We start from the raw sequence: 55,942 nt of genomic DNA, 5'->3' as shown, positions 1-55,942 counted from the left end.
GTGGCAAAGAGCAAGACAAAACAACGCGCGCCCGGCAAAAAGGGCAAAACAGGCAAGGCCAAGGAAACGCCCGGCTTTCACCCGATCCGCTTTGCGCGTCGGTGGGGGCGGCGTGTGGCCCTGGGTGTCCTTGCGGTGATTGCGCTGGCTGTGGGCAGTTACGCCATTCTGAACCCACCCACGACCCCCTACATGATTTCGGAAAAGATGCGGCTGGGATGGCTGGACCAGCAATGGGTGTCGATGGACGAGATTGCCCCGGTCATGGCGCGCTCGGTCGTGGCAGCGGAAGATGCGAATTATTGCGCCCATTGGGGGTTTGACATGCGCGCCATCCGGGCGGCGATTGGCGACGGCGGCAACCGCGGGGCCTCGACAATCTCGCAACAGGTGGTGAAAAATACCTATCTGTGGCAGGGGCGATCATGGCCACGCAAGGTGCTGGAGGCGGTGCTGACACCTTTGGTAGAGCTGGTCTGGACCAAACGGCGCATTCTTGAGGTCTATCTGAACGTGGTCGAATTCGATGAAGGTGTTTTTGGCGTGGAGGCCGCAAGCCGCCACTATTTTGGTGTCGGTCCCGATCAGTTGACGGCCACGCAAGCAGCCCGTCTGGCGGCAGTCCTGCCCAATCCAAAGAAACGTTCCGCCGCAAGACCCTCAACCGCGCTTCGCAAACGAGCAGCCCGTATCGTGGATGGGGCTGCCACGATCCGCCGGGATGGGCGGGCGGAATGTTTCGAGGATTGATCCCCCGCGCCAAAGCGGGCAGAACGGGGAAAACCCCCTTGCCACTGGAACACGACCCAACATGATCCGACTTTTCCACGTCCCCCTGTCCCCGTTTTGCCGCAAAGTGCGCCTGTCGCTGGCGGAAAAGAAACTTGAGGTCGAACTGGTAGAAGAGAAGTATTGGGAGAAGTCCACCGACTTCCTGCGCCGCAACCCCGCAGGCAAGGTGCCGGTTTTGAAAATCGACGGCAAGATCCTGACCGAAAGTGCCGCGATCTGCGAATATCTTGAAGAGCTGCATCCGACACCTCCCCTGATGCCATCTGATGTGGATGGCCGTTACGAGGTGCGCCGCCTGGTCAGCTGGTTTGACGACAAGTTCCACAACGAGGTGACGTCGAACCTGCTTTACGAACGGGTGAACAAGAAGGTGACGGGATCGGGTTATCCGGAAAGTGCGCGGGTGAAAGCGGGCGCAAAGGCGATCAAATACCATCTGGATTATCTGGGCTGGCTGCTGGATCAGCGCCGCTGGTTGGCAGGCAACAGCATGACGCTGGCGGATTTTGCCGCGGCGGCGCATCTGTCGGCGCTGGACTACATCTCGGATGTGGATTGGAACCGGAATGACAATGTGCGCGAATGGTATGCCAAGATCAAATCGCGCCCTGCCTTCCGGTCGATCCTCGCCGATCAGGTGCCCGGCTTTCCGCCCCCGGCCCATTATGCGGACCTGGATTTTTGACGGCTTCCCCCGACGATCCGGCCAACTTGAAGGCGCGCATTGAGGCAAAGGCCCGCGATGAGGGCTTTGCCGCCTTTGGGGTCTGCCGCCCTGATGCCACACCGGACACCGCGGCGCGTCTGGCCCAATATGTGGCCAAGGGGCGGCATGGTGATATGGGGTGGATGGAAGAGCGGATGCACTGGCGCGGATCTGCCGCTGCACTGTGGCCCGAGGCGCGTTCGGTCATCATGCTGGCCGAACCTTACACACCGGAACATGATCCACGTGACGTGCTGAACATGCCCGACAAGGGCGCCATTTCCGTCTATGCGCAAAACCGCGACTATCATGACATCGTGAAGAAACGACTGAAACGGGTCGGGCGCTGGATGGTGGAGCAGTTCGGCTGTGAAATCAAAGTATTCGTCGACACGGCCCCGGTGATGGAAAAACCCCTGGCCGCTGCGGCGGGCTTAGGGTGGCAGGGAAAACATTCAAACCTTTTGTCCCGCGAGCTGGGCAATTGGTTCTTTCTGGGGGCTATTTTCACCACGCTGGAACTGCCGCCCGATCCGCCGGGCACAGAGAATTGCGGGTCCTGCCGGGCCTGTCTGGATGCCTGCCCGACCGATGCGTTTCCCGCCCCGTTTCAGGTCGATGCACGGCGCTGCATCTCGTATCTGACCATCGAGCATAAAGGCCCGGTGGCGGAAGAGCTGCGCGGCAAGCTGGGCAATCATATCTATGGGTGCGACGATTGTCTGGCCGCCTGCCCGTGGAACAAGTTTGCGGTGGAGGCGCAGGAACTGCGCTATGCGGCGCGGGCGGACTTGCTGGCCCCGGACCTTGCAGAACTGGCACTGCTGGATGATGCGGCGTTTCGCACCAAGTTTTCCGGCAGCCCGATCAAACGGGTGGGCTGGGGGCGTTTCATGCGCAACGTGCTGTATGCCATTGGCAATTCCGGACGCGCTGATCTTCAATCCTCAGCAAAACGACATATTGGCTCTGAGGATCCCTGCATACGGGATGCGGCGCAGTGGGCCCTGAATATGTTAACAAAAACAAGCCACTAAGGGGGAATTTCCCTATTTAGAATTGATCTAAATCAAAGCGGATTTAGAATTGTTATTAGAACTATTCCAATTATAGGAGGTTCCCATGACACGTTTCTCAATCCCGTTTTTCCTGACAACCGCGCTGACCCTGCCTGTTCTGGCCCTGCCCGCAATGGCACAGACAGACCTGCGCGCGACCGCTCTGGACACGTTCAAACCACTGCCCTCAACCGTTCCGGCCGTTGCAGACAACCCCAGCACCGAAGAAAAAGTCGAGCTGGGCAAAATGCTCTATTTCGACCCGCGCCTCTCAGCATCGGGCGTGTTCAGCTGTTATTCCTGCCACAATCTTGCAACCGGAGGGGATGACAATCTTGAAACCTCGATCGGCCATGGCTGGCAAAAAGGCCCGCGCAATGCGCCCACCGTTCTGAACTCGGTTCTGAATGCAGCCCAGTTCTGGGATGGCCGCGCAGAAGATCTTGCCGCACAGGCCAAAGGCCCGATTCAGGCCGGTGTTGAGATGGCCAATACGCCGGACAATGTGGTGGCCACACTGAACTCGATGCCCGACTACGTAAATCGCTTCAATGCCAGCTTTGAGGATGGGGTGAGCTTTGACAATATGGCCAAGGCGATAGAGGTCTATGAGGCCACTTTGCTGACCCCGGCCCCGTTTGACGCCTGGCTGAACGGAGATGACGCCGCCCTGAACAGCGACCAGCTTGCCGGGTTGGAACTGTTCATGGATAAGGGCTGCTCCTCCTGCCATTCCGGCGTGAATGTGGGGGGCCATGGCTACTACCCGTTCGGCCTGATCGAAAAACCGGGCTCCGAAGTGCTGCCAGAAGGGGATAAGGGGCGCTTTGCGGTGACCGAAACAGCCGATGACGAATATGTCTTCCGCGCGTCCCCCTTGCGCAACATTGCGCTGACGGCCCCTTATTTCCATTCCGGCAAGGTCTGGGATCTGGAGGTGGCCGTGCAGATCATGGCGGAAAGCCAGCTGGGCGAAGAGTTGTCAGATACGGAAGTGGATCAGATCGTGGCCTTCCTCGACAGCCTGACCGGCGCTTTGCCACCACAGGTCGCCCCGGTCCTGCCGGCTGAAACCAAGGCCACGCCACGCCCAACAGCCGAGATCCTGCCCGGGGCAAACTGAGCCCCGGCGACCTTGTGTCCCGGACGGGCCGGCCCCCTAAGGCCGGCCCTTTCTCAGGAGTTTTTTCCCATCCGGTAGGCGGCGGTCACGCTGCGCACTGCGTGGGGGGTCTCTGACAGGCGCATCGGCCCGAACTCGGACGCCCCCACACGATAGGTGACGCGGATATGCTCCGAGCGAGGCCGCTTGCGAATAACGACATGGGCATCAATTCCCTTGGACAGAAACGCGGAGCGCAGCATGGATTTCACCTGATCCTGCGACAGACCCGAACGGGCAAACTCCCCCCACGACACCTCAACCACAATGTCCCCCGAACGCACAAAGTAGGAGCGCATCCTGTCAAAGGACGCCGCCAGCGGGCGCAGAGAGGGATCCCCGGTTGCCGCGTAATAGGTCAACATCGACACTGTGGGCGTCACCACGACGGCAATCACGGCGAAGAGATACTGGAGTTTGGTATACATTCTAAATCCGACCCAATTATTTTTTGACAGGGACATTCATACGGTAGGCCGCAACCGCAGCATTGATGCCTTTGACCGCCTGAGCGGCAGGCAGGGGGCCAATGGTGGAGGGCCCGATCCGATAGGTGATTACGCTGCCATTCTCCGATACGCCGGGGCGGATCGTGACCTGCAACCCCTTGGCCCAGAACCCGTCTTTCACGGCTTTCCGGAACGCGGCGGGATTGGGAATGCTCGGATCATCAGGATCAAGTTGCAGATCCGCATAGATGATCAATCCCTCTCCCTCCTCATCCTGCACCGCCTCTTTCGTGATGCCGAGCGGCCGCATCATCGGATCCCCGGACAGACGGTGCCAGAGCAGGGATAGAAAGGTTGGCAATGCAAGGGCGAGTATCAAAACCGCCAGCACCCTGATCTTTGCCATATTGGTCATCGCCATCACATGTCGCCCTTATCCCGGCAAACCGAAGCCGATCAGCAGGATAGCCCTATCCTGTTCAAAATTGGTTAAGGGCCCAGAAGGCATGAAAAAACCCGACGCAATCTGCGCCGGGTTCCTTGCATTCACCTATAAGCTTGCGATCAGCTGCGCACGAGCTTTTCGTAATCTTCTGCGATCTCACGGGTCAGTGCGCCCACCTCAAACGTATACTCCCCGATCTGACCAACGGGGGTCACTTCGGCGGCAGACCCGGTCAGCCAGCATTGTTCAAACTCAGCCAGCTCTTCGGGCATGATGTGGCGTTCATGCACGGTGATGCCTTTTTCCTTCAGCATGCCGATCACGGTCTGGCGGGTCAGGCCGTTCAGGATGGCATCCGGGATCGGCGTGTGCACTTCGCCGTCTTTCACAAAGAACACGTTCGCGCCGGTCGCTTCGGCCACGTAACCGCGATAATCCATGAAAAGCGCGTCCGAGCAGCCTTTGGCTTCGGCTGCATGTTTTGACATGGTGCAGATCATGTAAAGGCCCGCGGCCTTGGCTGCGGTCGGGATGGTTTCCGGGCTCGGGCGTTTCCACTTGGCGATATCAAGCTTGGCGCCCTTCATCTTGGCGTCCCCGTAATAGTCCCCCCAGGCCCAGGCGGCGACCGCCATGCGCACCGGATTGCGGGCAGAGCTGACACCCATATCCTCGCCAGCGCCACGCCAGGCCACCACGCGGATATAGGCATTGGTGAGGTTGTTGGCCTCAACCACCGCCTGTTTGGCGGCCTCGATCTCATCAACAGTGTAGGGGATGGGCATGTCCATCATCTCACCGGACTTCAACAGCCGTTCGGAATGTTTGCGCGACAGGAAGATCTTGCCGTCATAAAGGCGCTCGCCCTCAAACACCGAGCTTGCATAGTGAAGTGCATGGGTCAGGATGTGGACATTTGCGTCGCGCCAGTCGATCAGCTGGCCATCCATCCAGATTTTGCCGTCGCGGTCGTCATATCCGCTCATGTTCCGTTCCTTTGTCTTATGGGGCTGGCAAACAGGCCACCCCCTGTCAGTTTTTCGATTATTGCGCAGGTTAAGTCCGCTTCGGACATAATATTGCGCAAAAACTGGACATCGCTAACAATTGATTCTTGGAAAGTCAACAACACTGACATAAAATCCAAAACTGTAACAAATTTCGTGAACCCCAACCCGCAACAGGCGGAGAAAGGGATCTTGCCATGAGAGAAAGTCGACCGGCCCCCGCGCCCGGCGGGCAATCCCTGCTGTTTCTCACCGATGAACAGCTGCGCAAAGGGATCGAGGCGATGTTCTTTGCCTATCGTGGGTTTACGGCAGATCCTGATCGTATCCTCGAGGAAAAGACCTATGGGCGCGCGCATCACCGGGCGATCCATTTCATTTCCCGCAGCCCCGGCACCACGGTAAACAACCTTCTTTCGATCCTTGGCGTGACCAAACAATCGCTCAATCGCGTGCTGAGAACCCTGATCGAAGATGGGTTGGTGGAAAGCCGGGTGGGCACACGGGACAAGCGCGAACGCCACCTGTTTCTGACCCAAGCCGGGGAGGAGCTGGAGCGGGAATTGTCTGATGCCCAGCGCGACCGGATGCGGGCGGCCTATCGCGAAGCCGGCCCCGAGGCCGTGCAGGGATTTCGGACTGTTCTGGAGGCCATGATGGATCCCGAATTGCGCCGCCACTTTAATCGGTTGAAGGAGGTTCAGAATGGCTGATCTGGCGGATGCCCACCTGCTGATCATCGACGACGATGAACGGATCCGCACTTTGTTGCGCAAATTCCTGGTTCGAAACGGGTTCTGGGTGTCCGCCGCGCGCGATGCACAGCACGCCCGCAAAATCCTGTCCGGGCTGGATTTCGACCTGATCGTCTGTGACGTGATGATGCCGGGAGAAGATGGGATTTCCCTGACCCGCAGTCTGCGCGCGGACATGACCACCCCGATCCTGTTGCTGACCGCCAAGGGCGAAACCGACGACCGGATCCGGGGGCTGGAGGCCGGGGCGGACGACTATCTGGCTAAGCCGTTTGAACCGAAAGAGCTTTTGCTGCGGATCAACGCGATCCTGCGCCGGATGCCCGCGGCAGAGGAGGTTGCACCGACTTCGCTTGGGCTGGGCGGGCTGCGGTATGACATCGAACGTGGCGAGCTGTGGGAAGGTGAAGAGCTGATCCGCCTGACGGCCACGGAAAACCAGTTGATGAAGATCTTTTCAGCCCAACCGGGAGAGCCGGTCTCGCGTGGGGATCTGGTGGTGAAACTGGGGCGGGATGAAGGGCAGGCACAGGAACGCGCGGTGGATGTGCAGATCACCCGCTTGCGCCGCAAGCTGGAAGCGGACCCGAAACAGCCACGCTACCTTCAGACCGTGCGCGGCGCGGGCTATATGCTGGCGCCAGACTGACCCGAGAGGCTGGGGGTTTTGCACCCCCAGACCCCCGCCCAGACCCCCGCAAGGTATTTAGAGCAAGAAAAAAGCGGGATCAGTTGTAACGCTCTGCACATTCGGTGGGCATCTCCGCGGGCCAGTCTGCAATCGGCACCGCTTTGGTTGTCACGCGAATGGCCGTGGGGTTTTCGTCCTGGCCAAGATGGATCATTCCCTTTCCGGTCAGCAGGTTCAGATCACAAAACCCGATATCGTCGAGGTTCAATGTGTCACGCCAGAAAAAGGAATAGCCAGCCACCCGCATCTGCCCATTTCGAAACGCAAGCGTCAATGTCTGTTCCCATCGATTGCGACCGATTGAACTGTTTTGGGAGATGACCTCCAGCGACCCCGCCGGGGTGATATCCAGCCATGGTTCCTGCCCGATCCCACCGATCCAGACCAGATTTGGCCGGACAACCGGTGGGCCATTGCTAAGGGTCAGGTGAAGTGTCCCTTCACCCATTTCAGGCTCGGTGATCTCGGCACTGTCAGCCACGCCATCTCCGGTGAAATCCCCCTTGATATGGAGCGGAAACGGATCTTCGGCAAAGGCGGGGGTGGCAACCAGAAGCAATGGGAAAAGAACACGCATGAAAATCTCCTTGAGAATGCGGGACGCTTTAAAAGCGTTTCGACGTCAACCTGAGGTGGGAAAGCGTCGAAAGAGATATCAATGTCATGGGCATTTCGAAACAAACATGTGTTTCCAGTTTAGCCCAAAACGCATTAGCGTCTTATTATGACAACAGTTTTCTACACCCACCCCCGATGCCATGATCATGTCACGCCCCCCGGCCATCCGGAGCAGGTGGCGCGACTTGCGGCAATTGAGAGCGCCCTGTCGGCCCCGCAATATGACATGCTTGACCGGCGCGACGCCCCGATGGCGACACCAGACATGGTCGAGCTGTGTCACCCGCGCGCGCATTATGAGCGGATCGCGGCGGCGGAACCGCAGGAGGGGTGGGCGCAGCTTGACGGCGATACCTTTCTGGCCCCCGGCTCGCTGGAGGCAGCAATGCGCGCGATTGGTGGCAATCTGGCGGCGGTTGATGCGGTGATCGGGGGAGAGGCTCAAAACGCCTTTGTTGCCTGCCGCCCGCCCGGCCACCACGCAGAAACCGAAACACCGATGGGGTTCTGCCTGTTCTCGACCATCGGCATCGCAGCGCGCTATGCGGCGGACACACACGGGCTTTCACGTATCGCCGTTCTGGATTTCGACGTGCATCACGGCAATGGCACACAGGATGTCCTGTGGAACGAAGACCGGGTGCTGTTCGTATCCAGCCACCAGATGCCGCTTTACCCCGGATCCGGGGGCCGCAACGAACAGGGGGCGCACGGCCAGATCCTGAACAAGCCACTTGAAAGCGGGTCCGGCGGCGTGAAAATGCGCGCCACATGGGACCGGGTGATCGACACCGCCCTTCGCCGTTATCAGCCCGAGCTGATCCTTGTCTCAGCGGGGTTTGACGCCCACCGGGCCGATCCGCTGGCCGGGCTGAACTGGTCCACTGATGACTTTGCCTGGCTTGCGCGCCGGATCTGCGATCTGGCGGATGAAACCTGCGCGGGCCGGGTGGTGTCTTCGCTGGAAGGGGGCTATGATCTCGACGCGCTGGGTGAAAGTGTCAGCGCCTATATTGACGTGATGATGGAGCGCGGCAGATGAGCGACACCTCGGGAATGAAACCTGTGGCAGAGATGAGTTTCGAAGAAGCGATGCGCGAGCTGGAAGGCGTGGTCAGCCAGCTTGAACGCGGGGATGTGGCGCTGGACGCCTCCATCGCGCTTTATGAACGCGGGGCTGAGCTGAAGGCGCGTTGCGAAACCAAGCTCAAGGAAGCCGAAGAAAAAGTGGCCGCGATCACGCTGGATGCCAATGGTGCCCCTGCCGGGCTGACCCCGGTTGAAGGGGCGTAAATGTTTCTCTTCCGTCTAGAGGCCACGTCGCGGGCCGCGCGGAGCTGTCTGCATGGCGAGATCAGCAACAAGGGCGCACTGGCCGAGCCGATGAAATACGCCACCGGTGGCGGCAAAGGGTTGCGCGGTTTTCTGGTGATGGAAAGCGCCCATCTGCATGGGGTGCCGGATGACCGTTCGGTCTGGGCGGCCGCCGCGATCGAGGCGGTGCATGCCTATTCTCTGGTCCATGATGACATGCCCTGCATGGATGATGATGATCTGCGCCGGGGCCTTCCCACAGTGCACAGGAAATGGGACGAAGCGACGGCGGTTCTGGTGGGCGACGCGCTTCAGACCCTCGCGTTTGAGCTTTTGACCCATGGGGCCGTCGCAGGCGACAATGGCGATGCGCGCATTCCGCTGATCCGCTCGCTCTCGGTTGCCGCCGGACAATTGGGGATGGTGCATGGTCAGGCGCTGGATATTGCGGCGGAAACCGCTCCGACGCCGCTCACGCTGGATGAAATCACCCATCTGCAGGCCGGAAAAACAGGGGCGCTTATTTGCTGGTCCGCCGAGGCAGGGGCCATTTTGGCAGGGGCCGACACCAAGCCAATGACCGACTACGCCACCGCCTTGGGTTTGGCCTTTCAGATATGGGACGATGTGCTGGATGTCGAAGGCTGCGCTAGCGCCGTCGGCAAGGCCGTGGGCAAGGACGCGGATGCGGGCAAGGCCACGTTTGTGTCCCTTCTCGGGCTTGAGGCGGCAAAGACCCGCGCAACCTCGCTTGTCAACGATGCCTGTGACGCGCTGTCACCCTATGGTGACAAGGCGGATACCTTGCGAGAAGCCGCCCGTTTCGTTATCCAACGCGACAGGTAGGCAACCCGCCGCTCGAATTTACACGCAAGGCCCAAGGCAGCACCATGACCCAGCGCCCGCAGACCCCGATCCTCGACCGCATCGCGCGGCCCGCCGACATGAAATCCCTGTCGGATCGCGAGCTGCGCCAACTGGCGGACGAGGTGCGGGCGGAAACCATTTCCGCGGTCTCGGAAACCGGGGGGCATCTGGGGGCCGGTCTGGGGGTGGTTGAACTCTCCGTAGCGCTGCATGCGGTCTTTGATACGCCCCGTGACCGGCTGATCTGGGATGTGGGGCATCAATGTTACCCGCACAAGATCCTGACCGGACGGCGCGACCGGATCCGCACCTTGCGCAGCGAAGGCGGTTTGTCTGGCTTTACCAAACGGTCGGAAAGCCCGTTTGACCCGTTTGGCGCCGGGCACAGCTCTACCTCGATCTCTGCCGCACTCGGTTTTGCGGTGGCCCGTGATCTGGGGGGAGCTCCTGAACACGGGATCGGTGACGCAATTGCGGTGATCGGTGACGGGTCGATGTCGGCCGGCATGGCGTTTGAGGCGATGAACAATGCGGGTCATCTGGACCGGCGCATGTTCGTGATTCTCAACGACAATGAAATGTCGATTGCCCCGCCGGTGGGCGCGCTGTCCTCCTACCTCTCACGCCTTTACGCCGGGGAGCCGTTCCAGGAGCTGCGCGCCGCCGCCAAAGGTGCCGTGAGCCTGCTGCCCGAACCCTTCCAGGAAGGGGCACGTCGCGCCAAGGAAATGGTCAAGACCATGACCGTGGGCGGCACCCTGTTTGAAGAGCTGGGCTTTTCCTATGTCGGTCCAATTGATGGCCATGACATGGACAGCCTGCTGTCGATCCTGCGCACCGTGCATGACCGCGCCACCGGGCCGATGCTGATCCATGTGATCACCAAGAAGGGCAAGGGCTATGGTCCCGCCGAAAACGCCCGCGACCGGGGACATGCCACCGCCAAGTTTGACGTGCCCACCGGCAAACAGCACAAGGCGCCTTCAAATGCGCCCAGCTACACTTCGGTTTTTGGCAAGGCGCTGGTGGATCTCGCAGGAGAGGACGACAAGGTCTGCGCCGTGACCGCCGCAATGCCGGATGGGACCGGGCTCAACCTGATGGCCGAGCGCTACCCCTCGCGCACATTTGACGTGGGCATTGCCGAACAGCATGGGGTCACCTTTGCAGCCGCGCTTGCGGCGGGCGGGTTGAAACCGTTCTGCGCAATGTATTCCACCTTCCTGCAACGCGGTTATGACCAGGTCGTGCATGATGTGGCGGTGCAACGCCTGCCTGTGCGCTTTGCCATCGACCGCGCCGGCCTGGTGGGCGCCGATGGGGCCACCCATGCCGGCAGCTTCGACATCGCCTTCATGGCCAACCTGCCCGACATGGTGGTGATGGCCGCCGCCGACGAGGCCGAGCTGATGCACATGGTCGCCACAGCCCATGCCATCAACGACCGCCCCTCCGCATTCCGCTATCCGCGGGGCGAAGGTGTGGGGGTGGAAATGCCCGAGAAAGGTGAGGTGCTGGAAATCGGGAAAGGCCGGTTGATCCAACAAGGCGCCCGCGTGGCGCTCCTGTCCTTTGGAACCCGGCTGGAAGAGGTGCGCAAAGCCGCCGAATCCCTGTCCGCCAAAGGCATCACCCCCACCATCGCGGATGCACGTTTTGCCAAACCGCTGGACCATGATCTGATCTTGCAACTGGCAACCGATCACGAGGCGCTGATCACCATCGAAGAAGGGGCCGTGGGCGGTTTTGGCAGCCATGTGGCCCAGCTTCTCGCCGAAGAAGGGGTCTTTGACACCGGCCTCAAATTCCGGTCCATGGTGCTGCCCGACACGTTCATCGACCACGCCTCCCCGGCCCGCATGTATGAAGAAGCAGGCCTGTCTGCGCAGAATATCGAAGCCAAAGTGCTTGACGTGCTGGGCATCGCGCGGATCGACGCAAAACGCGCGTAACTCCCCACAAAACTCCATTGGCACCCCCATTGGCCAGACAGCCCTGAATGGGATCATCAGGCCGGGGGGCAGCGCCACTGAAGCCGAAGCAGCGCCCCCGTCTAACCTCTGTCTAACCTCCGTCGAAACCCTGTCGCCCCCCTGACAAACCGGTGCCTTACAGCGCGCCCTCTGCCCCCTCCGCTTTCAAAAGCGCGGCCAGACCCGTCTGATAGTCCGGGTAAAGCAGCTCAACCCCAAGCTCCTCCTTGATGCGATCATTGCGCACCCGTTTTGATTCCGCATAAAAACTGCGCGCCATCGGGGTCATGTCAGCGGTTTCAAAATCCTCCGGCGCTGGCACGGGCAGGCCCAGCAACTCCGCCGCATAGGCCAGAACATCCTCAGGTGGGGCCGCGAGATCATCACAGACATTATAGATTGCCCCCGGATTGGGATGGGCTATGGACGCCGCCAGAACCTGCGCGATATCCTCAACATGGATGCGCGAAAACACCTGGTTTTTCTTGACGATCCGCCGGGCGGTGCCATTGCGCACCTTGGCAAACGGTCCGCGGCCGGGGCCATAGATCCCCGCCAGCCGGAAGATGTGCAGCGGCAGACCATGCTCCCGCGCCACCTCTTGCCAGGCGCTTTCCGCCTCAACCCGCATCTGGCCACGTCTGGTTGCAGGGGTCAGCGGCGTCGCCTCGTCCACCCATCCGCCCTGATGGTCGCCATATACCCCCGTGGTCGACAGGTAACCCACCCATTTCAGCCGTGACGCATTGGCAATAATCTCTGCCCCTGCGCCGCGCAGAGCCGGGTCACCCTCCGCATCCGGGCCTGCGGAAATCAACAAATGTGTCGCACTGGCAAGCGCATCCGAAATGTCTTCTCCGGGCCAGCGGATCGTTCCCCCCTGCCCGTCCCGCGACGTGCCCGTCACGCGCCATCCCTGCGGCTCCAGCACACGCGCCAAGGCCCGCGCCGAATAGCCATATCCGAAAATGAACAATGCGTTTTCCATGCCCCGTATCGAAAGCGTCTCCGGTTATTGTTGGATCACAGCAATAACTGGAAACGCCCACCCTCCCTACATATTGCGCGGCGTCACCACATCACGTTGCTTCAACGTAACATGGTTACGCTTTAACGAGGCGAGAGCGTAAGGGAAAGGGGGCACGCGCCAGATGCCATGACCTGACGCTTTACACCCGGCACTGCAAACAGGCCCAGAAAACGGGTATTTTAGTCTCTAATATGCGGGTTAGAGACTATTTTCCCTTCCAGACCGGATCCCGTTTTTCCGCAAAGGCCCGCGCGCCCTCCAGCTGATCCTCACTGCCGTAAAGCACATCCACCGTGCGAAGCTGGCGCTGAGTGATCCGGTTCATGGCATCCTGAAACTTGCTGTCCTCCGCATCCCGCACAACTTCCTTGATTGCGGCGTAGACCAGCGGTGGGCCAGAGGCGAGCAGCCGGGCCAGCTCCCAGGCGCGACCCAGCAATTGATCCGCTGGCAGAACTTCATTGATCAACCCCCAACGATGCCCTTCATCCGCATCAAACCATCGGCCGGTCAACAGAAGCTCCATCGCGATATGGTAAGGGATGCGTTTGGGAAGTTTCACTGACGCGGCATCCGCCACCGTGCCGGACCTGATTTCCGGCAGGGCAAAGGTCGCGCTCTCGGCAGCCAGGATCATATCACCCGATATGGCCAGTTCGAGCCCCCCCCCGCAACAGATCCCATTCACCGCGACGATCACCGGCTTGTTCATGTCGCGCAGCTCCTGCAACCCGCCAAAGCCACCAACGCCGTAATCGCCATCAACCGCATCACCTTCGGCGGCAGCCTTCAGATCCCAACCAGGGCAAAAGAACTTCTCTCCCTCCGCCCGCAAAATCGCCACCCGCAGATCCGGGTCATCGCGAAAACCTGCAAACACGTCCCCCATGATGCGCGAGGTCGCAAGGTCGATCGCATTGGCCTTGGGGCGATCCAATGTCACCTCAAGCACGGCCCCCTCTTGCCGCGTCCTAATCGGCCCTTCGGTTAAATCTTCAAACTGTGCCATCTACACGCACCTCCTTGATAAGCGCATCCGCCGCCACCGCCCTGTCAGGCGTACAGAGGAGCGGGTTGATTTCCACTTCTTCAATCCGGTCGGAATGTGCGACCACATACTCCTGAACCGCCATCACCGCATCAAGTATTGCGGTCAGGCTGGCACCGGGTTTGCCACGATATCCAGCAATCACTTTGGCTATTTTCAGCTGGTTTAGAGCCTGTTCTACACGCTCACGGGCCGCCGGGATCAATACGCTGCAACTGTCCTGCATCACCTCGGTCAGGACACCGCCAGCCGCAAGCGTCAGCACAAAACCATGCGCGGGATCTCGGGTCACACCAACCAGGATCTCCACAACCGTCCCTTCGATCATCTCTTCCGCGAGGAATGTATCACAAGGCATGTTTTTGGCTGCATTAGAGACTTCTTGTGCAGAATTCAGCCCCAGTGCCACCGCACCGGCTTCAGTTTTATGGGCGATGCCTTCCCCCTTGAGGACCAGTGGAAACCCAACCACCTCCGCAAGCGCGTCCGTGTCACGGCCACGTGCAGATTTGGGAACAGCCACACCATGGGCAGACAGGCGGGCCTTGGCTTCGGCCTCACTCACAACCTCCCCCGCCCGCTCCGCCCCCGGCAACAGCAAAGGGGCCGCGACCGAAGGCAGCGGTCGTGAAGCCGCCTCAACCGCAAACATCGCCTCTTCCAGGCCATGCATCGGAACCACCCCCTCTTTCAGCAACCGTTGCGAGGCCGCTTCAGGCAGCAATTCCGGCAGGGTCGCGACAACGGCCACCCTGCCACCAGTCCGCCTATGCGTCTCTATTGCAGCGTTCAGGGCGACATCCCAATCAGATGGATCACAACGATCTGCCCGTGGAATATCCAGTATCACCATTGTCAACGCGATCTGCGGATCCACCAGCGCCGACCAGGCCTGGATCATTTTTTCCAGATCCCGCCAGATGTAAGTGTGATAATCCAGCGGGTTGGCAAGAGCCACCATCGGCCCCAGCGCCTCGGCCAGGTCCTGACGCTGGCGGGGATTAAGCGGCGGGAAGACCACATCCCGTCCAAACGCCGCGTCTGCAGCCAGGCTCGCCTCCCCCCCGGAACAGCTGATCGACGCAATGGTATTATTCTCTAATCCACCGCAAACATGCAAAAGCTTCAGCGTCTCAAGAAACGCGGGCAGGCTGTTCAGCCGGGCGATTCCCAGCCGATCAAGCAAGGTCTGCGCGCCCACATCCCCGCCCGCAAGAGACGCGGTATGAGAGATGGTAGCCGCCTGCGCCTGATCAGAGCGCCCGACCTTCAGCGCAACAATTCGCACACCTCTGGCCCGCGCCTTGGTTGCCAGCTTTTCCCAATGGGTCAGATCCCCGAACCCCTCAACATGCACCCCGATGGCCGTGACACGCGGGTCGTCCAGCAGGGCGGCCGCTATCTGCGCCTGACTGGTCTGCGCCATGTTCCCGCACGTAACCATATAGGCAATCGGCAGGGCACGGGTTTGCATCGTCAGGTTGATCGAGATGTTTGAACTCTGGGTCAGGATCGCCACACCCCGCTCCACACGAGCCGCCCCATGCTGGTCTGGCCACAACAGCGCCCCATCCAACGCATTGATAAACCCATAGCAGTTGGGACCGAGAATCGGCATGTCACCTGCGGCACATAGCAGTTTTTTCTGAAGGCCTGCCCCCTCGGCATCCTCCGCCGAGGCTTCGGAAAACCCACTGGCGAAACATACCGCCCCACCGGCCTTCATAGCGGACAAGGCTGCGACAGCTTCAATCGTGGCGAAGCGATTGATGCCAATGAAAGCGGCATCAGGTGGATGGGGAAGGTCCTCGATCCGCGCATAGACCCCATCCCCGCCTTTGGGGTGAACCCGCCAGATTTCACCGGAAAATCCCATTTTGTGGCACTGGTCCAAAATGGCCGAACACCAGGCTCCACCGCCGATCACCGCAATGGATTTGGGTTGCAACAAACGAGAGAGGTTGCGTGTCATTGCACCCCTCCCCCTTCAGCCTTTTTGCCTTCGGCGAGGATATTTATCGGCAAGAGGAAAAGGGGGAACTTATCCAGAACCCCCTGTGAAGAGATCAATGTCTCTTCCCCTTGCACGGCCATCGGCGTCCCCGCCTGTGCCGCATCTTCAGAATGGCAGAGCATGGTTAACAATTCGTGTCTTCCTCTTGCTGAAAATATCCTCGCCGAAGGCAAGAAAATTCTGCGCCGCAGCTGCCACCGGAAGATGGTCACATGTCAGGCACCGTCACTGTTTCTGTCGATATGTCCAAGGTCACGCTCAGGAGCGACGTGGTCGCGCACCCGTTGCTTCAGCTCTTTCGCTTCGGGAAAGCCCCCATCACGTTTACGCTCCCAGATCACTGCGCCATCCACCGTCACTTCGAACACACCGCCCATCTCTCCGGGGATCAGCGTTACACCGCCCAAGTCGGTTGAGAAGGTCTGCAAAAGCTCCTGCCCCAGCCACCCGGCACGCAGCAGCCAGTTACAGCCGGTGCAATAGGTGATGGTCACGACGGGTTTTCTGGCGGGATTGGACATATCGGGTCTCCTTGTTTGGGGCGCCCGTCAAGCTCCGAGCGGGCGCAGCAGATCTCGGGAAATGATATGCCGCTGTATCTCACTTGTCCCGTCCCAGATGCGCTCAACCCGCGCATCGCGCCAGAACCGTTCGATCGGGAAGTCATCCATCAGGCCCATACCGCCAAAGATCTGCAGCGTGGTGTCGGTGACCCGCGCCAACATCTCGGACGCATACAGCTTGGCCGAGGCGATCTCGCGGTTCGACGGCAGGCCCTGATCGAGGCGCCAGGCCGCGGACAGGGTCAGCCAATCCGCAGCGTCGATTTCGGTGATCATGTCGGCGATCTGAAACCCCACGCCCTGAAACTTGCCAATCGGCTGGCCAAATTGCTTGCGCTCCGCCGAGTAGGCCAGCGCATGATCAAAGCAGCGCCGCGCACGCCCCACACAGAAGGCCGCAACCGTCAGGCGGGTGGCGTAGAGCCATTCGTTCATCACCGCGAAACCGCCATCCACCTCGCCCAGCACCTGCGCATCGGGAAGGCGGCAATCATCGAAGGTCAGGATGTAGTTTTTGTAGCCCTTGTGGCTGACCGAATTGTAACCATCACGCACCTCAAAACCCGGCGTGCCGCGGTCCACAAGGAAGGTGGTGATCCGCTTTTTCGGGCCTTTTGGTGTTTCATCCACGCCGGTTGCGATGAAGACAATGAAGAAATCGGCGTGTTCCGCCCCTGAGATGAAGTGTTTCGACCCGTTCACCACCCAGTCACCACCATCACGCACGGCCTGGCATTTCATGCCGCGCACATCCGACCCCGCATCCGGTTCGGTCATCGCCAGCGCATCCATGCGTTCGCCGCGCACAGCAGGAAGAAGATACCGTTCACGCTGCTCCTGGTTACACGCCATCAGAATGTTCTGCGGGCGGCCAAAGAAATGGGTCAGAGCCATGGAGCCCCGGCCCAATTCGCGTTCCACCAGGGTGAACTCAAGGTGGGATAGACCCGCCCCGCCAACCTCTTCCGGGAAATTGCAGGCGTAAAACCCCAGATCAATGCATTTCCGTTTGATCTCCTCGCCCAGCTCATGGGGCACCTGCCCGGTGCGCTCAACCTCCGCCTCATGCGGATAAATCTCGTTTTCCACAAAGCTGCGAACAGTGGAGACGATCATCTCCTGTTCTTCCGACAATCCGAAATGCATGGGTGTTCCTTTGTTGAGGGCGGCGCGAGGCCGCCGCTGATCCTGCGTCTTTTCGGATTGACGTTAGGAAGATTTCACCCGTTAATCATGCAGCACTGGATGGAAGTATGCCGAAATGGTAGAATTTGTGGACCTGCTCTTGTTTGACCGCTTTTCGGCACTTTGCCTTGCCAACACGGTTGAACCGCTGCGTGCGGCAAACACTCTTGCCGGAAAAAGGCTCTATTCCTGGCGATTTCTCTCCGTGGATGGGCAGGCGGTGCGCTCTTCCTCTGAGATGGAGGTCAGCGTGCAAGGGGCGCTGGCGGATATGCGCGGCACCCTGTTGGTGGCGCTGCCCTCTTACGATTTTCGCCATCATGCCACGCCTAAAGTCTCGCGGGCATTGGCCGCGGCGGCGCGGCGCTATCCGGTGATGGCGGGGTTCGACACCGGGGCGTGGTTGTTGGCACAGGCGGGCCTGCTGAACGGCTACCAGGCGACCATTCACTGGGAAGAACTGGCCGCGTTCGAGGAAAGCTTTCCCGACGTGGAGGCCATCCGCGCCCGTCATGTCAGCGACCGGGGGCGGTTGACCTGCACAGGCGCATTGGCCGCATTTGACCTCATGCTGGATCGCATCGGCGACAGCCACGGACCGGCCCTTCGCCTTGAGGTCGCGATGCTGTTCATGGCACCGGGGGCCGCGCCATCGGTCGCGCCCCCTCTTGCAAAATCACGTGTGGTTGGCCGGGCGCTGTCCGCCATGCGCGCGGCGATCGAAACACCTGTTTCGCTGCCGGTGATTGCCAGAACCGCCGGCTGCTCGTTACGGGAGTTGGAACAGAGGATGCGCATGGAGCTGGGGGAAAGCCCCTCATCCATTTATCGCAGGATCCGGCTGATTTCGGCTCGAAAGGCTGTGTTAGAGACGAATTTGCCAATTGCAGAAGTGGCCATTCGTGCCGGGTATGAGGATGCATCGGCAATGACACGCGCCTTCAAGGCGGAGTTCGGCACCACGCCACGTCAGATCAGATCCAATCGCTAAGGCCCGCCCGCCCCGTTTGTCACAAAAGCTTCACCAAATTTGGGGTTGCGCTAACATCGCTTTTGTCGACAATTGGTTCATGGAGAAAAGAACAACGAAAAATTCCAGCCATCCTGAATTGAAACCCTGGGCCGACTGCGCCCCCGACCTGATCGCGGTGGCCGCAGGCCGGGCGCCTGCAGATATGGTGATCACCGGTGGGCAGGTGGTGAATGTGCACACGCGCGAAGTGCTCAACTGGGACATTGCGATCAAGGCAGGGCGGTTTGCCTATGTTGGCCCCGATGCAGGACATTGTATTGGAGACAGCACCGAGGTGATCGAGGCCGATGGCCAATACCTGATACCGGGTCTGTGTGACGGGCATATGCATATCGAAAGCGGTATGCTGACCCCGGCTGAATTTGCCCGCGCTGTCATTCCCCACGGCACCACCACCATGTTTGTCGACCCGCATGAGATCGCCAATGTGCTGGGGCTGGAAGGTGTGCGTTTGATGCATGACGAGGCCCTGTTGCAGCCGGTCAATATCTACACGCAAATGCCCAGCTGTGCGCCCTCAGCCCCCGGGCTTGAGACCACCGGGTTTGAAATCACCCCCGAGGATGTGCGTGAGGCGATGAGCTGGCCCGGTATCATCGGGCTGGGGGAGATGATGAACTTTCCCGGCGTGATCAATAGCGACCCCAAGATGCTGGCGGAAATGACAGCGACACAGGCTGCGGGCAAAACCATTGGCGGCCATTACGCCAGCCCCGATCTGGGCCCCAATTTCCACGCCTATGCGGCGGGTGGTCCGGCGGATGATCACGAGGGCACGTGTGAGCTGGACGCCATTGCGCGGGCGCGTCAGGGGATGCGGGTGATGATGCGGCTGGGGTCCGCGTGGTTTGACGTGGAAAAACAGATTACCGCCGTGACCGAACAGGGGCTTGATCCACGCAATTTCATCCTCTGCACCGATGATTGCCATTCCGGCACATTGGTTGAGGAAGGCCATATGAACCGCGCGCTGCGCTATGCAATCAGCTATGGCTGTGATCCGCTTGTGGCGCTGCAGATGGCAACGATCAACACCGCGACGCATTTCGGGTTGGAGCGGGAATTAGGCTCTATTACACCCGGACGGCGCGCGGATGTGATATTTACCGATGACCTGACCCAGTTGCCGATCAACCGGGTGATCGCCCGCGGGCAGGTGGTGGCGGAGGCAGGAGAGATCAAGGTGGACTGTCCGCATCTCGACTGGCCGGATCATGCGAAAGCGACAATGCATCTGGGCCGCGACATCACCGAAGCGGATTTTGTGGTGGACGCCCCCGAGGGCAAGAACTCGGTCACCGCCAAGGTGATTGGGATTGTGGAAAACCAGGCGCCGACCAAGGCGCTGACCCGCGATCTTGCGGTGATCAACGGCCGTGTTGAACCGGACGAGGTGCAGGATGTGGCGCAGGTCGCGCTGGTGGAACGGCACAAGGGCACAGGGGTTGTGCAAAACGGGTTTGTGAACGGGTTCGGATACCGGGGACAGATGGCGATGGCCTCGACCGTGGCCCATGACAGCCACCACATGATTGTCGTCGGCACCTCGCGCCACGATATGGCGCTTGCGGCCAATCGGTTGGCCCAGGTGGGCGGCGGCATGTGCGTTTACAAGGACGGGCAGGAACTGGCGCTGGTCGAGCTTCCGGTGGCGGGACTGATGTCGGATGCCCCCGCGCCCGAGGTCGCGGTCAAGGCGCAGGGCATCGTGAAGGCGATGGAGGCGTGCGGCTGCACGCTCAATAACGCGTCAATCCAGCATTCCTTTCTGGCGCTGGTGGTGATCCCCGAGCTTCGGATATCCGACCTGGGGTTGGTGGATGTGAACCGGTTTGAACTGACCGGATTGTTTGAGGAATAAAAGATGCCGATGAGCGACCTGACCATCCCGGTCATCACCCCTGAAACAGGTGAGCACGAAGTCTTCACCGATGCCAGCAAGGCGGTGGAGCGGCTGACCGAGCTTTACGATGCCTCCTGTGCCTTTCTGTGTCAGGCGTTTGAGGACAACGCCACGGGGACCAAACCTGCCAGCCGGTTTCGCGCCTTCTATCCCGAGATCCGGCTGACCACGACCAGCCATGCCCAGCGCGACACACGGCTCAGTTTCGGCCATGTCTCAGCACCGGGGACCTATGCTTCCTCGATCACCCGGCCAGACCTGTTTGCCCATTATCTGGAGCAGCAGATCCGGCTGGTCATGACCAATCACGGCCAGCCCGTGGAAATCGGCTATTCCAACACCCCGATCCCGGTCCATTTCGCTGTGGCCCGCAACCCCGACATCTCGGTCCCGCAGGAAGGCGCGATGGAATACCCGCTGCGCGACGTGTTTGACGTGCCGGACCTGAACACCACCAATGATGACATCGTGAACGGGGTCGCAAATCGTGACGAGGGGCAACCCGGCCCGCTGGCCCCTTTCACCGCACAGCGGGTGGACTATTCCCTGGCCCGGCTCAGCCATTACACCGCCACGCTGCCGGAAGATTTCCAGAACCATGTGCTGTTCACAAACTACCAGTTCTACGTGGAAGAGTTCGAAGCCTATGCGCGCAAGATGCTGGCCGATCCTGACAGCGGCTATAGCGGGTTTGTCGGGCCGGGCTATCACCGGATCACCGGGCCAGAAGAGGACCTGCCGGTGCCGGCGAAACTGCCGCAGATGCCCAGCTATCACCTGACCCGGCCGGACGGATCCGGGATCACGCTGGTCAATATCGGCGTGGGCCCCTCCAATGCCAAAACCGCCACCGATCATATTGCGGTGCTGCGCCCCCATGCCTGGCTGATGGTGGGTCATTGCGCAGGGCTGCGCAACTCGCAGCGGTTGGGTGATTTCGTGCTGGCCCATGCCTATCTGCGCGAAGATAAGGTGCTGGATGCGGACCTGCCGATCTGGGTGCCGATCCCGCCGCTGGCGGAAATTCAGATCGCGCTGGAACAGGCGGTTGCGGGGATCACCGAGCTGGAAGGGTATGAGCTGAAACGCATCATGCGCACCGGCACCGTGGCCTCGCTGGACAATCGCAACTGGGAACTGCGCGACCAGACCGGACCGGTGCAACGCCTGAGCCAGTCGCGCGCCATCGCCCTTGATATGGAAAGCGCCACGATCGCCGCCAACGGGTTCCGGTTCCGGGTGCCCTACGGCACGCTTTTATGTGTGTCGGACAAACCGCTGCATGGTGAGTTGAAACTGCCCGGTATGGCCTCGGATTTCTACAAGGATCAGGTTGGGCGGCACCTTTTGATCGGCATCCGGGCGATGGAAATCCTGCGCGATATGCCGCTGGAACGGATCCACAGCCGGAAGTTGCGCAGTTTTGAGGAGACCGCCTTCCTGTAAACCCTCCGGCCCTCCGACCCGCCCTGACGCCGGAGCAGGTTTGGCAAATTGGCCCTCCCGCCCGCTCAGCTTCCCTTACGTAAGCTCGCAATGGTTGCACGGCAGGCTTATCCGACACCCGCAGGGCCAAACCCGACCCCAGACAAAAAACTTCAGCTTTGACCAGCTGGAAAAACCCAAAAAACCGCGAATTTCCCCTTTTTTTCCTGCAACAAATCGTTGTGTCGCCCTGTCACATACAGTTAAATGCGCCCAATGAAGCCCAAGTAATGGGCAATTGAGGAGTGTAAATACATGTCGAAACCGATGACCAAGACCCAACTGGTTGCAGCTCTCGCTGAAGAAATGGGCGCTGACAAGAAAACCGCAGGCGCCGCTCTGGACGCCATGGTGGGCATCATCACCAAAGAAGTGTCGGGCGGCGGCGCTGTGACCCTTCCGGGCGTTGGCAAAATCTATTGCCGCGAGCGTCCGGCCCGCACCGTGCGCAACCCTGCCACCGGTGAGCAGATCCAAAAAGAAGCCGACAAGGTGGTGAAAATGACCATCGCCAAGGCTCTGAAAGACAGCGTGAACGGCTAAGCCTTCACCGGTCTCATGGACCAGACATTTGGAAAGGGTCGCCATCTGGCGGCCCTTTCTTTTTGTCTCCGCTTCGAAAAGGGCAAGAAACGGATCGTATCCGCTCAGCAAAATTGCGAAGGTGGTGACCGTTGCAAAGGACCTGCCATGCCAAACCGTTTTGATCTGCCTGCCGCCGTGATGCTGGTGACCCTCGCTGCTGTCTGGGGCGGGTCGTTTTTCTTTGCCGAGATCGCACTGCGGGAGCTGCCCCCCCTGACAATCACCCTGCATCGGGTGGTCTGGGCGGTGCCAATCCTACTTGTGATCTTGCGCCTTCGCCACATTCCCCTGCCCCGTGCGCCGCGCATCTGGGGCGCCTATCTGGTCATGGGGGCCTTGAACAACGCCATTCCCTTTTCGCTGATTTTCTGGGGACAGCAACAGATTGACAGCGGGCTGGCTTCGATCCTCAACGGGACCACGGCGATGTTCGGCGCGGTGGTGGCCGGGATCTTGCTGAAGGATGAGCCGCTGACCCCCAATAAACTGATGGGCGCAGCACTTGGTCTTGCGGGGGTTGCGGTGATCATGGGGCCGGGGGTGTTGAGCGGGCTGGACCCCAGCAACCTTGCCCAGCTCGCCATTATCGCCGCGGCGCTCTCTTATGCGTTTGCCAGCGTCTGGGGCAAAACCACCCTTGCAGGCCAACCGCCCCTGATGAATGCCGCGGGCATGTTGATCGGGTCCGTTGTGCTGATGCTGCCTCTGGTGCTGATTGTGGATGGGATGCCAAACCTCTCTTTGCAACCCGCCACATGGGGCGCACTTATAGGGGTGGCCGCCCTGTCGACCGCTCTGGCCTATGTGCTCTACTTCGCCATTCTGGTGCGGGCGGGCGCCGCCAACCTGATGCTGGTCACGCTTCTGATCCCACCTTTTGCCATCGGGCTTGGCGCAGCATTTCTGGGCGAGCGTCTGCCCGGCTCTGCTTTTGCCGGGTTTGCGGTGATTGCCCTGGGTCTGGCGGTCACGGATGGGCGGCTCTTTCGCAGCCATTCAGTTAAGCGTAGCTGACCTGACAGGGTAGGGATTTCAACCTCACCCCGCATTGCCACCGCCCCCCGTCGGCGCCTAGTGTGTGCCATTACCTAACGTGGCGTTTCAGGAGCGGCAGATGGACATTCGCGCAATTCTCATGGGGCTGGGGTTTGCCCTCATGTGGTCGTCGGCCTTCACCTCTGCCCGGATCATCGTGGCGGACGCCCCCCCGCTCTATTCCCTTGCGCTCAGGTTCTTCATATCCGGCCTGATTGGCGTGGGGATTGCCAAGGCGCTGGGGCAGAACTGGCGCCTGTCCCGGTCGCAATGGAAAGCGGTGCTGGTGTTTGGGGTCTGCCAGAACGCGCTGTATCTGGGGCTGAACTTTGTGGCGATGCAATGGGTTGAGGCCTCTCTGGCCGCGATCATCGCCTCCACCATGCCGCTGATGGTGGCCTTTGCGGGCTGGACATTGCTTGGGGACCGGCTGCGGCCAATGGCGGCACTTGGTCTTTTGGCCGGTGTGGTTGGGGTGGCGCTGATCATGGGGGCACGCCTGTCGGGAGGGGTGGATCTGCTGGGTGTCGGGTTCTGTTTCATCGCGGCGGCCGGGCTGACCGTGGCAACGCTTTCGGTGCGTCAGGCCAGTGCGGGGGGCAATCTGATGATGATTGTCGGGCTGCAGATGTTTGTGGGGGCGGCTGTGCTCTTTGTCTTTGCGGCCTTCCTTGAAACCCCCAGTTTCACGCCCAGCCTGCGCCTGTTTGCGGCCTTCAGCTACACGGTGCTGGTGCCCGGTCTTCTCGCCACGTTGGTCTGGTTTGCCCTGGTGGCGCGGATTGGCGCGATCAAGGCCGCCACGTTCCACTTTCTCAACCCGTTCTTTGGCGTTGCTGTCGCGGCGGTCTTGTTGGGCGAGGCGCTGGGTTGGCTTGATATTCTTGGCGTGAGCATCATCACAATCGGCATCCTGATGGTGCAGGTGTCAAAGCAACACCCCCCGGCCCCCTCAGTTTCGCAACATTCTCCCACGCGGACGTGATTCAGCGCCGCCTCATCGTGACATCACCTGAACCGTCCCGCCACGTAAACTGGCGCCATGGAACTGGCAGCGGCCACAGCGTAAGGGGCGCTGCCCCTCGCACTGCGTGCTCACCCCGGAGTATTGTCGCCAAGAAGAAGGGGGGCCGTTACCAGGTCGGCGCGGGCTGTCCGAGTTCTTGAGCCAAATCCTGCAAGAAGCGCCGCAATAAATCTGCGCGTTGACGGGCAAGGATGCGCCCGGTTTCGGTTTGCATCTGATCAGGCAGTTTCAGAAGTTTCTGGGCGAAATGATCCAGGGCGAACGCGGTGTCGTTCAGCGTGCGATCTGTTGCGAACGGGTCGATCGGGTGAAACAGCGGGCGCCCCAGCGCGCCGGAAACGGCAAAACAGCGCGCCAGACCAATGGCGCCCAGGCTTTCTATTCGATCCGCATCCTGCACCACGCGGGCCAGAGCTGTTTCACAGGGGATCTCGGCGGAAAAGGAGTGCGCGGCAATGGCGTGACAGATCGCTGCCACCTCCTGTGGCGAGAAACCCAACCCCATGAGCAAGGGGGCGGCCGCTGCGGCAGACAAGGTCGAGGCGCGGTGGCGCTCCGGGTCATTTTTGGGAAGGGTCACTAGGTCATGCAGATAGCAGGCTGCCATCAGCTGGTCACGTTGCGCCAGTTGCTCCCCCGCTGCGATCTGTTGCGCATTGGCCCAGACCCGGTCCGCATGGGCCAGGTCATGCCCGCTATCGGTTGGGCCATTTGCCGTCAGGGTGTCGGACAGGATGCCGCGAAGGGCCTCGTGCAGGGTTTCAGCCGATCGGGCCACGCAGCCCCCCGGTCTGCGCGCGATCGAGAAGCAGGTGATCAAGCACCACGCAAGCGGCCATGGCTTCGCCAACCGGCACGGCACGGATGCCCACACAGGGGTCATGGCGGCCCTTGGTGATTACCTCGATCGGCTCCCCCGTCTTGGTGATCGACTTGCGCGGGGTGAGGATTGAACTGGTGGGTTTCACCGCAAAGCGCACAACAATGTCCTGCCCGGTAGAGATGCCGCCCAGGATGCCCCCCGCGTGGTTTGAGCTGTATTCAGGCCCATCCGGCCCCATGAAGATCTCGTCCGCATTGGTGGTGCCCCGCAGGGCGGCGGCGGCCATGCCTTCACCGATCTCAACACCTTTCACCGCATTGATCGACATCATCGCGGCGGCCAGGTCCGTGTCCAACTTGCCGTAAACCGGTGCGCCCAGCCCGGCAGGAGCGCCCCGCACGACCACTTCAACTGCGGCGCCAACGCTGTCATTGTCCTTGCGGATCTGCAGCAGATATTTCTCCCAATCCGCCACCGCGTCTGCATCGGGCAGCCAGAAAGGATTGCCGTCGATGGCATCCCAGTCGAACTTGTCGCGGTCCAGATGCAGCTCCCCCATCTGGGTCATGTATCCCTTGATCTCAATGCTTGGCACCAGCGCCTTCAGTGCCTCGCGCGCCACCCCGCCAGCCGCCACGCGCGCAGCGGTTTCGCGCGCCGAGGACCGCCCCCCGCCGCGCGGATCACGAATGCCGTATTTCTGATGATAGGTGATATCCGCATGGCCGGGGCGAAATGTCTTTTCAATCTCGCCATAATCCTTCGATCGCTGGTCGGTGTTTTCGATCATCAACTGGATCGGCGTGCCGGTGGTCTTACCGTCATAAACACCGGACAGAATGCGCACCTGGTCAGGTTCATTGCGCTGCGTCGTATGTTTGTTCTGTCCCGGACGACGTTTGTCCAGCCAGACCTGCAGCATCCCGGCCTCAAGCGGCACACCCGGCGGGCAGCCATCCACCGTGGCCCCAAGCGCAGGCCCATGGCTTTCACCCCAGGTGGTGACACGGAAAACATGACCAAAGCTGTTCATCGACATGGGCGCGCTCCTTTGCTTGCTCCCCTGATAGCGGGGCAGGGCGGGAAAGGAAAGATTGCTTGATCATCCGGGCACGATGCCTGTTGCAAAAAGCGGCGCCCTCTTCCTCTTGCAGCAAATATCCCGGGGTGAGCCGCCCAGCGGCGAGGGGCAGCGCCCCTATTCCCCCTCCACCTTTGGCCGACGGTGTTTGGGCTTCGGGCTGACCCCGGCATCATAGCGCATATTCGGATTGCGCAGGATCGGATTGCGGGCTGACACTTTTGGACGGCTTTCACGCCAGACAATGAACACCCCCGACCCGATCACGATACTTGCCCCGACCCCGACCCAGATATCCGGGAACTCGGCAAAAAAGACCGCGCCAAACACCGTCGCCCAGAGGATCTGGCTGTATTGCGTCGGCGCCACCACCGCGGCAGGGGCCGCACGATAGGCCGCAATCAGACAGAATTGCGCAACAACCGACATCAGCCCCACCGACGCCGACAGCCCGAGGTCGGACAGCCCCATCGGGACATAGACAAAGGGCAAGGCCGCCCCCATGAACAGGATTGAGGACAGCATCGGGTAAAGGATCATCACCGCCGTGCGCTCCTGCCCGCCGATCCGGCGCATGATGATCGACCCCAGCGCCGACATGCAGGCTGCGGTCAAAGCTGCAATGTGGCCGGTGGATATCTCGGTCACGCCGGGCCGGAGCACCACGATCACCCCCACAAGCCCCACCAGAACCGCCGCCCAGCGCTGCAGGCGCACCGGCTCTCCCAGCAGCAGGGCGGACAGGGCGGTGATCAACAGCGGCGTGGCAAACAGCAGCGCATAGACCTCAGCCAGGGGCAGGACGGTAAACGCATAAAACGCCGACGCCATGGCAATCACCGAAGACAGCGCCCGCAACAGGATCAGCCAGGGATGGTTGGGGCGAAAATTATCCACCTGCCGATCCGCCAGCATCACCATGGCCATCGGCACAAAGGCAAACAGCATGGCGAAAAAGATGATCTGGAACACGGAATAGCTCATCCCAAGCGCCTTGATCACCGCGTCATGGGTGGCAAAGACGGCAAAACCGGCAAAAGCGTATCCGAGCCCGCCAAGCGGGGAGCGTTGGGTGGCGGGCATGCCCCTCTCCATATTGCGTGATGTTATCGCTCACATCGCGCAATATGCGGGACAGGTCAAGAGGGGCACGGGGGGACAAGGGGGGTGACACGGCCGAAAGAGGAGCTCACTCCCCCGATCGCCCCGGAACAGCGATGCTGCCCGCCAGCATCCCCCCATCCAGATTGATTTCGCTCCCGGTCATGTAGGTCGCTTCATCTGACGCGAGCAGAACGCAGACCGCCGCCACCTCCTCCGGCATGCCGAACCGCCGCAACGGCGTGTCCGCGACAAAGGCGGCCATCCGGTCTTCCCGGTCTGCTCCATTGCCCAGCATCGGCTCCCACATCGGGGTCAGAACCGCCGCCGGGTGAACGGAATTGCAGCGAATGGCCAGCCCCTGTTCGGCACAGTATAGCGCCACGGTTTTGCTGTGATTGCGCACCGCCGCTTTGGAGGACGCATAGGCGGCGGCAGCCGGGATCCCAACCAGACCGGAGCGGGACGAGATATTGATGATCGCCCCGACCCCTTTCTTGCGCATGGCCGCAATGGCATAGCGGCAGCCCAGAAAGGTGCCGTCCAGATTGGTGCGATGCACTGCGTGCCAATCCGCAAGCGTGGCATGCTCGGGGTCATGGGCGCAGGGACCTTGCTCAAACCCGGTGATGCCCGCGTTGTTGACCAAGACGTCGATTGTAGGAAATTCCTCCGAAAAGCGGGTCCAGTCCTGCTCTTTTCGCACATCCAGTTGACGGGCAATGGTGCCGATCTGCGCGGCCACCTCCTGCGCAGCTTTCAGGTTTATATCGGTGACAATCACCCGCGCGCCTTCACGGGCAAAGGCGGTTGCAATGGCGGCCCCAATGCCGCGCCCTGCGCCGGTTACGACGCATGTCTTCTGGTTTAAACGTGTCATGAAATCCTCGGAGTGTTCAGTCAATCTGCAACAATCCCCCCGGTGCCCACCGGGTGGATTGGATGAAATTCCGGCTGTGCCGTGTCAGATGATCACTGGACCTACTCCTAGATTGAAACAGGACATACGAAATTTACCGAGATTTTTCAATGGGCCTGCCCCGGCTGCCTGGGGGTCCGGCCATGGCGGATGCACAGCCCCCTTGCCAACCCCCCCCATTTGCGGGCATTCAGGGGCCACCTCGGGGTGCGATGCGACCTGCATAGCTGAGATGCCAACCGGCAAACCCGTAGAACCTGAACCGGTTAAGACCGGCGGAGGGAAGGTCGGTCATCCATCCGAACCCACCCAGACCCGTCCGGCGCCATTGGAGGATGATATGAAAAGAACTTCCCTTGTCGCAGGTGCATTGCTGATTGCTGGCGCTGCACATGCTGAAACCCTCACCATCTATACCTATGACAGTTTCACATCCGACTGGGGCCCCGGCCCGGCGGTGGAAAAAGCGTTTGAGGCCGAGTGTGGCTGTGACCTGCAATTTGTCGCCGTGGGGGACGGGGCCGAACTCTTGTCGCGCCTCAAGCTCGAAGGCGCGCGCACCGAGGCCGACGTGGTGCTGGGGCTGGATACCAACCTGACCGCCGCCGCAAAAGCCACCGGGCTTTTCGCCGATCATGGCGTCACGGCGGACTGGTCCGTGCCGGTGGAATGGACCGACACCACCTTCATCCCCTATGACTGGGGTTACTTCGCCTTTGTCTATGACAAGGCCAAAGTGACAAACCCGCCGAAATCCTTTGACGAACTGGCCGCGTCCGAGCTGAAAATCGTCATTCAGGATCCGCGCAGCTCAACCCCCGGCCTGGGCCTTCTGATGTGGGTGAAAGACGTCTATGGCGACAAGGCCCCCGAGGCATGGGCCGGCCTGAACGACCAGATCGTGACTGTGACCAAAGGCTGGTCCGAAGCCTATGGCATGTTCCTGGAGGGGGAGGCCGACATGGTGCTGAGCTACACCACCTCCCCCGCCTATCACCTGATCGCGGAAGAAGACGACAGCAAAGCCGCCGCCGCTTTTGACGAAGGCAACTATCTGCAGGTCGAAGTGGCGGGCAAAATTGCCGGCACGGACCAGCCGGAACTGGCCGACAAATTCCTGGCCTTCGTGGCCTCGGATGCGTTCCAGTCGATCATCCCGACCACCAACTGGATGTATCCGGCTGTGACCCCGGCGGCAGGTCTGCCCGACGTGTTTGACACGCTCGCCAAACCGGCCAAATCGCTGCTGATCCCTGCGGACAAAGCTGAAATGGTGCGCGACGCCGCCCTTGAAGAATGGCTGGCGGTATCCGCGCAGTAAGCCACATAAATCGCACCACCACCCTCGGGCTGATTGCTCTGGGGGTGGTGGTTTGCCTGACGCTTGGCACGCTGGGCGTCGTGGCGCTGTATGCCGAAGACAGCAGTGCGCTGGCCTCCCGTGACTGGTCCGCCATCCGCTTCACCCTCTGGCAGGCAGCACTTTCTGCGCTCATTTCCGTCACCCTCGCCATCCCCGTTGCCCGCGCCCTGGCACGGCGCAGTTTTCCCGGCCGCGCAACCCTTGTCACCCTTCTAGGTGCTCCGTTCATCCTGCCGGTGATGGTGGCCGTATTGGGGCTGATCTCGGTGTTCGGGCGCAAGGGCATCCTATCACAAACCCTGATTTGGGCTGGATTAGAGCCTGTTTCCATTTATGGCTACCATGGCGTGATCCTTGCGCATGTGTTTTTCAACCTGCCGCTGGCAACCCGCCTGATCCTGCAGGGCTGGCTCGCGATCCCCGCCGAGCGGTTCCGCCTTGCCGCCTCTCTTGGCATGGGACCGCGAGACATTTTTCGCACCCTTGAACGCCCGATGCTGCGCGAGGTGTTGCCGGGCGCTTTCCTCGTGATTTTCCTCATCTGCCTGACCTCATTTGCCGTGGTGCTGGCGCTGGGCGGCGGCCCCAAAGCGACCACGGTGGAGCTTGCGATCTACGAAGCGTTTCGCTTTGACTTTGATCTGGGCCGCGCGGCGAAACTGGCGCTGGTGCAGTTTGCACTGGGTGCGGTCGCTGCCTTTGTGGCGTTTCGCGTGTCCATCCCCCATGACAGCGGCGCCGGGCTCGATCGGGCGGTCCTGCGCTGGGATGACGGAGCGGCGCAGAAGCTGCTTGATATCGCGGCCATCACGCTGGCGACGCTGTTTTTGATCCTGCCCCTGTCCATGATCCTTGCAAATGGGCTGCCCGGCCTGTGGTCCCTGCCGCAAAGCGTATGGCTGGCCGCAGCCCGCTCTCTCATGGTCGCGCTGGGATCTGCCGCGCTCACCCTTCTCATCGCCCTGCCCATTGCCGCCCTTGCCGTGCGCCGCGGATCGCGTCTGGTTGAGGGGGTCGGCTATCTGACCATTGCCGCGTCACCGCTGGTGATCGGCACCGGGCTGTTCATCATGATCTTCCCGTTCCTGCGCCCCTCTGACCTCGCCCTGCCGGTCACCGCCCTGGTAAACGCCGCGATGAGCCTGCCTTTTGCCCTGCGCGTTCTGACCCCGGCGCTGGCCAGCGTCGAGCGCGATTACGGGGCGCTTGCGGATGGGCTGGGCCTGACCGGCAGGGCCCGGCTGAGGCTGCTCTGGTTGCCGCGTCTGCGCCGTCCGATCGGGTTTGCGCTGGGGCTTGCCGCTGCACTGTCCATGGGGGATCTTGGCGTGATCGCCATGTTTGCCGCCCCGGATAACGCAACCCTGCCCCTGCAGCTTTACCGGCTGATGGGGGCCTATCGCATGGCGGATGCGGCGGCGGCAGCGGTGCTGCTGTTGGGGCTGTCCCTCCTGCTGTTTTGGATCTTCGACCGAGGAGGCCGGGTTGATGCTGATCGTTGACTCTATGAAAATCTCGATGGACGGGTTTGGATTGCACGGAAGCCTGACCCTGCCGCAAGGGGCGCGCGCCGCCGTATTGGGGCCGTCAGGTGCGGGCAAATCCACCTTCCTCGCAGCCCTTGCAGGGTTTCAGCCCCTCGCCAGCGGACAGATCATCTGGCAGGGCACAAAGCTGCCCACACGCCCCTCGGAGCGCCCGATCAGCATGGTGTTTCAGGACAACAACCTGTTTCCGCATCTGAGCGTGGCCGAGAATGTCGGTCTGGGACTGCGCCCTGACCTGAAACTCTCCTCAGAAGACCGGCGCCGGGTTGAGCAGGCGCTGGACCGGGTCGGGCTGAGCGGCCTGGGCGGACGCAAACCCGCCCAGCTTTCCGGCGGGCAAATCGCGCGTGTGGCCCTTGCCCGCGTGCTGTTGCGCAACCAGCCCCTGCTTTTGCTGGATGAACCGTTTGGCGCGCTTGGTCCGGCGCTGAAATCCGAAATGCTCGCGTTGGTGGAAGAGCTTCTGGATGAGACGGGCGCGACACTTCTGATGGTCAGCCACGACCCGCAGGATGCCCGCGCCATCTGTGATCAGGTGGTGCTGGTGGCAGAAGGGCAGCTCCACCCCGCCGTCACCACGGATGAGATCTTTGCCCACCCCCCCGAAGCCCTGCGCGACTATCTCGGCCACTGACACCGGGGCGGTTTTGGCAGTTTTGCCGGCTTGTGCTATAGTCATCCCTTTCACGCCCCGTGATCTGTTTGCGTAAGGGCAATTCAAAAGAATTGGAGGGAGTGATGTTTGCACGTGTAACTGAATATAAGATGAAAGCCGGATCCCGCGCTGCGGCGACCGAAACGTTGAACGCAATGAAAGCAAAGATCCTGGCGATGCCCGGGATGATGCAGTTTATCAATGTGATGAATGAGGATGGATCGGGCTATGTCGTGGCGCTTGTTGAAAGCGAAGCTGCGTCCAATGCCAATGCGGAAGCTGTCGCGGCCGCCTGGGCGCAGTTTGCCGATTACCTTGAGGCCACACCGACACCCAAAGGGTTTGACGTGATTGCCAACTGGTCGGCCTAACGCGTTTCGACTGTAACCTGTCCGCACCATCAACGGGCACAGCATGAAAAAGGGCGCCCCGAAAGGCGCCCTTTTGAACTCGTCCAGTCCTGCGATTACAGGTCCAGTTTCTTGCCCTTATGCGGGGCCCAGAGTTTCTTGTTGGTCAGGTAGAGCAGCGAGGTCAGCAGAACCAGCATCAGAACGGAAATGAACCCGACCTGTTTGCGGTCATGCAGCTTCGGCTCGGCAGCCCACATCAGGAAAGCGGCAACGTCTTCGGCCAGGTGATGGGCCGAGTTGTTGTGACCGTCGTCAAATTCGACCGAACCATCTTCCAGCTGCGGCGGCATCGAGGTCCAGCCACCGGCAAAGGCGGTGTTGCCATTGAGGAAGTTGCCTGCCACTTCCTGTTCTTCACCGGTAAAGCCGGTCAGGAAGCTGTAGATATATTCCGGGCCACCGATGCCTTTGACAAACTGGTTGATACCAGTGCCTGCAGGACCGTGGAAACCGGCGCGGGCTTTTGCCATCAGGCTGAGGTCCGGCCCCATGCCTTCACCCGACACGGTCGGGAAGAAATCAGCCGGCTTGCGCGGGCGGTCATCTTCCAGTTCCGGGTCATAGATGGTGAAGTTGTCGGCGGCATAGGCGCGCACTTCGTCTTCGGTATACTCGGGCCCGCCGGGATCTGACAGGGTGCGCAACGGAACGTAGCGCAGACCGTGACAGGCCGAGCAGATCTCGGTGTAGACTTTCAGACCGCGACGCAGCTGTTCCTTGTCATAGGTGCCGAACGGCCCTTCGAATGAGAAGGCCACGTCTTCGATATGCTGATCACCCCCACCGGCGGCCTGAGCCGCGCCGGTGGTCAGGCCCAGGGCAAGGCCCGAGACCAGAAGAGCGGTTGCTGTGAGTTTCTTGATCATGGTTTTAGATCCTCTCACTCGGCTGCGCCGGGATAGTGGGCATTGAAATCTTCTTCGATGGTCGCCGGCGGGGTGCTCGGCTTTTCGAACAGGCCCAGAAGCGGCAGGATGACCAGGAAGTAGGCGAACCAATAGGTCGAACCGATCAGCGAAATCCAGTCATGCGGGAAGTTCGTGTCACGGGCGCCAACCCACATCAGGACGATGAAGTCGATCAGCAGCAGGCGGTACCACCATTTGAAGGCCGGACGATACTGACCCGAACGCACCGACGAGGTGTCGAGCCAGGGGGCCAGGGCCATCACGGCGATGGCGCCGAACATGGCCAGCACACCGAAGAATTTCGCATCGACGATGCCACCGGTGATGAAGCTGACGAACTGCACGGCCCATACATCGGCGGTGAAGGCACGCAGGATTGCGTAGAACGGCAGGAAGTACCATTCCGGCACAATATGTGCGGGCGTTACCAGCGGGTTCGCTTCGATATAGTTGTCGGGGTGACCGAGGTAGTTCGGCATGAAGCCAACAATCATGAAGAACACGATCAGAACCATGCCCAGACCCACGAGATCCTTGATCACGAAATAGGGCCAGAACGGCAGGGTGTCTTTTTCGGCTTCTTCTTTCGACCCGGTGCGCACGTCAACGCCGGTCGGGTTGTTGTTGCCGGTGTTGTGGAACGCCCAGATGTGCAGGCCAACCAGGGCCGCAATCACGAAGGGCAGCAGATAGTGCAGCGAGAAGAAGCGGTTCAGCGTGGCGTTGTCCACCGCCGGACCACCCAGAAGCAGCGTCTGGATCGGCTCACCCACAACCGGGATCGCGCCAAACAGGCCGGTGATCACGGTCGCGCCCCAGAAGGACATCTGACCCCAGGGCAGAACATAGCCCATGAACGCGGTGCCCATCATCATCAGATAGATCAGCATGCCGATGATCCATGTGATTTCGCGCGGCGCCTTGTAGGAGCCATAGAACAGGCCACGGAAGATGTGGATGTAAACGGCCACGAAGAACAGCGACGCGCCGTTGGCGTGGATATAACGCAGCATATAGCCGCCGTTCACGTCGCGCATGATGTGCTCAACGCTGGCGAAAGCCAGGTCAACATGCGGGGTGTAATGCATCACCAGGATGATGCCGGTGACAATCTGCAGAACAAGGCAGAACGTCAGAACAATGCCCCAGATCCACCACCAGTTCAGGTTCTTGGGGGTGGGGATCATCAGGGTGTCATAGGCCAGACCGATGATCGGCAGGCGCTTGTGCATCCATTTTTCAAAACCCGACTTGGGTTCGTAATGGTCGTGAGGAATTCCGGACATCTACGCCTCCTTAGCCGAGCTTGATAACAGTTTCTTCAACGAATTCCGCGGGCGGAACCGGAAGGTTTTCAGGGGCCGGTCCTTTGCGGATACGGCCAGACGTGTCGTAGTGCGAGCCGTGGCACGGGCAATACCAGCCACCAAACTCGCCTGCGCCATCACCCAGAGGCACACAGCCAAGGTGGGTACACACACCCATCATCACCAGCCATTCGCCAGCTTCGTCCATGGTGCGGTTCTCATCGGCCGCATCGGTGCCCGGCTTGTTGGCGTTCTCCGACAAGGGGTCGATCAGATCACCCAGCGCAACCGCGCGGGCTTCGTCGATCTCTTCTTGCGTGCGGCGACGGATGAAAACCGGCTTACCCAGCCATTTCACCGTGATCTGGCTGCCAACAGCCACATCGGCAATATCGACGCGGATCGAGCTCAGCGCCCGAACATCGGCAGAGGGGTTCATTTGGTTGACGAGGGGCCAAACCGCTGCACCGGCCGTTACGGCTGCGGCGCCACCGGTAGCGTAGTAAAGGAAATCCCGGCGGGTTCCTCCTTGGTCGTCGGCGTGTGACACGTGCGCATCTCCTTAGCTGGGCCGCAATTCGTGCGACCAACACGACATGAGACCGCAAAAATGCGGCCTGCTTCGCGGCTGTTTAGCCAAGGATGGCGCGCCAGTCCAGAAGTCATTAGGGCGCAGGCACGGCTTTTCAAGGTAATGACGCCCGGAAACCGCACCCAATTCGCACTGTTGGCGCGAACATGTAAAAATTTACCCTGATTCTGTAAAATTTCCGGCGCCTGCACCATGACATCGCTCAAGTTGGACGCGACGATCCGTCACGTGAGTCGCCCATTCCGATACGTCCTTTGGGGTGCACGCTGACGCCACCTACCTCTGAGTTGGATTGGGGTGGCAATTACTCGCTCAGAGATTGCAAAATGCGAAGAAGGAATTGCCTGATAGCGCAAAACCGATTATCAACAATACGACGCGGCACCAAACTGATGCCGCGCCTGAGAAAATGTTTTTTTGGTCAATTGTCGCCAGCCGCCACCACTCACAATCAAAATAGCGGCTCGACAGCAACAGAGATTAAGGTAATTTCACATAGTGTCAACATGAGACTACCTTAATCCTGTTGCACCTTATCAATTGGACGGCAGGCTGCTGCCACAAGATATTTGAACAGGATGGCTTGATATGTCGGAAATTTCCAAACTGGCCGAATTGCGAAAACTGCTTCTCGAAATGGAAAAAGCCATAGGCATTCAGGATTTATCCGCCACGGAGCGCGATCTGTTCTACGCAGCATCAGATCTGTCCCTTACCCAGCGCGGCGTGAAAACCACCAACCTGCAATCCCACAGCCTCGTTGCAAATATCTCACGGCCGACCTTTTTCCGGGCGCTCAAATCACTGGTAAACAAGGGTTACCTCCGCCAACTCGAATCCGTCGGCAAAGGGCATTACGAAGTCAAGAGCCCCGAATAGGAGCGACCCGGCTTGCAGTTCCTGAGCGGTTTTTCATCCCTGGTAAAAGAAACCTTTGTGGTCAGCCTGGCCTACACACTTGCGTTTTGTGCGACCTTCAAGTTCCTGATGCCGGTGCAAAACAGCTTTTTCCCCGAGTTTCAGAGCCATGCCAGCCTGCTCTTCCTGCCCCATGGGGTGCGGGTCCTGTCCGCGTGGCTCCTGGGCTGGCGATCGGTCATTGCCCTGACACCGGGGGCGGTCCTTGCCTTCTGGTGGCTGGCAGGGGCGGGCATGTTCACGCCCAGCCGCCTGTTTGCCCTTGCGATCGCGGTGATCCTGCCCGCCGCCGTGTTCCACGCCTTTCGTCTGGCGGGCTGGGATCTGCGCCCGAAAGAAGAGGCGCGGCCGTGCTGGGGGTGCATCGTCCTGACCGGGGTGGTGATCTCGGTGCTCACCGCAAGCCTCACCAACCTCGCCTTTGGCAGCACGACACATGATTACCTCGCCTATCTGATCGGCGATTTCTTTGGCCTGTTCTTTCTGATGGCAATCCTGATGTTTGCCTTTCGCAGCCTGCGAAAGGCCTGAGGCCGGTTCAGACCGGTTTGGTCGCCCGGAAACTCTCGCGCTGGGAAAACACGGCAAACCAGTCATCCAGCGCATCACGCCCCTTGCGCCATTCCCGGTCACCATGGCGGAAATCGAGATAGCCCAGCGCACAGCCCACCGCGATCTGGCCCATGTCAACCGGACCGGCAAGATGGCTCATCCAGCGGGTGTTCAGCGCATCCAGCGCGCCTTCGATCTTGCCCCATTGCGCATCCAGCCAGCCGCCGAATTGCATGTCCTCCGGACGGCAGCGGTTCTCATACACCATCAGCACCCCCGCATCCATGATCGCATCCCCGGTGGCCTCAAGCGTCAGCACCTCCCACAGGCGGGTCTGCGGATAAAGCTCCCCCTGCACCCGCGCATCCAGAAACCGCGTCACCACCCGGCTGTCATAAAGCGTGCACCCATCAGGGCGCACCAGCGCGGGGATTTTCGACAGGGGATTGGCCGCGGTCAGTTCCGGGTTGGGGGCGGTTGGTGAGGACATGACCTCAACCACCTCGACATCCTCCTGACCGGTTTCGATCAGCAGCACCTTGGCTTTGCGCGCGAAGGGAGAGGGCGGGGAGGAAATCAGCTTCAGGCCAGTCATGATATACCTTCAATAACTTTAAAGTTTGCGATTTTGGACGGTGAAAAGTTTAAACTTCGGGGATTCACCCCACGCCAAAGTTTAAACTTTACGAAAGCGAAGCCGGGTGAGCGATACCGCGTCAATCTCTATCCCGGGACCATTTTCCCCAAGGCGAAACACCCGGCGCAGGCGACCGGTGGCATTGACCTGATCGCACTCCGGCCCCCGCTCCGGCCCCCGCTCCGGCCCCAGACCGCGCCGCAAGGTCAGCCCCTCCGGCACATCATCCAGCGCATCCTCTGCGCGTTGATCCCGGCGACCCCGCTCAACCGAGCGGGCAACGGCATAGGTGGCCACGGCCACAGCGCCGTAACGCAGGGCAACAACTGCAATCGGGGCAAGGGGCAACGCCATGGGAAGCTCCAGTCTGATCCACTTGCGTTCAAATATAGGAAATAAAGGGCGAAAAGTCCACTTAGCCGGGCAGGTTGCGCATCAGATCGGCAAGGGATTGCACGTCCTGCCCCAAGCCGGTTTCCAACTGACCGGCGGCGGCGAGGCGGGCCGCATCCCCTTTGTTCTGGCCCAGTTTGAACGTGCTTTCCAGCCGCTCGACCTGCAGGCGGGCGGGGCGGATCTGCCGCATCATGCGCGCACGCGTCTCAGTCGCCATCTTCTCCATGGACCACGCCGGTTTGCTTTCAATTCTTTCTTCAAAAGCAGCAACTTGCCGGTGCAGAAGATCTTCAAGACCCTCCTCTGGCATGGCCTCAGCATGGCCGCGCATATGCACCGCGACATAGTTCCAGGTCGGCACCTGATCATCGACCCCATACCAATCAGGCGAGATATAGCCATCCGGGCCGCTCACTGACAGCGTGGCCGGGATGGGTTGATCAAGCAGCCGTGCAACTTCATTCGAGCGCATCAGATGAAACTCGGCATAGCGCCCGTCATCGCTCAGAATGAAGGGCAGATGCACCATGACCGGCCCGACCGAGCCATTCACCCCCAGCACGCCAAACCCGCGCTTACGGGCAAAATCGAGACTGATCAGGTCTTCGACCTGACGAAAAGCTGGGTTGGGATGCATCGTGACCTCGTGACCAGAATCATAAATTGACTACAACCAGTGACAGAAAATCAGACCAGCAGTTGCCCGTCTAGGTAATTCGTCGGCTGGGCAATCACGATTTTCCCTTCGACCTGTGGATTGCGGAAAGTGACTTCGGCAAAATGCTCTGTCCGACCCATGGTCGGATTTTCCATAAGGATGTTATGGGTTTGCCCCACCTGCGCCGCGAGGTAGGCCTTTGCCGCCGCATCCCCGGCAGCCCGCAGACGGGCCGCGCGTTCCTTGATCACATTGCCGTTGACCTGATCCGGGATTTTCGCCGCAGGTGTGCCTTCGCGTTTCGAATAGGGGAAGACATGCAGCCAGGTCAGGTTGCACTCCTTGATCAGTTTCAACGAATTCTCGAAATGGGTCTCGGTCTCGGTCGGGAAACCCGCGATGATATCCGCCCCAAAAGTGATGTCGGGACGCAGTCGCTGCGCCTCTTCGGTGAAGGCAATGGCATCGTCCCGCAAATGGCGGCGCTTCATCCGTTTGAGAATCAGGTTGTCCCCGTGCTGCAACGACAGGTGCAGATGCGGCATCAGGCGTTTCTCGGTCGCGATCGCCTGCATCAGGTTGTCATCCGCCTCGATGGAATCGATCGAAGAGATCCGCAGGCGCGGCAGGTCCGGCACCAGTTTCAGGATCCGCATCACCAGATCCCCCAAACGCGGCTTGGCAGGCAGGTCGTCGCCCCAGCTGGTCAGGTCCACCCCGGTCAGCACAACCTCATTGAACCCCTTGTCCACAAGACGCTTAATCTGATCAACCACCACACCCGCAGGCACCGAGCGCGAATTTCCCCGACCATAGGGGATGATGCAGAAGGTGCAGCGGTGATCGCAACCGTTCTGCACCTGAACGTAAGCGCGGCTCCGCGTGCCGAAACCGTCGATCAGGTGACTTGCGGTTTCGGTGACAGACATGATGTCATTGACCTGCACCCGCTCTGTCTGGCCAATCAGGTCCGGGGCCAGCCCGGCCCAAGTTTCGGGCGACATCTTTTCGCTATTGCCAATGACCGCGTCCACCTCGCCCATGGCGGCAAACGTCTCAGGCTCGGTCTGGGCCGCGCATCCGGTTACGATCAACTTGGCCTCCGGGTTGTCACGGCGCAGTTTTCGGATCTCCTGCCGCGCTTTACGCACCGCTTCCGCGGTCACCGCACAGGTGTTGATCACCACGGCCCCTTCCACGCCTGCGTCTGCCGCAAGCCGTTTCATGGCCTCGGTTTCATAGGCGTTCAGGCGACAGCCCATGGTCGCAAAGACGGGCGGTTTCGCAGTCATGTCAAAGGTCTTTCAGAAAGGCAGGGGTCAGTTCCCCCGCAAAGACAAACGCCGTGGGGCCGGTCATCCAGACGCCATCATCACGAATGTCCAGCGTCAGCCATCCCCCATCCAGCTCCATCCGTACCTTGGGCCCGGTCAGGCCCCGCTGATACGCCGCAACCGCAGTGGCGCAGGCCCCGGACCCGCACGCAAGCGTAATGCCGGTGCCACGCTCCCAGACCCGCATACGGATCTCGTCCTTGGCGCGGACCGAGGCAAATTCCACATTGGTATGTTCCGGAAACAGGTCGTGGGTTTCAAATTCGGGTCCAACCCCCGCCACATCCACCTGATCAGCGTCATCCACAAAGAACACACAATGGGGGTTGCCCATGCCAATCGCCGCCGGATCGCCCTCAATCGGCAGATGCGCGGTGTCTACGTCACGCGCCAGCGGCACCTCGGCCCAGCTGGTTTGCGGCTGCCCCATATTCACCGCCACCTGATCCCCGTCTTCGCGGGCCTCAAGCACGCCGCGCGCGGTTCGAATGGTCAGCGCGGTTTTGCCGGTCTGATCCATCATGTAACGCGCCACACAGCGCGTGGCATTGCCACAGGCCCCGGCACGCGATCCGTCACTGTTCCAGAAATCCAGATCAATATCGGCCACATCCGAGCTGCGAATCTCAGCCAGTTGATCAAACCCGACCCCCCGGTTGCGATCCCCCAGTTTTGCCGCAAGGTCCCGTGTCACAACAGCTTCGCGCCCTCGTGAATCAATCATCACGAAGTCATTTCCCGCCCCATGCCATTTCATGAAGCCCAGATTCTCAGGTGTCGAAACATGTTCCATGAGGCGCGATATAGACCTTTCGAAGAACTTTTGCCAGAGAACGCAAAATTTCTGCGTTTTTTGGGTTGACCCCCCCAGCACACAACACTAGAACCCGCCCTCACAGAGTGGGCCGTTAGCTCAGTTGGTAGAGCAACTGACTTTTAATCAGTGGGTCGAAGGTTCGAATCCTTCACGGCTCACCACTTTCACAAAAGCTATGACAGATAAGGATCAACGTCCTTTTTTTGGCGTGGTTTTTGTTGTTTTCCGCCGGGATAATTTGATTTTCAGCATTTGCGGTAGGGATGTAATTCTCCTGCGGTGTTTGCGACTCAGTCGCCTGCCAAATCAATCTCAGGATTTTGCCAGACACATCCAGCGCAAGCGGAAAGCGGACAATCCCGCCTCGCATCCGCTCAGGATGCCCCCTATCTAGTCTGGATTGGGACGCCGGCGGATTGCGCTTGCCCATGGCAAAAGCGGCCCAGACGCCAGAGCATCCGGGCCGGCACCCCTGCCATCAAGGGGCAGTTCACCTCAAAACAGGACCGAAGGCAGCCAGGTGGCCAGATTGGGCAACACCCAGACCAGCAAAACACCCACGGCCTGCAGGGCGATAAAAGGGACAACGCCTGCATAAATTGCCCCTGTTGAGACCTCTTTCGGGGCCGCCCCGCGCAAATAGAACAGGGAGAACCCGAAAGGGGGGGTGAGGAAGCTGGTCTGCAGGTTGATGGCAATCAGGATGCCCAGCCAGATCGGGTCATATCCCATCAGGATCAGCTGCGGCGTGATCAGGGGCAGGACAATGACCGAGATTTCAACGAAATCGAGGAAGAACCCCAGCAGGAAGATGAAGACCATGCAGAAAAGCAACGCTCCGATCGGACCGCCGGGCAATTCCGACAAGATATGCGCAACCCGTTCCTCCCCGCCCAGACCAATGAACACCAGCGAAAACATGCCCGCAGCCAGGATGGTGGCAAAAATCATCGCGGTCATGGTGGCGGTGGAGGTGACAGCCTGATGCAAAATGCGTCTGGGCCAGCTTGAATACAATGCGATGAGCACCGCAAATCCACCGATGGCAGCCAGGACAGCATAGATCCCCCCCAGCGTCATCGCGCCAATTCCCAGGTCATCCCGCTGCAGGCGCACCGGGGCCAGCCCTGAAAGCACGGCCAGCAGGATGAAAGATCCCACCCCCAGAAAGATCATCCGGTGCGATCCGCCCGAACGCAGGCCAGCCATCAACAGCGCCCCCACAGCCCCAACAGAGGCCGCTTCGGTTGGGGTGGCAACTCCGCCCAGAATGGCACCGAGAACCGCAAAGATCAGCAGGACAGGCGGGACAATGGCTGCAACCACTTCGCGCCATTGTGGCCGGGCCAGATCAACGGGGGCAGAGGGCATATCCTGCGGACGCAACACCCCCCGGACCACGATATAGATAAGATACAGCACCACCAGTGTCAGCCCCGGCAACAGGGCTGCGGAAAAGAACTGCCCCACGGAAAGCGCCTCAACCGAGAACTTCCCCTGCTCATACTGCGCTTGCTGATAGGCATTGGACATGACGTCAGCAAGGATGATCAGCAGGGTTGAGGGCGGGATGATCTGGCCCAGCGTCCCCGCGGTGCACACGATGCCAGCGGCAACCCTGGTATCATATCCCGACCGCAGCATGGTGGGCAGCGCGATCATCCCCATGGCAACCACCGTGGCCCCGACAATTCCGGTTGAGGCCGCCAGAAGTGCTCCGACCAGAACCACCGAGATCCCGAGCCCGCCTTTGAGCTGCCCAAACAGGCGCCCCATCGTGTCCAACAGGTTTTCTGCAACCTGACTTTTCTCAAGTATCGCCCCCATGAGCACAAAAAGAGGGATGGCGATCAGCACCTGATTGCTCAGCAGTCCAAAGACGCGCTGGCTCATCGCCCCAAGCAAGGAAATGTCCATCACCCCCAGCATCCAGCCAAGATAGGCAAATATGATGGCCACCCCTGCGATGCTGAAGGATACGGGGAACCCCATCAGGATGGCCCCCATGAGGGCGGCGAACATGATCAGATCAAGATGCGCGCTCATGATGATTTCTCCTCGCCCAGCAGTCTGAGCAGGATGGCGACGGATTGAATGAGGACCAGAATGCAAAAGGCAGGGATAAGAGATTTCAGCAGGAAAACCGCCTTGATCCCCCCCACCGAAAGCGGCCCTTCGAGGATGCTCCAGGAGCTGCGAACCGAAGGCCAGGACCAGTATAGCAGGGCAAGCATGGAGGGGATCAGCAGGAAGAAATGCCCGAACAGGTCAATCCGGCGCCGGGCCTTGTCACCCAGTTTTGCATAAAACACATCCACCCGAACATGTTTATCGACCAGCAACGTATATCCCGCTGCCAGCATGAACAGGGCCGAATGCATGTACAGCACGCTTTCCTGCACGGCGACGGAGTTGATGCCAAACACATAGCGTCCAACGACAATCGAAAACTGGACAAGAACCATCGCAAGTGCGAGCCATCGCACCGCCATGCTGATCGTCTGATTTATCAGATCAAACAGACGCGCTATTGCAGCCACGGGGCATCCTCCTCTGCCGCATTTTCAAGGGCAGCGCGGCCTCTCGACCACGCTGCCAACCTGTTTAATAGCCCAACACGCCGGCACGGGCGTTCATCTGACCGTTATCTGCAAAGCTCATGTATCCCCCGACGCTGTCGCGGTAGGCGACAAAGCTTTCGGTGATACGGCGCACCAGCTCGTCCTCATCCTGACGCAGATCATCAATCACTTCGGCGGCCGCTTTGCCCATTGCGGTGATGACGTCTTCGGGGAACATCCTGACCTGAACGCCATGCTCCTCCACCAGCTTTTTCAGGGCCAGCGCATGTTTGGTGGTGTATTCGGTCCAGACCGGGTTGTAGAGGCTCTCACAGGCCAGTTGCACAACCTGTTTCAGATCATCCGGCAATTCATTGAACTTGTCCTGATTGACCCCACATTCCTCAGCCGAAGATGGCTCACCAACACCTGGCCAGTAATAGTTCTTGGCGACCTGATAATAGCCCAGCGCACTGTCCGTCCACGGGCCAATGAATTCACCCGCGTCCAGCGCACCGGTCTGCAGCGCCTGGAACATGGCCGGACCGCTCATCGCTTCTGCCGCCATGCCAAGTTTTGACGCCATTTCCGACGCGAGCCCGGTGGTGCGGAATTTGAGACCTTTGAGGTCCTGCGCGGATTGGATTTCATCGCGGAACCACCCACCCCATTGCGGGCCCGAGTTGCCACAGAGGAAAGGTTTGATGCCGAAGCGACCATACATTTCGTCATAAAGCGCCTGTCCACCGCCGTGATACATCCACCCGACCTGCTCATCCGCCCGCAATCCAAAGGGCTGCGAGCCAAACAGGAGGATCCCTTTGGATTTCGACCCCCAATAGGCGGGAACCGCATGGTAAAGCTCAGCCGTGCCTTCGCTGACCGCGTCAAAGACGCCTCGGCCCGGCACCAGTTCACCCGCGGCAAAAAGTTTCACCTCGATCCGTCCGCCGGACAGGGTTGTGATCCGATCTGCCAGCATCTGGGCCGCCACACCCGGCCCGGGTAGGTTCTTGGGCCAGGCCGTGACCATTTTCCACTGGCGAACATCCTGCGCAATCGCCGGGGCTGCAAGGGCTGTTGCCGCCGTGCCGACTGCTCCTCCTGCAAGAAATTTTCTTCTGTCCATGTCATCTTCTCCCTGTTGGTTGTGGTTATTTTCAGTTTCCGAGAATTCCGGGGAGCCGCAGCCCATGTTCGCGGGCGCAGTCCAGCGCGATGTCGTATCCGGCATCCGCGTGGCGCCAGACGCCGCTGGCCGGATCGTTCCACAGGACCCGTTCCAACCGTTTCGCAGCCTCAGGCGTGCCATCGGCGCAGATCACCACACCGGCATGTTGCGAAAAGCCCATGCCGACACCGCCGCCATGGTGCAGGCTGACCCAGGTTGCGCCGCTCGCGGTGTTGACCAGCGCGTTCAAGAGCGGCCAGTCGGACACAGCGTCCGACCCATCGCGCATTGCCTCGGTTTCACGGTTGGGGCTGGCAACGGATCCGCTGTCCAGATGGTCCCGACCAATCACAACCGGGGCTTTCAGCTCGCCCGAGGCCACCATTTCGTTGAACTTCAGACCCGCGCGGTGCCGGTCGCCAAGACCAATCCAGCAGATCCGGGCGGGCAGGCCCTGAAATGCGATCCGGTCGCGGGCCATATCAAGCCAGTTGTGAAGATGCGTGTTCTCGGGGAAAAGCTCCTTCATCGCCTGATCGGTCTTGTAAATATCTTCCGGATCCCCCGAGAGGGCCGCCCAGCGGAACGGGCCAACCCCTTTGCAAAACAGCGGGCGAATATAGGCAGGCACAAAGCCGGGGAAGGCAAAGGCATTTTCCAGCCCTTCTTCCAGCGCCATCTGGCGGATGTTGTTGCCGTAATCCACCGTGGGCACACCAGCCTCGTGAAACGCAACCATCGCTTCCACCTGCACCCGCATTGAGGCGCGGGCGGCTTTCTCCACCTCTTTCGGGGCGGTTTCGGCCTTGGCACGCCATTCGGCCACGCTCCAGCCCTGCGGCAGATAGCCGTTGATCGGATCATGGGCCGAAGTCTGGTCGGTCACGATGTCCGGGCGCACGCCGCGCTTATAAATCTCGGGGAAAATATCGGCGGCATTGCCGATCAGCGCCACGGATTTCGCCTCGCCCGCCTTGGTCCAGCGCGCGATCATTTCAAGCGCCTCATCGAGTGAATGGGTCTTTTCGTCCACATAACGGGTGCGCAGGCGGAAATCGGCGGATCTTTCATCACATTCCACCGCCAGACAGCAGGCCCCGGCCATAACAGCGGCAAGCGGTTGGGCACCGCCCATGCCACCAAGGCCACCGGTCAGGATCCAGCGACCTTTCAGGTCCCCGCCATAATGCTGACGCCCCGCCTCGGCAAAGGTCTCATAGGTGCCCTGCACAATGCCCTGCGACCCGATGTAAATCCACGACCCGGCGGTCATCTGCCCATACATCATCAGGCCCTTTTTATCGAGCTCGTTGAAATGGTCCCAATTGGCCCAATGCGGCACAAGGTTGGAGTTCGCAATCAGAACCCGCGGCGCATCGGAGTGGGTTTTGACCACGGCCACCGGCTTGCCCGATTGTACCACCAGCGTCTCATCCTCTTCCAGCGTTTTCAGCGTGTCGGCGATCAGGTCGAAATCCTGCCATGTGCGCGCCGCCCGTCCGATCCCGCCATAAACCACCAGCTCATGCGGGTTCTCGGCCACATCCGGGTGCAGGTTGTTCATCATCATGCGAAGCGGCGCCTCGGTCATCCAGCTTTTCGCGTTCAGCTCCGGGCCGGTGGGGGGAAAGATGTCACGGGTGTTTTTACGAGGATCAGTCACTTGGGAGCTCCTTATCGGGTCAACGCGCCGGAAAGCGCGAGGATGTGCAGATTGTGCAGGATGGTTTTGAGATGCGGACGCAGCCGGTCCGCTCGATCATTGCGGTAGGTCCAGGGCGCGGCCTCATCCATATAGGCGCGTTGGGCAAGCTCCATCTGGATCGCGTGAATGCCGGTTTCGGGCCGGCCGTAATGACGGGTGGTCCAGCCACCTTTGAACCGGCCATTTGTCACCGAGGAATAACCGTCAGCATCAGCACAGACCGCAAGTGTGGCCGCTTCAATTTTGGGCGCACAGGTCGCGCCCAGATTGGTGCCGATATTGAAGTCTGGCAGACCCCCGTCAAACAGGAATGGAATCTGCGACCGGATCGAGTGGCAGTCAAACAGGATCGCCACACCATGCCTGTCCCGGACCCGGTCCAGCTCGGCCTGCAGCGCCGCGTGATACGGGGCGTGGTAGGCCTGACGACGGTCCTCGATCTCATCCTCGGACGGGTGCTGCCCCTCAGCCCAAATCTCCTGCCCGTCGAAATCGGTCAGAGGCACCAGCGTGGTGGTGTTCTGGCCGGGATAAAGCGAGACCCCTTCGGGGTCACGATTGGCGTCGATCACATAGCGGTGGATATTGGACCTGACCACCGTGGCCCCACCCAGAAGCCCTTCATAGAGCTTCGAAATATGCCAGTCGGTATCGGCCAGCACCCGGCCGTTGGCATTCAGGCGGGCAAAAACCCCTTCTGGGACAAACGTGCCGCCATGAGGCTGGCCTAAAACTACTGGGCTGTCCCCCCGAATGACCTCAAAGACATTCATGCGCCAAGCTCCGGCAAATCCGTTTGGCAGGCCCGCACCAGCGCACCTGTTGTCACCAGTCGGGCCGCCGCCTCAATGTCAGGCGCCATGTAGCGATCCGCCCCAAGTGTTTCGACATCACGCCGCAACCGGGCCAGAACGGCCTGCAAGGGCTGACTGGTCAAAAGCGGTGCGCGGAATTCCACGCCTTGCGCTGCACAAAGCAGCTCTACCCCCAGGATGCGGTTCAGGTTTGCACTCATCTGCATCAGGCGCCGGGCCCCGTGGGCGGCCATGGAGACATGGTCCTCCTGATTGGCGGAGGTGGGCGTGGAATCGGTCACGCAGGGATTGGCGAGATGCTTGTTTTCACTCATCAGGGCCGCGGTGGTTACCTCGGCAATCATCAGACCGGAATTCAGCCCCGGTTCGGGGGTCAGGAACGGCGGCAGGTCATGGCTCAGCGTTGGATCGACCATCAGGGCAATCCGCCGCTGAGCAATCGCCCCGATCTCGGAAACCGCAAGCGCGATCATGTCAGCAGCAAACCCCACCGGTTCAGCATGGAAATTGCCCCCCGACACGATCAGCCCCGCCTCGGTCAGCACCAACGGGTTGTCTGTCGCCGCGTTTGCTTCAATCTCCAATGTCACTGCCGCCTGACGCAGCACGTCCATCGCGGCCCCGGTCACCTGTGGCTGGCAGCGGATGCAATAGGGATCCTGCACGCGGGTGTCATCATCACGATGGCTTTCGCGAATTTCGGACCCGTCGAGAATGGCGCGCATCGCGGCGGCGGCCTCGATCTGGCCGGGTTGGCCGCGAAGGGAATGGATCTCGGGCTGCAACGGCGCGGTTGACCCCATGATCGCATCGGTCGACAGGGCCGAAATCACCAGCGCATTCTGAGCGGCCTGCCAGGCCTCAAACAGGCCCGCCAGCGCAAAGGCCGTCGAAAACTGCGTGCCATTGATAAAGGCGAGCCCTTCCTTGGGGCCAAGCGGGATTGGCGCAAGCCCGGCCTTCGCAAGCGCCTTGGTCCCTGGCAGGATCTCTCCCTGATACTCCGCCTCTCCTTCTCCGATCACCACCGCCGTCATATGTGACAGCGGCGCCAGGTCCCCAGACGCCCCGACCGACCCCTGTGCGGGGATGAGCGGCGTCACCCCGCGCGCCAGCATCTGTTCCAGAAGCGTCACATAGTCCCAGCGCACCCCAGAGGCCCCCCGGCCAAAACTCAGAAGTTTCAATGTCATCATCAGCCGGGCCATGCGGCGCGGCACGGCCTCACCCACCCCGCAACAATGGCTGAGGATCAGGTTGCGCTGCAGCGTTGCCGTGTCTTCCGGCGCAATCTTGAGGCTGGCAAGTTTGCCAAACCCGGTGTTGACGCCGTAAACGGCTGCATCGCCAGCAGCGGCATCCGCAATCCGGCTGGCAGCCTGTTCCACGGCAGGCTTGCAATCCCGGTTCAAAGTGACCGGTATTTCCGCCCGGTAGACCTGCGCGAGTTGGGCCAGCGTGACTGCGCCCGGGGTAAGTTCAAGCACGCTCATGCGTGACCTCCGAAAATACGTTTGTGTAGGGGGTTGAAGCCAATGCGATAGGCAAGTTCCGACGGGTGCCCGACATTCCAGATCGCTAGATCCGCGCGTTTTCCCGCTTCGACCACACCGCAATCGGCCAGACCAAGCGCGCGGGCGGCATTCCGCGTCACCCCGGCCAGGGCTTCTTCCGGGGTCATCTGAAACAGCGTGCAGCCCATGTTCATCGTCAACAGCAGCGAGGTAAGCGGCGACGACCCCGGATTGGCATCCGTTGCCAGCGCCATGGGAACCCTCATCTCACGCAGCGCGGCAATCGGCGGTTTCTGGGTTTCGCGCAGGGTATAGAAAGCGCCCGGCAGAATGACGGCCGTGGTGCCGGCGCTGGCCATGGCCCCCACACCTTCGTCATCAAGATATTCGATATGATCTGCCGACAAGGCGCCGTAACTGGCGGCAAGTTTTGCGCCCCCGAGGTTCGACAATTGCTCGGCATGCAGCTTGACCGGCAGACCCAAATCGCGGGCCACATCAAACACGCGCGCGATCTGGTCGGGCTGAAACGCAATCCCCTCACAAAACCCATCCACTGCGTCCACCAGCCCTTCGGCATGGGCGGCGCGCAAAGCGGGGAGGCAAACCTCGTCGATATAGGCGTCATCGCGCCCGGCATATTCTGCCGGCACCGCATGAGCCCCGAGGAATGTGGTCAGAACCCGCACCGGACGCACATCGGCAATCCGGCGCGCGGTGCGCAGCATTTTCAGTTCAGTGTCAATATCCAGCCCATAACCCGACTTGATCTCAACGGTGGTCAGGCCTTCGGCAATCAGACTGTCGGCCAATCTCAGGGCAGAGGCCAGAAGCTCCTCTTCCGACGCCTTTCTGGTGGCCGTCACGGTTGAGACGATCCCGCCGCCCGCGCGTGCGACCTCTTCATAAGTGGCCCCCTTCAGGCGCATCTCGAACTCGCGCGCCCGATTGCCGCCATGGACAATATGGGTGTGGCAGTCGATCAGGGCAGGTGTCACCAGACGCCCATCGAAGGACTGGGTCGGCAATCCGGCATATTGGGACGGGCAGTCAGAGGCCGGTCCGACCCAGGCAATCTTACCGTTTTCGAGTGCCACCACACCGCCCTCTATCAGGCCATACTCCATGACGTCAGGCACCATGGTTGCAATGGTCAGGTCAGTCAGCAGGTGGGACGAGGTCATCGTTTGTCCTTGATTATGTAGCTACATATAAATAATATGACGCTACATATTAAGTCAATGGACTCCCGGCATGAAAAAAATCATCGCAAAACAGGCCCTTACCAAAACCGGCTGGCAAACCAATGTTGAGATCGGGCTTGAGAAGGGGCGAATCTCCTACATCCAAGCGGCCGCAGACGGTGCAAATGCCACGGCTTCACTGGTGCTCCCGGCCCCATTGAACCTGCACAGCCATGCGTTCCAGCGCGCCATGTCAGGCCAGACCGAAGCGCGGGGACCAAATGCAAGCGACAGTTTCTGGAGCTGGCGGCGGCTGATGTATAAGTTTCTCGATCAGCTCACTCCGGATCAGGTGCAGGCCATCGCGGCCCAGGTGTTTCTGGAGATGCTTGAGGCCGGGTATGCCTCCGTGGCGGAGTTCCACTATCTGCACCATGACCGGGACGGAAAGACCTATGCAAACCTTGCCGAAATGTCCGAACGGATTGTCGCGGCAGCCCAGGATGTGGGCATTGGCCTCACACTTCTGCCGGTGCTTTACCAGCATGGTGGCTGTGATGCCCGCCCGCTGAACGGCGGGCAGCGGCGCTTCGGCAATGACCCGGATCAGTTTCAACGCCTGCATGAAGGCGCAGCGCAGGCCGTGGCAGCCGGCCCCGCGGATTTCGCCATCGGTGTGGCACCGCATTCCCTACGGGCAGTTGATGCCGAGGGGATGGCCCGGGCAATCGCGCTTGGGGGGACGGGTCCCATCCACATGCATCTGGCCGAACAGGTCGCCGAGGTTGACGAGGTTGTGGCCCATCTGGGCGCGCGCCCAACCGAATGGCTTTTGGCCAATCACGATGTCGACGCCCGGTGGTGCCTGATCCACGCCACCCAGATGACAGAGGCAGAAACCCGGGCCCTGGCCAGATCCGGGGCTGTTGCCGGGCTTTGCCCGATCACGGAATCCAATCTTGGAGACGGTATTTTCAACGGCACCCAGTTTCTGGCCGACGGGGGCCGCATCGGCTTTGGTTCTGATTCAAACGTGCATATCGCGCTTTTCGACGAACTCAGGACACTGGAATATTCTCAGCGCCTGCGTGATCGGAGCCGGGCCGCCCTGGCAACGCAGGACCGCTCAACCGGGCGGGTGCTGTTTGACGCGGCCAATCTTGGTGGGGCTCAGGCAGGGGGACGGGATTGCGGCGTTCTTGCTCCGGGCATGGTTGCAGATATTATCGGTCTTGATCTGGACAATGAATGGGGCGCCAACCGAAGCGGGGACATGGCGCTGGATACGCTGATATTCGGCGGGCATGGGCAGGATTGCATCACCGATATCTGGAGCGCAGGGCGTCATGTCGTAAAAGACGGTCGTCACCTTGCCCGCGACCGTATAACAATGGATTTCGTCAAGGTCATGGGAGAGCTGGAGCAGGAAATATGAACGCAGACCGCCAGTCCTGGAAAGAAGTCAGGGACCGGATCCGTGATCAGATCCTTGATCGCACCTATGCTCCGGGCAACAAGCTGCCACGCGATGCAGATCTTGCCGAACAATTCGGCTGCGCCCGGACAACGGTGCAACGCGCCATGCAGGACCTCTCTGACATCGGATTGATTGAACGAAAGCGCAAAGGCGGAACCCGCGTGCGGGCGAACCCGGTCACCCGGGCCACGCTTGATATTCCAATCACCCGCCTTGAGGTCGAGGAAACCGGCGCCGTTTACGGCTATCAGCTGATTGATCAGCAGGTGCGCCCCACGCCCAGAGACATCACCGCCAAGCTTGAGCAAGCCGAACCGACCTCGATGTTGCAGGTGCAGGCGCTGCATCTTGCAGATCACAGGCCATATGTTTTCGAAGACCGCTGGGTCAGCATAGAAACCGCACCCGAAATTCTGGACGTGGATCTGACGCGGGAAAGTGCAAATGAATGGCTGGTGCGCAACAAACCCTATACCCGTTTCGATCTGCGGATTTATGCCATTTCCGCCGATGAGGCCACGGCCAGAACGCTCGCGACAGATCCTGGAAGCGCCCTTCTGGTGATCGAACGCACAACCTGGATTGGCGCAGATCCGATCACATCCGTGCGCTCAATCACCCTGCCCGGGTATCAGCTTCTGACCAATAGCTAACCGGTTTCGAGGGGCGGGGAGCACCAAGCCAAAATCGCCACCTTTGTGGCGACCTTGCTGTGCCGATTGAGAAACAGGGACCGCATGGCCCCAACGGTGGTTACAAAACCACGAAGCGGAATAGCCCCGCTTCACAACTTGGCTCAGACGCCCCCCGCATTTTGTCCCTTGGAATTGCAAGAAACTGACAACCTGCAACACTTGTGAAGCATTTCCCTGCATGATTGTCACAATCTGCCACTGCGACCCGATAGGTGCCCATATGTCAAATGAGTTCTTCAAATCCCTTGAAGCCATGTATGCAAAAGACAAATCCCCCTTTTCGGCCTGGGCAAATACCTGGCTGCAATATCAAAACGACATTGCACAGGCCTGGATGACTGCCGGCCAACCGGGGCAGGAGGCCGAACCCTCGCGCGATCACCGCTTTAAGGCTGAGGCATGGAGCGAAGGGATCTTTCCCCTGATGCGCCAGTCTTACGAACTGACGGCCAAGGCCATGGCAGATATGGCTGACGCAGCCGGACTGCCGAAGCATGAGCAGGAAATGCTGAGCTTTTACACCCGCGTTGCCGCCGACAATATGTCCCCCTCGAATTTCCTGATGACCAACCCCGAGGCAATGCGCCTTGCGATGGAAACCAATGGGGAAAGCCTGAAGGACGGTATGCAGAACCTGATCGAAGATCTGCAAAAGGGCTATATCACCACCACTGACGAAAAGGCGTTTGAGGTCGGCAAGAACCTTGCCACAACACCCGGGAAAGTCATTTTTCAAAATGATATCATCGAGTTGATCCAGTACGACCCGATGACCCCGCAGGTCCGCAAGAACCCGGTTCTGATCGTGCCCCCCTGCGTGAACAAGTTCTACATCTTCGACCTGAACGAAAAGAAATCCATGGTGCGCTACCTCTTGGAACAGGGGCAGAGCGTCTTCATGCTGTCCTGGCGCAACCCCAGCAAAGAGATGGGCGATCGCGGCTGGGATGACTATGTGGGCGACGGTATTTTCGAGGCACTGCGCGTGGCCTCCGAGATCAGCAAGTCAGACAATGTGGACATGCTGGGATGGTGTAATGGCGGCACGATGCTGATCGCGGCCCTTGCCGTGATCCCGGCCGATCTGCGCGCCAAGCTGGGCACCGCAACCTTCCTGTCGTCACTGATCGACTTTGCCGATCCCGGACAGATTGGCGTCTTTATCGACCAGACCCAGAACGAGATCTACAAACAGCGCCTCGGGTCCGAGAATATTGCACCGGGCCGGGACATCGCCAACGCGATGGCAATGCTGCATGTGAACGAATCGGTGTGGAATTTCGTGGTGTCAAACTACCTGCTGGGCAAATCTCCCGCTCCGTTTGACGTGCTTTACTGGAACGGTGACACCTCGAACCTGCCAGCCAACTGGTATCGGTTCTTCATCGAAGAAATGTATCTGAACAACAAACTGCGCGAACCGGGCGCCCTGACCCTGTGCGGCACCCCGGTGGATACACGCAATATCGACGTGCCGTGTTATTTCCTTGCGGCTGATGGCGACCATATCGTGCCGTGGACCTCGTCCTTTACGGCCACGGAGCTGGTAACTGGCCCAACCGAGTTTGTGCTGACCACCGGTGGCCATGTTTCGGGCACGGTGATCAATCACCCGGCCAAAACCCGCCGCAAGTTCTGGGCAGATGGCAAAACGGATGGCGACGCCAGCAACTGGCAAGAAAGTGCAACGCTCACCGATGGCAGCTGGTGGCCGCACTGGCTCGCCTGGATCGAAGAGAACAACCCCTCTGGCATGGTCAAGGCTGCGGCCAAACGTGGCAACAGGACCCACAAACCCCTGGCCGATGCCCCCGGCACCTATGTGCTTGAAAAGGCGTAACGGATGCGGGACCTGAATATGAGCGAGTGTGATGTTGATGAGGTTCATACCCTGCGTCTGGACGGTGCAATCGTGCGCTATTTCCATCGACCGGGGGAGACCGGCCAGACCCCGCTTCTGGTATGCAACGGGCTTGGGCAGTCACTTGAAGTGCTGCTGCCAATCCTGAACGAACTTGGGTCTCGCCCGCTGATTGCCATCGACATGCCCGGCGTGGGGCGGTCAGAGATGCGCGACGATATTGCCACCATTCCCGATTACGCGCAGTTCACCTTTTCCGTGCTGGACAAGCTGGGGATCAGGCAGTTTGACGTTCTCGGTATCTCCTGGGGGGGCGCGCTTGCACAGCAGATGACCCATGACGCCCCGGACCGCATTGGCCACCTGGCACTGGCAATCACCTCGGCCGGGGGCATTGGCAGCTGGTGGGGCACACCAATTGCACTGTCGGAAATCATGTTCCCGCTGCGCTTCACCAACAAGACCTACGGCAATTTCATCGGCCCCTGGATGTATGGCGGTGAGGCAATCCTGCACCCGGAAATATTCCGCGAGTATTCAAAACACGCCATCGCCCCCAGCCCCGAAGGATACTTCACCCAGGTGCGCGCCATGTGCAGCTGGACCAGCCTGCCCTGGCTGCGTGCAATCAACACGCCCACCCTGATCATCGCGGGCAAGTATGACGGGCTGATTCCCATTGCAAACCAGCTTCTGCTCGCCAGCATGATCCCGGACGCCACGCTGCAGATCTACTCAGCCGGCCACCTGCTGATGTTCACCAAACGCCACGAGGTCGGCCCGCTGATCTCGACCTTTCTTGACGACTGACACTTGACGAAAACAGAGACGACTATGCCTGAAAACATCACCATCACCCGCGAAGGGCGTGTGGTTCTGGTCACGCTGAACCGACCCAAACAACTCAACGCCCTGAATTCGGCACTGGCCCGCGAGATCATTGAGGAGCTGACCCCGCTGGATCGCGACCCAAGCGTGGGCTGCTTTGTCCTGACCGGCAGCGAAAAGGCCTTTGCTGCGGGCGCCGACATCAAGGAAATGTCGGACAAGAGCTATGACGACATGGCCGAGATTGATTTCTTCGCCGAGTGGGAGATCTTTGCCAAATTCCGCACGCCGAAAATCGCCGCCGTGCGCGGCTTTGCCCTGGGCGGCGGCTGTGAGCTGGCCATGATGTGTGACTATATCATTGCCAGCGACACCGCGAAATTCGGTCAGCCCGAGATCAAGCTGGGTGTGATTGCCGGGATCGGCGGCACCCAGCGCATGACCAAGCTGATCGGCCGTGCCAAGTCGATGCAACTGCATCTGACGGGTCGGATGATGGACGCGGCTGAGGCGCTGGATTGCGGGTTGGTGGCGCAGGTTCTTCCCGATGCGGACATCATGGATCATGTGATGAAAGAGGCCGCAACCATTGCAGGCTATGCCAAACCCGTTGCGATGATTGCCCGCGAGGCAGTGAACCGCGCCGAGGAACTGTCCCTGAACGAGGGGCTATTGTGGGAACGCCGGGTGTTCCACTCACTCTTTGCCACCCATGCGCAGAAAGAGGGTATGGCGGCTTTTGTCGAAAAACGTGCGCCAAATTTCCGCCCGGACGAATAAGAGACACGAAACCCTAAAGCGTTCCGCCCCGAACCAGTGTTTCAGGTTTTTGCGGAACGCTTTCAACGCACAGGTTAGATACACAGGGCGGCGGTCAGCGCCGCCCATTGTTTTTTACTGACCGTCTGCTTGCTCGCCGTCATCCAGTGACTTTCCGCCGGGCGCAGGACATGGTCTGACAAGCGCAGCAGCCGCTCATTTCCCAACTCCGCCTGCACCAGAGGCAGAGAGGCCATCAGCACCCCGGCCCCCGCCCGCGCGGCCGCTACCGCGGCGGTGAATGTGTCAAACCGCAACAGCGGCACCGGCGTTGTCGGATCCCCGGTCAGGGTGGCCCAGGCCTGCCATCCCGCGCGCGGCCCAGTCACCGCGAGGCGCGGCAGGTCCTGCCAGCGGCGCCCCCCCCGGATCAAACGTGGTGCACAGACCGGTGACAGGGCGTCTGCAAACAGCTTGGCCTTGTAATCAAACGCCCCACTGCCATCGCCATACCGCACCCGCACCATGGGTGTCTCACGCAGGCTGTCTGCGGACAAAACCATGGTCTGGCACGAGATTTGCGCCTCACCCGGCATCTGTATTTCC

The 55,942-nt window shown here is 60.3% G+C and carries 58 protein-coding genes, 1 tRNA gene and 1 riboswitch (1 of these 60 only partly in view); of the genes, 28 read left to right on the top strand and 31 right to left on the bottom strand.

All coding sequences use genetic code 11. The features are described 5' to 3' along the window. The 4 genes from mtgA to K3J57_RS14825 all read left to right on the top strand — a co-directional run bounded on the left by mtgA (nt 1) and on the right by K3J57_RS14825 (nt 3,679). Entirely contained in the window at nt 1-750 is a 750-nt protein-coding gene (mtgA, locus tag K3J57_RS14840) for a monofunctional biosynthetic peptidoglycan transglycosylase (RefSeq protein ID WP_375542773.1), read from the top strand. 61 nt (nt 751-811) lie between these two features. Beyond that, nucleotides 812-1,477, top strand: a complete 666-nt coding sequence (gene fzlA, locus K3J57_RS14835; protein ID WP_259776275.1) for an FtsZ-binding protein FzlA — start codon at nt 812-814, stop codon at nt 1,475-1,477. Continuing rightward, nucleotides 1,474-2,535, top strand: a complete 1,062-nt coding sequence (gene queG, locus K3J57_RS14830) for a tRNA epoxyqueuosine(34) reductase QueG (protein ID WP_259796515.1) — start codon at nt 1,474-1,476, stop codon at nt 2,533-2,535. The genes fzlA and queG overlap by 4 nt, the downstream gene beginning before the upstream one ends. Before the next feature lie 85 nt (nt 2,536-2,620). Then, nucleotides 2,621-3,679, top strand: a complete 1,059-nt coding sequence (locus K3J57_RS14825; RefSeq protein ID WP_375542811.1) for a cytochrome-c peroxidase — start codon at nt 2,621-2,623, stop codon at nt 3,677-3,679. Between the two features lie 53 nt (nt 3,680-3,732). Here the strand turns inward: K3J57_RS14825 and K3J57_RS14820 are convergent, their stop codons facing one another. The 3 genes from K3J57_RS14820 to K3J57_RS14810 form a co-directional block, all read right to left on the bottom strand. After that, a complete protein-coding gene (locus tag K3J57_RS14820) occupies nt 3,733-4,146 on the bottom strand; it encodes a hypothetical protein (RefSeq protein WP_259778455.1) in 414 nt (137 codons plus the stop codon). Nucleotides 4,147-4,162: 16 nt separating this feature from the next. Beyond that, the gene (locus K3J57_RS14815) at nt 4,163-4,588 is read right to left on the bottom strand and encodes a hypothetical protein (protein ID WP_259773605.1); all 426 of its coding nucleotides are present in this window, start codon (nt 4,586-4,588) and stop codon (nt 4,163-4,165) included. 143 nt (nt 4,589-4,731) lie between these two features. Continuing rightward, on the bottom strand, nt 4,732-5,598 hold the full coding sequence (locus tag K3J57_RS14810; RefSeq protein ID WP_173486095.1) for a branched-chain amino acid aminotransferase: 867 nt from the start codon (nt 5,596-5,598) through the stop codon (nt 4,732-4,734). 218 nt (nt 5,599-5,816) lie between these two features. On the opposite strand from K3J57_RS14810, the gene K3J57_RS14805 reads away from it, so the two are divergent. Both K3J57_RS14805 and K3J57_RS14800 read left to right on the top strand, forming a co-directional pair. Next, nucleotides 5,817-6,332, top strand: a complete 516-nt coding sequence (locus K3J57_RS14805; protein ID WP_259796513.1) for a MarR family winged helix-turn-helix transcriptional regulator — start codon at nt 5,817-5,819, stop codon at nt 6,330-6,332. After that, nucleotides 6,325-7,023, top strand: a complete 699-nt coding sequence (locus K3J57_RS14800; protein ID WP_259773604.1) for a response regulator — start codon at nt 6,325-6,327, stop codon at nt 7,021-7,023. Before K3J57_RS14805 ends, K3J57_RS14800 begins: the two co-directional genes overlap by 8 nt. Before the next feature lie 79 nt (nt 7,024-7,102). Here K3J57_RS14800 and K3J57_RS14795 read toward each other — a convergent pair whose 3' ends face one another. Beyond that, nucleotides 7,103-7,642, bottom strand: a complete 540-nt coding sequence (locus K3J57_RS14795) for a hypothetical protein (RefSeq protein ID WP_259796511.1) — start codon at nt 7,640-7,642, stop codon at nt 7,103-7,105. 147 nt (nt 7,643-7,789) lie between these two features. Here K3J57_RS14795 and K3J57_RS14790 point away from each other — a divergent pair, with 147 nt between their 5' ends. Genes K3J57_RS14790 through dxs form a run of 4 tightly spaced genes read left to right on the top strand, consistent with a single transcriptional unit; the run spans nt 7,790 to nt 11,816 of the window. Continuing rightward, nucleotides 7,790-8,725, top strand: a complete 936-nt coding sequence (locus K3J57_RS14790; RefSeq protein ID WP_259778453.1) for a histone deacetylase family protein — start codon at nt 7,790-7,792, stop codon at nt 8,723-8,725. After that, nucleotides 8,722-8,976, top strand: coding sequence for an exodeoxyribonuclease VII small subunit (locus K3J57_RS14785; RefSeq protein ID WP_055187282.1), 255 nt, complete (start codon nt 8,722-8,724; stop codon nt 8,974-8,976). Before K3J57_RS14790 ends, K3J57_RS14785 begins: the two co-directional genes overlap by 4 nt. Continuing rightward, nucleotides 8,977-9,843, top strand: a complete 867-nt coding sequence (locus tag K3J57_RS14780) for a polyprenyl synthetase family protein (protein ID WP_259796509.1) — start codon at nt 8,977-8,979, stop codon at nt 9,841-9,843. It abuts the gene before it with no gap. Nucleotides 9,844-9,887: 44 nt separating this feature from the next. Continuing rightward, nucleotides 9,888-11,816, top strand: coding sequence for a 1-deoxy-D-xylulose-5-phosphate synthase (gene dxs / locus K3J57_RS14775; RefSeq protein WP_259796507.1), 1,929 nt, complete (start codon nt 9,888-9,890; stop codon nt 11,814-11,816). Nucleotides 11,817-11,973: 157 nt separating this feature from the next. Here the strand turns inward: dxs and K3J57_RS14770 are convergent, their stop codons facing one another. From K3J57_RS14770 to K3J57_RS14745, 6 genes are all read right to left on the bottom strand, one after another. Beyond that, on the bottom strand, nt 11,974-12,825 hold the full coding sequence (locus tag K3J57_RS14770; protein ID WP_259796505.1) for an SDR family oxidoreductase: 852 nt from the start codon (nt 12,823-12,825) through the stop codon (nt 11,974-11,976). Between the two features lie 247 nt (nt 12,826-13,072). Further along, a complete protein-coding gene (locus K3J57_RS14765; RefSeq protein ID WP_259792865.1) occupies nt 13,073-13,876 on the bottom strand; it encodes a carnitinyl-CoA dehydratase in 804 nt (267 codons plus the stop codon). Continuing rightward, nucleotides 13,863-15,887 carry an acetate--CoA ligase family protein gene (locus K3J57_RS14760; protein ID WP_259796502.1) on the bottom strand — a complete coding sequence of 675 codons (2,025 nt, stop codon included), beginning with the start codon at nt 15,885-15,887 and terminating at the stop codon, nt 13,863-13,865. Before K3J57_RS14760 ends, K3J57_RS14765 begins: the two co-directional genes overlap by 14 nt. After that, entirely contained in the window at nt 15,884-16,141 is a 258-nt protein-coding gene (locus K3J57_RS14755; protein WP_259785561.1) for a hypothetical protein, read from the bottom strand. Before K3J57_RS14755 ends, K3J57_RS14760 begins: the two co-directional genes overlap by 4 nt. A gap of 3 nt (nt 16,142-16,144) precedes the next feature. Then, nucleotides 16,145-16,450: an Rdx family protein gene (locus K3J57_RS14750; protein WP_259785560.1), complete on the bottom strand. Its 306-nt coding sequence runs from the start codon at nt 16,448-16,450 to the stop codon at nt 16,145-16,147. 27 nt (nt 16,451-16,477) lie between these two features. After that, the gene (locus K3J57_RS14745) at nt 16,478-17,638 is read right to left on the bottom strand and encodes an acyl-CoA dehydrogenase family protein (protein ID WP_259796499.1); all 1,161 of its coding nucleotides are present in this window, start codon (nt 17,636-17,638) and stop codon (nt 16,478-16,480) included. 115 nt (nt 17,639-17,753) lie between these two features. Here K3J57_RS14745 and K3J57_RS14740 point away from each other — a divergent pair, with 115 nt between their 5' ends. From K3J57_RS14740 to K3J57_RS14715, 6 genes are all read left to right on the top strand, one after another. Then, nucleotides 17,754-18,668 carry a GlxA family transcriptional regulator gene (locus tag K3J57_RS14740; RefSeq protein WP_259785555.1) on the top strand — a complete coding sequence of 305 codons (915 nt, stop codon included), beginning with the start codon at nt 17,754-17,756 and terminating at the stop codon, nt 18,666-18,668. Nucleotides 18,669-18,747: 79 nt separating this feature from the next. Next, on the top strand, nt 18,748-20,571 hold the full coding sequence (ade, locus tag K3J57_RS14735) for an adenine deaminase (RefSeq protein ID WP_259792854.1): 1,824 nt from the start codon (nt 18,748-18,750) through the stop codon (nt 20,569-20,571). Nucleotides 20,572-20,580: 9 nt separating this feature from the next. Continuing rightward, nucleotides 20,581-22,059 carry an AMP nucleosidase gene (locus K3J57_RS14730; protein ID WP_259774934.1) on the top strand — a complete coding sequence of 493 codons (1,479 nt, stop codon included), beginning with the start codon at nt 20,581-20,583 and terminating at the stop codon, nt 22,057-22,059. A gap of 294 nt (nt 22,060-22,353) precedes the next feature. After that, a complete protein-coding gene (locus K3J57_RS14725) occupies nt 22,354-22,641 on the top strand; it encodes an HU family DNA-binding protein (protein WP_055187272.1) in 288 nt (95 codons plus the stop codon). Between the two features lie 147 nt (nt 22,642-22,788). After that, entirely contained in the window at nt 22,789-23,697 is a 909-nt protein-coding gene (locus K3J57_RS14720) for a DMT family transporter (protein ID WP_259796496.1), read from the top strand. Nucleotides 23,698-23,797: 100 nt separating this feature from the next. Further along, entirely contained in the window at nt 23,798-24,703 is a 906-nt protein-coding gene (locus K3J57_RS14715) for a DMT family transporter (protein WP_259796492.1), read from the top strand. A 148-nt stretch (nt 24,704-24,851) separates the two neighbouring features. Here the strand turns inward: K3J57_RS14715 and K3J57_RS14710 are convergent, their stop codons facing one another. The 4 genes from K3J57_RS14710 to K3J57_RS14695 form a co-directional block, all read right to left on the bottom strand. Beyond that, nucleotides 24,852-25,523, bottom strand: coding sequence for an HD domain-containing protein (locus K3J57_RS14710; RefSeq protein ID WP_259796490.1), 672 nt, complete (start codon nt 25,521-25,523; stop codon nt 24,852-24,854). Beyond that, nucleotides 25,507-26,607, bottom strand: coding sequence for a chorismate synthase (aroC, locus tag K3J57_RS14705; RefSeq protein ID WP_259792844.1), 1,101 nt, complete (start codon nt 26,605-26,607; stop codon nt 25,507-25,509). The genes K3J57_RS14710 and aroC overlap by 17 nt, the downstream gene beginning before the upstream one ends. Nucleotides 26,608-26,766: 159 nt before the next feature. After that, nucleotides 26,767-27,732 (bottom strand): DMT family transporter, encoded by a 966-nt coding sequence (locus tag K3J57_RS14700; protein ID WP_259785547.1) that lies wholly within the window; start codon nt 27,730-27,732, stop codon nt 26,767-26,769. Between the two features lie 106 nt (nt 27,733-27,838). Beyond that, a complete protein-coding gene (locus K3J57_RS14695) occupies nt 27,839-28,630 on the bottom strand; it encodes an SDR family oxidoreductase (RefSeq protein ID WP_259785546.1) in 792 nt (263 codons plus the stop codon). A 232-nt stretch (nt 28,631-28,862) separates the two neighbouring features. Beyond that, nucleotides 28,863-28,970, top strand: a riboswitch (TPP riboswitch). Between the two features lie 39 nt (nt 28,971-29,009). Between K3J57_RS14695 and thiB the strand changes: the two genes are divergently transcribed. The 4 genes from thiB (at nt 29,010) to K3J57_RS14675 (ending at nt 32,605) form a co-directional block, all read left to right on the top strand. Beyond that, complete coding sequence (thiB, locus tag K3J57_RS14690; protein WP_259796486.1) at nt 29,010-29,990, top strand: thiamine ABC transporter substrate binding subunit; 981 nt, start codon at nt 29,010-29,012, stop codon at nt 29,988-29,990. Continuing rightward, complete coding sequence (locus K3J57_RS14685) at nt 29,966-31,534, top strand: thiamine/thiamine pyrophosphate ABC transporter permease ThiP (protein WP_259796483.1); 1,569 nt, start codon at nt 29,966-29,968, stop codon at nt 31,532-31,534. The genes thiB and K3J57_RS14685 overlap by 25 nt, the downstream gene beginning before the upstream one ends. Then, a complete protein-coding gene (locus tag K3J57_RS14680; protein WP_259796479.1) occupies nt 31,521-32,213 on the top strand; it encodes a thiamine ABC transporter ATP-binding protein in 693 nt (230 codons plus the stop codon). The genes K3J57_RS14685 and K3J57_RS14680 overlap by 14 nt, the downstream gene beginning before the upstream one ends. A 104-nt stretch (nt 32,214-32,317) precedes the next feature. After that, nucleotides 32,318-32,605: a hypothetical protein gene (locus K3J57_RS14675; RefSeq protein ID WP_259792821.1), complete on the top strand. Its 288-nt coding sequence runs from the start codon at nt 32,318-32,320 to the stop codon at nt 32,603-32,605. Nucleotides 32,606-32,700: 95 nt separating this feature from the next. Here K3J57_RS14675 and K3J57_RS14670 read toward each other — a convergent pair whose 3' ends face one another. Genes K3J57_RS14670 through petA form a run of 3 tightly spaced genes read right to left on the bottom strand, consistent with a single transcriptional unit; the run spans nt 32,701 to nt 35,412 of the window. Continuing rightward, a complete protein-coding gene (locus K3J57_RS14670; RefSeq protein WP_259778444.1) occupies nt 32,701-33,513 on the bottom strand; it encodes a cytochrome c1 in 813 nt (270 codons plus the stop codon). A 14-nt stretch (nt 33,514-33,527) separates the two neighbouring features. Beyond that, on the bottom strand, nt 33,528-34,841 hold the full coding sequence (gene petB, locus K3J57_RS14665; RefSeq protein WP_259773581.1) for a cytochrome b: 1,314 nt from the start codon (nt 34,839-34,841) through the stop codon (nt 33,528-33,530). Nucleotides 34,842-34,851: 10 nt separating this feature from the next. Beyond that, the gene (gene petA / locus K3J57_RS14660; protein WP_259785529.1) at nt 34,852-35,412 is read right to left on the bottom strand and encodes a ubiquinol-cytochrome c reductase iron-sulfur subunit; all 561 of its coding nucleotides are present in this window, start codon (nt 35,410-35,412) and stop codon (nt 34,852-34,854) included. A 630-nt stretch (nt 35,413-36,042) separates the two neighbouring features. Between petA and K3J57_RS14655 the strand changes: the two genes are divergently transcribed. After that, nucleotides 36,043-36,333 (top strand): hypothetical protein, encoded by a 291-nt coding sequence (locus tag K3J57_RS14655; RefSeq protein ID WP_055187260.1) that lies wholly within the window; start codon nt 36,043-36,045, stop codon nt 36,331-36,333. A gap of 12 nt (nt 36,334-36,345) precedes the next feature. Beyond that, nucleotides 36,346-36,903 carry a hypothetical protein gene (locus K3J57_RS14650; RefSeq protein ID WP_259796476.1) on the top strand — a complete coding sequence of 186 codons (558 nt, stop codon included), beginning with the start codon at nt 36,346-36,348 and terminating at the stop codon, nt 36,901-36,903. 7 nt (nt 36,904-36,910) lie between these two features. On the opposite strand, the gene K3J57_RS14645 is transcribed toward K3J57_RS14650, so the two are convergent. The 5 genes from K3J57_RS14645 to dapF form a co-directional block, all read right to left on the bottom strand. Continuing rightward, the gene (locus K3J57_RS14645) at nt 36,911-37,510 is read right to left on the bottom strand and encodes a glutathione S-transferase family protein (RefSeq protein ID WP_259774933.1); all 600 of its coding nucleotides are present in this window, start codon (nt 37,508-37,510) and stop codon (nt 36,911-36,913) included. A gap of 90 nt (nt 37,511-37,600) precedes the next feature. Continuing rightward, nucleotides 37,601-37,915: a hypothetical protein gene (locus K3J57_RS14640; protein ID WP_259796473.1), complete on the bottom strand. Its 315-nt coding sequence runs from the start codon at nt 37,913-37,915 to the stop codon at nt 37,601-37,603. Nucleotides 37,916-37,976: 61 nt separating this feature from the next. Further along, a complete protein-coding gene (locus K3J57_RS14635; protein ID WP_259792814.1) occupies nt 37,977-38,594 on the bottom strand; it encodes an FMN-binding negative transcriptional regulator in 618 nt (205 codons plus the stop codon). Between the two features lie 50 nt (nt 38,595-38,644). Next, on the bottom strand, nt 38,645-39,907 hold the full coding sequence (mtaB, locus tag K3J57_RS14630; RefSeq protein WP_259785523.1) for a tRNA (N(6)-L-threonylcarbamoyladenosine(37)-C(2))-methylthiotransferase MtaB: 1,263 nt from the start codon (nt 39,905-39,907) through the stop codon (nt 38,645-38,647). Between the two features lies 1 nt (nt 39,908). Next, a complete protein-coding gene (gene dapF / locus K3J57_RS14625; RefSeq protein WP_259785522.1) occupies nt 39,909-40,742 on the bottom strand; it encodes a diaminopimelate epimerase in 834 nt (277 codons plus the stop codon). Nucleotides 40,743-40,851: 109 nt separating this feature from the next. On the opposite strand from dapF, the gene K3J57_RS14620 reads away from it, so the two are divergent. After that, nucleotides 40,852-40,927: transfer RNA gene (locus K3J57_RS14620), tRNA-Lys, on the top strand. Here K3J57_RS14620 and K3J57_RS14615 read toward each other — a convergent pair. The 8 genes from K3J57_RS14615 to hutI form a co-directional block, all read right to left on the bottom strand. Further along, complete coding sequence (locus tag K3J57_RS14615; protein ID WP_259796470.1) at nt 40,915-41,196, bottom strand: hypothetical protein; 282 nt, start codon at nt 41,194-41,196, stop codon at nt 40,915-40,917. The two genes, K3J57_RS14620 and K3J57_RS14615, sit on opposite strands and share 13 nt — an antisense overlap. 65 nt (nt 41,197-41,261) lie before the next feature. Next, nucleotides 41,262-42,812: a TRAP transporter large permease gene (locus K3J57_RS14610; protein ID WP_259796466.1), complete on the bottom strand. Its 1,551-nt coding sequence runs from the start codon at nt 42,810-42,812 to the stop codon at nt 41,262-41,264. Next, nucleotides 42,809-43,258 (bottom strand): TRAP transporter small permease subunit, encoded by a 450-nt coding sequence (locus K3J57_RS14605; RefSeq protein WP_259797809.1) that lies wholly within the window; start codon nt 43,256-43,258, stop codon nt 42,809-42,811. Before K3J57_RS14605 ends, K3J57_RS14610 begins: the two co-directional genes overlap by 4 nt. 112 nt (nt 43,259-43,370) lie before the next feature. After that, the gene (locus tag K3J57_RS14600) at nt 43,371-44,456 is read right to left on the bottom strand and encodes a TRAP transporter substrate-binding protein (RefSeq protein WP_259776239.1); all 1,086 of its coding nucleotides are present in this window, start codon (nt 44,454-44,456) and stop codon (nt 43,371-43,373) included. Between the two features lie 31 nt (nt 44,457-44,487). Then, nucleotides 44,488-46,161, bottom strand: coding sequence for a urocanate hydratase (gene hutU, locus K3J57_RS14595; RefSeq protein WP_259792802.1), 1,674 nt, complete (start codon nt 46,159-46,161; stop codon nt 44,488-44,490). Between the two features lie 11 nt (nt 46,162-46,172). After that, nucleotides 46,173-46,976 carry an N-formylglutamate deformylase gene (hutG, locus tag K3J57_RS14590; protein WP_259792799.1) on the bottom strand — a complete coding sequence of 268 codons (804 nt, stop codon included), beginning with the start codon at nt 46,974-46,976 and terminating at the stop codon, nt 46,173-46,175. Continuing rightward, a complete protein-coding gene (gene hutH / locus K3J57_RS14585) occupies nt 46,973-48,511 on the bottom strand; it encodes a histidine ammonia-lyase (protein ID WP_259796463.1) in 1,539 nt (512 codons plus the stop codon). The genes hutG and hutH overlap by 4 nt, the downstream gene beginning before the upstream one ends. Then, the gene (gene hutI, locus K3J57_RS14580) at nt 48,508-49,716 is read right to left on the bottom strand and encodes an imidazolonepropionase (protein ID WP_259796461.1); all 1,209 of its coding nucleotides are present in this window, start codon (nt 49,714-49,716) and stop codon (nt 48,508-48,510) included. The genes hutH and hutI overlap by 4 nt, the downstream gene beginning before the upstream one ends. Nucleotides 49,717-49,786: 70 nt before the next feature. Between hutI and K3J57_RS14575 the strand changes: the two genes are divergently transcribed. From K3J57_RS14575 to K3J57_RS14555, 5 genes are all read left to right on the top strand, one after another. Next, nucleotides 49,787-51,151, top strand: a complete 1,365-nt coding sequence (locus tag K3J57_RS14575; RefSeq protein ID WP_259792791.1) for a formimidoylglutamate deiminase — start codon at nt 49,787-49,789, stop codon at nt 51,149-51,151. Beyond that, nucleotides 51,148-51,846: a histidine utilization transcriptional repressor HutC gene (gene hutC, locus K3J57_RS14570; protein WP_259773562.1), complete on the top strand. Its 699-nt coding sequence runs from the start codon at nt 51,148-51,150 to the stop codon at nt 51,844-51,846. Before K3J57_RS14575 ends, hutC begins: the two co-directional genes overlap by 4 nt. Nucleotides 51,847-52,066: 220 nt before the next feature. Continuing rightward, on the top strand, nt 52,067-53,728 hold the full coding sequence (locus tag K3J57_RS14565) for a PHA/PHB synthase family protein (protein WP_259796457.1): 1,662 nt from the start codon (nt 52,067-52,069) through the stop codon (nt 53,726-53,728). A gap of 3 nt (nt 53,729-53,731) precedes the next feature. After that, nucleotides 53,732-54,559 carry an alpha/beta fold hydrolase gene (locus K3J57_RS14560; RefSeq protein WP_259776231.1) on the top strand — a complete coding sequence of 276 codons (828 nt, stop codon included), beginning with the start codon at nt 53,732-53,734 and terminating at the stop codon, nt 54,557-54,559. A gap of 24 nt (nt 54,560-54,583) precedes the next feature. Then, complete coding sequence (locus K3J57_RS14555; RefSeq protein WP_055187508.1) at nt 54,584-55,357, top strand: enoyl-CoA hydratase-related protein; 774 nt, start codon at nt 54,584-54,586, stop codon at nt 55,355-55,357. A gap of 74 nt (nt 55,358-55,431) precedes the next feature. Here K3J57_RS14555 and K3J57_RS14550 read toward each other — a convergent pair whose 3' ends face one another. Next, nucleotides 55,432-55,942, bottom strand: the 3' portion of a protein-coding gene (locus tag K3J57_RS14550) for a LysR family transcriptional regulator (protein WP_259785502.1). 347 nt of this gene lie beyond the right edge of the window; the window shows 511 of its 858 coding nt (coding positions 348-858); its start codon lies off the right edge, out of view; its stop codon occupies nt 55,432-55,434.

This window comes from Aliiroseovarius crassostreae (assembly GCF_025137635.1).
Taxonomy (GTDB): Bacteria; Pseudomonadota; Alphaproteobacteria; order Rhodobacterales; family Rhodobacteraceae; genus Aliiroseovarius; species Aliiroseovarius crassostreae.
This window is presented reverse-complemented; position numbering and strand designations above follow the sequence as displayed.

Bases quoted from the DNA above. Each gene is read 5' to 3' on its own strand.
- fzlA (WP_259776275.1), top strand. From the start codon at position 812: ATGATCCGACTTTTCCACGTCCCCCTGTCCCCGTTTTGCCGCAAAGTG.
- K3J57_RS14825 (WP_375542811.1), top strand. From the start codon at position 2,621: ATGACACGTTTCTCAATCCCGTTTTTCCTGACAACCGCGCTGACCCTG.
- K3J57_RS14820 (WP_259778455.1), bottom strand. From the start codon at position 4,146: ATGTATACCAAACTCCAGTATCTCTTCGCCGTGATTGCCGTCGTGGTG.
- K3J57_RS14815 (WP_259773605.1), bottom strand. From the start codon at position 4,588: ATGGCGATGACCAATATGGCAAAGATCAGGGTGCTGGCGGTTTTGATA.
- K3J57_RS14810 (WP_173486095.1), bottom strand. From the start codon at position 5,598: ATGAGCGGATATGACGACCGCGACGGCAAAATCTGGATGGATGGCCAG.
- K3J57_RS14805 (WP_259796513.1), top strand. From the start codon at position 5,817: ATGAGAGAAAGTCGACCGGCCCCCGCGCCCGGCGGGCAATCCCTGCTG.
- K3J57_RS14800 (WP_259773604.1), top strand. From the start codon at position 6,325: ATGGCTGATCTGGCGGATGCCCACCTGCTGATCATCGACGACGATGAA.
- K3J57_RS14795 (WP_259796511.1), bottom strand. From the start codon at position 7,642: ATGCGTGTTCTTTTCCCATTGCTTCTGGTTGCCACCCCCGCCTTTGCC.
- K3J57_RS14790 (WP_259778453.1), top strand. From the start codon at position 7,790: ATGACAACAGTTTTCTACACCCACCCCCGATGCCATGATCATGTCACG.
- K3J57_RS14785 (WP_055187282.1), top strand. From the start codon at position 8,722: ATGAGCGACACCTCGGGAATGAAACCTGTGGCAGAGATGAGTTTCGAA.
- K3J57_RS14780 (WP_259796509.1), top strand. From the start codon at position 8,977: ATGTTTCTCTTCCGTCTAGAGGCCACGTCGCGGGCCGCGCGGAGCTGT.
- dxs (WP_259796507.1), top strand. From the start codon at position 9,888: ATGACCCAGCGCCCGCAGACCCCGATCCTCGACCGCATCGCGCGGCCC.
- K3J57_RS14770 (WP_259796505.1), bottom strand. From the start codon at position 12,825: ATGGAAAACGCATTGTTCATTTTCGGATATGGCTATTCGGCGCGGGCC.
- K3J57_RS14765 (WP_259792865.1), bottom strand. From the start codon at position 13,876: ATGGCACAGTTTGAAGATTTAACCGAAGGGCCGATTAGGACGCGGCAA.
- K3J57_RS14760 (WP_259796502.1), bottom strand. From the start codon at position 15,887: ATGACACGCAACCTCTCTCGTTTGTTGCAACCCAAATCCATTGCGGTG.
- K3J57_RS14750 (WP_259785560.1), bottom strand. From the start codon at position 16,450: ATGTCCAATCCCGCCAGAAAACCCGTCGTGACCATCACCTATTGCACC.
- K3J57_RS14745 (WP_259796499.1), bottom strand. From the start codon at position 17,638: ATGCATTTCGGATTGTCGGAAGAACAGGAGATGATCGTCTCCACTGTT.
- K3J57_RS14740 (WP_259785555.1), top strand. From the start codon at position 17,754: ATGGTAGAATTTGTGGACCTGCTCTTGTTTGACCGCTTTTCGGCACTT.
- ade (WP_259792854.1), top strand. From the start codon at position 18,748: ATGGAGAAAAGAACAACGAAAAATTCCAGCCATCCTGAATTGAAACCC.
- K3J57_RS14730 (WP_259774934.1), top strand. From the start codon at position 20,581: ATGAGCGACCTGACCATCCCGGTCATCACCCCTGAAACAGGTGAGCAC.
- K3J57_RS14725 (WP_055187272.1), top strand. From the start codon at position 22,354: ATGTCGAAACCGATGACCAAGACCCAACTGGTTGCAGCTCTCGCTGAA.
- K3J57_RS14720 (WP_259796496.1), top strand. From the start codon at position 22,789: ATGCCAAACCGTTTTGATCTGCCTGCCGCCGTGATGCTGGTGACCCTC.
- K3J57_RS14715 (WP_259796492.1), top strand. From the start codon at position 23,798: ATGGACATTCGCGCAATTCTCATGGGGCTGGGGTTTGCCCTCATGTGG.
- aroC (WP_259792844.1), bottom strand. From the start codon at position 26,607: ATGTCGATGAACAGCTTTGGTCATGTTTTCCGTGTCACCACCTGGGGT.
- K3J57_RS14700 (WP_259785547.1), bottom strand. From the start codon at position 27,732: ATGCCCGCCACCCAACGCTCCCCGCTTGGCGGGCTCGGATACGCTTTT.
- K3J57_RS14695 (WP_259785546.1), bottom strand. From the start codon at position 28,630: ATGACACGTTTAAACCAGAAGACATGCGTCGTAACCGGCGCAGGGCGC.
- thiB (WP_259796486.1), top strand. From the start codon at position 29,010: ATGAAAAGAACTTCCCTTGTCGCAGGTGCATTGCTGATTGCTGGCGCT.
- K3J57_RS14685 (WP_259796483.1), top strand. From the start codon at position 29,966: ATGGCTGGCGGTATCCGCGCAGTAAGCCACATAAATCGCACCACCACC.
- K3J57_RS14680 (WP_259796479.1), top strand. From the start codon at position 31,521: ATGCTGATCGTTGACTCTATGAAAATCTCGATGGACGGGTTTGGATTG.
- K3J57_RS14675 (WP_259792821.1), top strand. From the start codon at position 32,318: ATGTTTGCACGTGTAACTGAATATAAGATGAAAGCCGGATCCCGCGCT.
- K3J57_RS14670 (WP_259778444.1), bottom strand. From the start codon at position 33,513: ATGATCAAGAAACTCACAGCAACCGCTCTTCTGGTCTCGGGCCTTGCC.
- petB (WP_259773581.1), bottom strand. From the start codon at position 34,841: ATGTCCGGAATTCCTCACGACCATTACGAACCCAAGTCGGGTTTTGAA.
- K3J57_RS14655 (WP_055187260.1), top strand. From the start codon at position 36,043: ATGTCGGAAATTTCCAAACTGGCCGAATTGCGAAAACTGCTTCTCGAA.
- K3J57_RS14640 (WP_259796473.1), bottom strand. From the start codon at position 37,915: ATGGCGTTGCCCCTTGCCCCGATTGCAGTTGTTGCCCTGCGTTACGGC.
- K3J57_RS14635 (WP_259792814.1), bottom strand. From the start codon at position 38,594: ATGCATCCCAACCCAGCTTTTCGTCAGGTCGAAGACCTGATCAGTCTC.
- mtaB (WP_259785523.1), bottom strand. From the start codon at position 39,907: ATGACTGCGAAACCGCCCGTCTTTGCGACCATGGGCTGTCGCCTGAAC.
- dapF (WP_259785522.1), bottom strand. From the start codon at position 40,742: ATGGAACATGTTTCGACACCTGAGAATCTGGGCTTCATGAAATGGCAT.
- K3J57_RS14615 (WP_259796470.1), bottom strand. From the start codon at position 41,196: ATGGGCAAGCGCAATCCGCCGGCGTCCCAATCCAGACTAGATAGGGGG.
- K3J57_RS14610 (WP_259796466.1), bottom strand. From the start codon at position 42,812: ATGAGCGCGCATCTTGATCTGATCATGTTCGCCGCCCTCATGGGGGCC.
- K3J57_RS14605 (WP_259797809.1), bottom strand. From the start codon at position 43,258: ATGGCGGTGCGATGGCTCGCACTTGCGATGGTTCTTGTCCAGTTTTCG.
- K3J57_RS14600 (WP_259776239.1), bottom strand. From the start codon at position 44,456: ATGGACAGAAGAAAATTTCTTGCAGGAGGAGCAGTCGGCACGGCGGCA.
- hutG (WP_259792799.1), bottom strand. From the start codon at position 46,976: ATGAATGTCTTTGAGGTCATTCGGGGGGACAGCCCAGTAGTTTTAGGC.
- hutH (WP_259796463.1), bottom strand. From the start codon at position 48,511: ATGAGCGTGCTTGAACTTACCCCGGGCGCAGTCACGCTGGCCCAACTC.
- hutI (WP_259796461.1), bottom strand. From the start codon at position 49,716: ATGACCTCGTCCCACCTGCTGACTGACCTGACCATTGCAACCATGGTG.
- K3J57_RS14575 (WP_259792791.1), top strand. From the start codon at position 49,787: ATGAAAAAAATCATCGCAAAACAGGCCCTTACCAAAACCGGCTGGCAA.
- hutC (WP_259773562.1), top strand. From the start codon at position 51,148: ATGAACGCAGACCGCCAGTCCTGGAAAGAAGTCAGGGACCGGATCCGT.
- K3J57_RS14565 (WP_259796457.1), top strand. From the start codon at position 52,067: ATGATTGTCACAATCTGCCACTGCGACCCGATAGGTGCCCATATGTCA.
- K3J57_RS14560 (WP_259776231.1), top strand. From the start codon at position 53,732: ATGCGGGACCTGAATATGAGCGAGTGTGATGTTGATGAGGTTCATACC.
- K3J57_RS14555 (WP_055187508.1), top strand. From the start codon at position 54,584: ATGCCTGAAAACATCACCATCACCCGCGAAGGGCGTGTGGTTCTGGTC.